Raw genomic sequence first — 57,021 nt, forward strand, 5'->3', positions numbered from 1 at the left:
TTCCGTATTTTACCGAGTTCTATGGAAATCCATCCAGTTTATATAGTATAGCAGCAGAATCAAAAGAAGCCCTGGCTGGCGCCAGAAAACAGGTAGCCGAACTTGTGGGAGCAGATGAAAAGGAAATCTTTTTCACATCCTGCGGTACGGAAGCCGATAACTGGGCCGTGATGGGCGCTGCCGATGTTCTGAAGAAAAAGGGAAATCACATAATTACGACGAAGATTGAGCATCACGCGATGCTTCATTCCTGCGAGTTCCTGGAAAAGCACGGATATGACGTTACTTATCTGGATGTGGATTCTGAGGGAAGGGTGAACCCTGCCGATTTGGAAGCGGCCATCACCGACAAGACCATTCTCATCAGCATCATGTTTGTCAACAATGAAGTGGGAACCGTAGAGCCGATCAGGGAACTGGCAGCTATTGCCAAATCTCATCAGATCCTCTTCCATACGGATGCCGTACAGGCGTTGGGAAATATGCCCATCGATGTGAAGGAGCTGGGCGTGGACCTCATGTCCATATCCGCACATAAGATTTACGGACCTAAAGGAGTGGGAGCGCTGTACATCCGCAAAGGTGTAAGGCTTTCCAACTATCTCCACGGCGGAGCCCAGGAAAATAAAAAACGGGCCGGCACGGAGAACCTGGCCGGTATCGTAGGATTCGGTAAAGCGGCTGAACTGGCCCGGATCCACCTGGACGAACATATTCAGCATACATCGTCCCTGCGGAACTACTTGATCCAGCAGGTTCAGGAAAAGATCGACAATGTTTATGTAAACGGATCGATGGAACACAGACATCCGGGCAACGCCAATCTGACCTTCGAATTTATTGAGGGAGAAGCGATGCTCCTTTATCTGGATATGAACGGGATTGCCGTTTCAACCGGCTCTGCCTGCTCATCCGCGTCTCTGACGCCTTCCCATGTGCTGTCGGCCCTGGGAATACCGGTGGAGAAAATCCACGGAACCCTGCGGTTCACCGTAGGCGATATGACGACAAAAGAAGATATCGATTATGTTGTTTCAACCCTGGTAAATGTGGTAAATAAACTTAGAGAAATTTCATCAGTATCGAGCGAGAAAGGGTGGTAAAACATGGCTAACATGTATAATGATAAAGTAATGGATCATTTTATGAATCCGCATAATGTTGGAGAAATTGAAAACGCCGACGGCGTTGGTACTTACGGCAGCCCGGTGTGCGGGGATATGATGCAGATCTCCATTAAGGTGGCGGATGATAAAATAACAGATGCAAAGTTCAAGACCTTTGGCTGCGGATCGGCAATTGCATCCTCCAGTGTGGCAACCGACATGATCATCGGTATGACCATCGATGAAGCTCTCGATCTGACTAACAAACAGATCATCAACGAGCTGGGGGGCCTTCCGGCAGTGAAGATACACTGTTCGGTGCTGGCGGATCATGCGATCAAATCAGCAATCTATGATTACGCTCAGAAAACAGGCAAAACTTATAAAGGTCTGGAAGGCTTCGATCCCAATGCGGACGAGGACGATCATCATGATCTGCCAGAGGAAGAATAAAATGAACGAATCACTGGATAGAAAAAAAGTGATACTTGGATTAAGCGGCGGTGTAGATAGTACAACCGCTGCTTTACTATTAAAGGAAAAAGGCATGGAAGTAACCGGCCTCTATTTTGACGTTTCTTCCGGCAATGAAGAGGGGCGCCGGGCAGCAGAGGCCGCGGCGGATCAGATCGGGATTCCCTTCCTTTACCGCAATGTTCACCAGCTTTTTCAAGACACGGTCATCGATAATTTTTGCAGTGAATACGCGGCAGGGAGAACGCCCAATCCATGTGTGTTCTGCAATCCCACGGTGAAGTTCAAAATTCTCACCCAAGAGGCGGATCGGGCGGGGGCTTTTCACATTGCCACAGGCCATTATGCACGCACTGCTTATAATTCTCAGCTTGGATGGACCGTGCGGCGTGCTGCCAGCGAAAAAAAAGATCAGTCTTACATGCTGTATCGCCTGCCGGCGGAGGTTATCGAACGCCTGCTTCTGCCTCTGGCTTTGATGGAACATAAGGAACAGGCCAGGGAAATCGCCCGACAAAATCATATGAACAACGCTGATCTTAAGGACAGCCAGGAGATTTGCTTTATCGCGGACGACGAAAATTATGCCGACTATATTAAACGACATGGATATTCCATCGAAGAGGGAGACTTTATTGATAAAGAGGGGAATGTCCTTGGGCGCCACAAAGGGCTGATTCACTACACCATCGGACAGAGAAAGGGACTGGGAATTACCTTCGGCAAGCCCGTTTTCGTCACCGATATGGATCCGGCAGCTAATACAGTGACTCTGGGGGATCACGAGGATCTCTTTTCCCGGGAAGTAATTTGCTCCGGGAGCTTTTTTTCGATGACGGGGAGCAGTTGCATGCCTGAAATTTTGGAAGGGGCCCGGGTAATGGCTAAGATTCGCTATGCAGCAAGACCTGCGCCTGCACAGATCATGACAAAGCCGGACGGCAGGATCCTCACTGTGTTTGATGAAAAACAGAGAGCTGCCACGCCCGGCCAATCGATCGTTTTTTATTTGGATGACTGTGTGGTTGGCGGCGGGTTTATCGAATAGCTGCGGTCTAAGCTGACTATAAAAAAGTTTCCTTTGGAAACGTTATTCGCGCTTCGCGCTCACTTTCACAAGGTAAACTCTTTTGAAATACAGGAAATGCTACGCAATCGATATTTCCTGTATAATAAAATTATTATGTAAACTTAGAACATAATGATCGCTCTCACCGGACACACCGGCGCGCAGTAGCCGCAGGTGAGACAAATCGAAGGATCCACCTGCGCCAGACCGTTTCCGTTTCGGAAAATGGCTTTATTGGGGCAGCGGGTAATACAGGCTCCGCATCCTTCACAATCTCCCTGATCGATGCGGATTCTCTTTTTGGAAACATCAGGAATATAATCCGGATCAATGGTGCCTTCTGCATATTCCACGATTCGATCCACTTCTTCCTTGCTGCCAAAGCCGATCATGATCGAATCAACGCCAGGCAGATCCCGCACATAGTCCAGCGCTTCCAGATAAGAACCGGTGAGGTTTCCGCCGCCGAAGGCTTTCATGGCAAAGACGCCTTTTCCTGCCCTGGCATTGGCTTCAATGGCTGCGGCCATCTCTTCTTTCGTTCCCGGACCGTCTCCCTTTCGAATACCCAGGCTTTTGAAATTGATGAGAGGGAAGAGGACGTCCACTTCTGGAATTGCGGCCATTTTCTCCGCCACATCCACATGGTGAGTAGATACGCCGATGGCCTTCACCAGACCTTTTTCTTTGGCTTCCACCAGACAGCGCCAGGCTCCCGCCCGATCATCCCAATCCGGATCCTGACGGACTTCGTGAAGCAGAAAGATATCGATATACGCCAGATCCATCTCTTCCAAAGCCTCGTTAATGGCAAATTCCATTTGGCTGTAAGTCAAATCCAGCGATTTGGAGCAGATCACCGGTTTATACGGGGAATCTTTAAGCGCCTGGCGGATATATGGATAGGTTTCATAATATTGAGCAGTATCAAGAAAATTGATTCCCTTTTCCAAAGCATAGCGCAAAACGTTTGCTCCTTCTTCTACCGGCAGATTGAGTTGGGTATTTCCAACGGTCAGTACGCCGAACCCAATGGGTGTTACTTCAATTCCGGTATTCCCTAATTTCTTTTTTTTCATAAAAACCTCCTGAAATCTAAGTTTATAGTAACATAATATCCACAGGTAAGGACATACTAATTTTAAACAAATGAACATACAAGGAGGGACGGAAAATGGGAAAATTTTGCACTGGTGCCGTAGGGATTGGCATTGCCGGCGCGATCATTGGAATGCATATATACATGTTCCTTTCGCCGAGAGACCAGAGACAGATTCACCGAGGCCTGAAAAATGCGGTCGATGATTTGAAAAATATTACGGAAAAGTTAACGGAGGTAGTTTAATGGGTATTTTAGATGATATGGAAAAAGATAAGGTCTGGAATCATATGGATGATATGAAGATTTTAGGAATGACCAGAGAAGATTTGGATGATGATGACAACATCATTGAAGAGTTGAGAGAAAAGGAAAAGGCTCAATCAAAACAGGAAAAATAAAACGGTTTTCTTTGAGGAAAAAGGCTGGTTCTGCGGACCGGCCCTTTTTATGGTAGTTTTTGTTTACATAAGAACAGGCAGCGGTATATAATAGGAACAGAGCAATTCATATTTGGCGGACACAGGTGAAATTTATGGAGCGACTTGTAGTTTTTCTGGGCGCCGGCGCATCAAAAAGCGATGGGGCACCCCTTCAGAAAGAATTATTCCGGGCCTATATGGAATCGATGGATGAATCCCGGGAGATTCAAACGCGGTACGATGAGAAGAATCCATTTTATAAAAACGTGAAAATGGATCTTTTTACGTTTTTTGATGGTTACTTTGGAATTGATTTGGGCTGCTCCAAACCCATGCTTTTCCCGTCTTTTGAGGAGGCTCTGGGTATTCTTGAGGTGGAAGGCAGCTATGCCGGAAGCGGGAAAGTCCGGAAATACAAGGATGCCATTGTTGCCAGCATGGCCCTTGCCATCGAATCCCAGCTCGAACATAAGCGAAATGAAGATAATTATCAGATTATCGATAGTTATCATAAGCAGCTGGTGGAAAATCTCTGCGACCGCAGCGGGCGTCAGGTGGATTTTTTGTCCACCAATTACGATCTCCTTGCGGATAACGCATTGTTTTCACAAAGGAGAATCATCAATTATGGCTTTTCACGCCAAGGACACGGGATTAGGCTGCTCAAGCTGCATGGTTCCATGAACTGGCTCTACTGCACCCAATGCGGATGTATCCAAGTGAAAGAAGCGGCGGATATTTCCGCCAACAACCTGCTGGATTTTAACGCCCATAAATGTGAAAAATGCGGCAGTCAACAGACGTCGGTAATTATTCCGCCCACCTATTTTAAAAATTTCGTCCAGTACGGCGACAATATCCGCCGCGTTTGGGAAAATGCTTATGAAGCTCTTGTCAACGCGGACCACATTGTGATCTGCGGCTATTCCTTTCCCCATGCAGACATACATATAAAAACCCTGCTGAAAAAAAGCGAGCAAGGCAGAATGCGTCCAGAGCCGTTAAAAGTCTCTGTCTTCAACGGTTATGAAGGAAAATCCATTGAAGAAATGGAAAAAGAAGAATCCCGTTATCTGCGGTTTCTTCGAAAAGATACAATTTTGAATTATCGGGGAGATGTTCCCTTTGAAGCTTTTGCCCGGGCGCCGAGGCAATATATGGATTAAACCGAGGAGGTTATAAAAGATGAACGTAACAGAAGCAATTCGCAGCAGACGCAGCATTCGCAAATATAAAAAGGGCGTGGTCATTCCCCAGGAGCATTTTCAGCTGATGCTGGAAGCGGCTATGATGGCTCCCAGCGCCGGAAATACCAGACCTTGGGAATTCCTGGTTGTGGAAAACCGTGGGATCCTAGAGAAACTTACGGAAATAAATCCATATGCCAGAATGCTCAGGACCGCGTCCGCAGCCATTGTGATTTGCGCAAAACCGGAGCTGCAAACCGGAATCTGTTCCGGCTTCTGGCCTCAGGACTGCGGGGCGGCGGCGGAAAACCTGATCCTTCAGGCAGAAGATCTTGGTTACGGCACTTGCTGGTGCGGCATGTATCCGATCCAGCACCGGGTGGAGAAAGCCCAAGCACTGCTGCGGGTGACCAGCATTCCGTATGCCCTTATCGCCGTGGGGGTTCCTGATCAGGCTCCTGAAGCGAGAGGTTTTTTTGATCCGTCGCGGGTAAGGTATATAAAATGAAAGGGAAACTGTTAGCGGGCATCATGGCCCTGATGATGTGTTTTTCCCCAGTTGCGTCCTTCGCAGCTTCTTCCTGGGAAACAGGCTCAAAAGACAGCAAAGAGCCGCATTATAAAGAAGGGGAAGCCATCGTCCTTCTCAAAGATACACAAGGGGGCATGAGCCGCAGGGCGGCCGCCGCTTCGCTGGATGTGGATGGCATCCAGGTAGCTGACACCTGTAATTTCAAACATGCTGCGAAAGAACCATCCGCCCAAAGCCCGTCCGCAGCAAAAAAAAGCGCGGCGCAAAAAACAACGACCATCGCCCTGGTGCGTTCAGAGAAGCTCTCTACGGAACAAGTGCTGGAAAAACTGAAAGCCAGCGGCCAAGTAGAAATCGCCGCGCCCAATTACCAGTTAAAAGCCTGCAAAATGCCGGACGACCCCTATGTAACATCCCAGTGGGCCCTAAAGAATACCGGCCAGAGCGGCGGTGTCCCTGGCGCGGACCTGCACCCGGAAAGGCTATGGGATAAAGGGACAACGGGAAGCTCTAAGGTGGTAGCGGTCGTCGACACCGGGATAGATTATACCCATGAAGACCTCATAAGCAATATGTGGGTCAATCCTCATCAGGACAAGCTGCCGGGGAAATACGGATATGATTTTGCCAGCGAAGACGCCGAGCCAATGGACGACAATGGGCATGGGACGCACTGTTCGGGTATCATTGGAGCCTCAGGGAATAATGGCGTGGGCATCAGCGGCATCAACCAGAAGATCAAGCTTATGGCCTTGAAAATGCTGGATGACGATGGATACGGCGAGCTTTACAATGCGCTGCGTGCCTATTGGTACATCAGCGACGTTCAGGATCTGGGCGTTGACGTGGCGGCGATCAACAATTCCTATACTGAGATCCCTGAGGACTATACCCCGCCAGATGCCCCTAAAATAAAGGCAATGAACCAACTGTTTAAAAGGGTAATGGATATTACCGGGGAAAAGGGCGCCGTCTCTTTCTGCTGCGCCGGAAACGACAGCGAGGATAATGACCGCGGGCTAATTTCCCCTGCCGGCGCGGACAGCCCATACAACATCGCCGTTGCCGCCAGCGATCCTTCCGGGGATTTGGCCCCTTATTCCAATTACGGGAAAACGTCGGTCGATCTGGCGGCACCGGGATCATATATTTTATCGACAATCAACGAACCTTCCTTTACTCCCGGTATCTACACGCCTGCGCAGCGAGCGCAGCTCTGCGATGAATTTGCCGACTATGAGGAGAAAGACAGTCTGGAGCCGGGAAAATGGGGTGTGCCGAAAAACACGAATCCTTCAATCAACTATACTTATACCCTGGATCAAGCGCATTTTTTCAACACCGGGAAACAGTCGTTGAAATTACAGTTTACCGATGTAACAAAAGGCTTAGCTTTTCTTCAAATTCCATACACGCTAAAGGAGAAGGTCGGTCAGGTCGGGACGACCTATGCCAGCTTGGCGATCCGTGGTGGTCTGTCGAAAAGTGGACAGCCGTCTAGTATCCTGGTTTTAGACATGGGGTAAATATACATTTATGTATGGCACCTCCATGGCAGCCCCTCATGCCGCCGGTGCCGCAGCCCTGATTGCCGCCTGCAATCCTGACCTCTCTGCCCTGGAAGTTGCAGAAACAGTCAAAAAGAGTGTGCGGAAAACCGATTCCCTGGCAGGTAAGGTCGCCTCCGGCGGGGTCTTGGATTTAGCCAAACTCACCATACCGCAGGCCGTTTATTCGGTAAAGCTGAGTAAAACCTCCGCCAAAATAAAAAAAGGCGCTTCCTTTACCTTAAAGGCAGCCGTGTCCCCATCCAATGCAACAGAAAAAGGCGTCACCTGGAAAACGTCCAACAGCAAAATTGCAACTGTAGACCAAAAGGGAAAGGTCCTTGCAAAAGGTTATGGGAAAGCTTACATTACCGTCGTTTCCAAAGACAGAGGCGGCAAATCAGCCCGCTGCGCGGTGACGACATGCTATTCCATCCGCTATAAAACCGGCGGCGGCAGGCTGGCGAAAAACAGCCCTGACCTTTACTACAACGAGAAAGTATCGCTGAAAAAACCGGCGAGAGCCGGGTACAGCTTTCAAGGCTGGTATACGGACAAACGTTTGAAACATAAAATTACGGTAATCAAAAAAGGCGCAGAAAAGAATTATACCCTTTACGCCAAATGGAACAAAGTAAAGGTCGGGAAAACGTATATCAAACGGATCAGCAAAAAGAGAAGCACAAAGATGATGCTGTCCTATAACAAAGTCCGTGGTGCGGACGACTACCAGATCAAATATTCCCGGTCGAAAACCTTTAAAAAGAGCAGTTATGCCAATGCCAAATCCACCAAAAAGACCATAAAAGGCTTGAAAAAGGACACCCGTTATTATGTGAAGGTCCGGGCTTACAAATACGATTCGGCAAAGAAGAAAGTCTATGGAAAATACAGCGCCCCGGTACACATAAGATAGCGCGCAGCCTTGAATCCGCACTGCAATTGTGCTATAATTACGGGTAATTGTTTAATAAATGCAGGAGGAAACATTATAATGGAAAAGTTGGGACTTAATCAAATCAGAGAAGCCTTTCAAAGCTTCTATGAGACTAAAGGTCACTATAAAAGAAAAAGCTTCTCTCTTATCCCGGAGAACGATAAGAGCTTACTTTTAATAAATTCAGGAATGGCGCCGCTTAAACCTTATTTTTCGGGTCTTGAGAATCCGCCGTCCAAAAGAATGACCACTTGTCAGAAATGTTTGCGGACAGGTGATATTGAGAACGTGGGATATACGTCACGCCACGGCACTTTCTTTGAGATGCTGGGCAGCTTCTCTTTCGGCGATTATTTCAAAGTGGAATCCATCACCTGGGGCTGGGAATTCATGACAAAGGTTTTGGATTTGCCGGTGGATCGTCTGTGGGTCTCCGTCTTTGAAGAAGATGACGACGCATATGATATTTGGAAAGATATTGTCGGTTTTCCGGAAGAACGAATCGTTCGCCTGGGAAAAGATGATAATTTCTGGGAAATCGGGACAGGACCCTGCGGTCCTTGTTCTGAGATTTACTACGATCGAGGAGAAGAATACGGATGTGATAATCCGGACTGTAAACCGGGCTGCGACTGCGACCGCTATATCGAGTTCTGGAACCACGTATTCACACAATTTTCCAAAGATGAGGACGGCAATTATACGGATCTGGCCCATCCTAATATCGATACGGGCATGGGGCTGGAACGGCTGGCTACTATCATGCAGGGCGTTGACTCGATCTTCGATATTGATACGGTCCGTTTTGTTTTGGATGGAGTCGTGGAAAAAGCAGGCGTTAAATATGAAAATGGACAAGCACCGACAGACGTTTCAATTCGCATCATTACCGACCATCTTCGTTCGATTACGTTTATGATCGCTGACGGTATCATACCGAGCAATGAAGGCAGGGGATATGTCTTGAGGCGGCTGCTAAGGCGTGCGGCCCGCCATGGGAGGCTGCTGGGAATTGAGGGATCATTCCTGGCCGATCTGTGCGGCAGAGTTATAGAGATTTCCGGCAAAGCATATCCTGAATTGGAAGAAAAACGCGTATATATTAAAAAAGTCATAACCATTGAAGAAGATAAATTCAGCAGTACCATTGATCAGGGAACCAGCATTATCACAGACTATGTAAAGGAAATGAAGGCGAACGGCCAGACTATCTTGGACGGCGAAAAGGTGTTCAAGCTTCACGACACTTACGGCTTCCCTCTGGAGCTGACTCAAGAAATACTGGAAGAGCAGGGCTGCCAAGCGGATGTGGAAGGCTTTAATAAGCATATGGAACATCAGAAGGAACTGGCTCGGGCGGCTCAGAGGTCAAAAGAAGATGCCGGATGGGAAGAGGCTTCAACAGAATTTGTTTTCGAAGGGAGCACGGAATTTACCGGTTACGATACCGTTGTTGATACCGGGAGGATTAAAGCTATGTTTTGGGAGCAAAAGCCGGTTAGCTGCCTGAAAGAGGGCGAAATCTGCAGAATTGCTCTCGATAAAACTCCGTTTTATGCAGAAAGCGGCGGTCAGGCCGGAGATTTTGGTATTATATATAATGATACCTTTGCCGGAGAGGTTCTGGAGGTCATCAAATTCCAGAATGTTTTCGCTCATAAAATCAAAGGCTTAAAAGGTGAGCTGAGAACAGGCGACGAGGTAAACTGCTTGGTTTCCGCACCTAATCGGAATAATACCGCACGGAACCATACCGCTACCCATCTGCTTCATAAAGCTTTGAAAGAAGTGCTGGGCGATCATGTACAACAGGCAGGATCCAGTGTTACAGCCAGCGGACTCCGTTTTGACTTTAATCACTTCGAAGCATTGACTTCGGAAGAATTAACAAAGGTTGAAGAAATCATAAACGATAAGATCAGCCATTTTATTCCTGTTTCAACTAAGGAAATGGCACTGAAAGAAGCAGCTAAAGAAGGTGCAGTAGGACTTTTCGGCGAGAAGTACGGCGATGTGGTAAGAGTTGTATCTATCGGTGATTACAGCAAGGAGCTGTGCGGCGGCACCCACGTTGCCAATACCGGTCAGATCGGCGCATTGAAGATTGTTTCCGAATCAGGCGTAGCCGCTAGTGTTCGCCGAATTGAAGCAATTACAGGTGCCGCGCTCTTGGAGAGAATCAACGAAACGGAGCAGACCATCGCCGAAGCAGCAGTCGTCTTAAAAACCAATCCTTCCGGACTTTTGGCAAAGCTCTCAAATTTGACTGAAGAAATCAAGTCAGTCAAAAAGGAGTTGGAGGAGTTCAAAAAGAATGCAATTGGAAATGCAATGGACAAGATGTTCGATGATGCCAAAGAGGTCAATGGGGTGACGTTAATCGCAAGAGCTTTCAAAGATTACACGATACAGGATCTTCGCGGACTTTCCGATGATATCAAAGCCGAACACAAAAATGTAGCAATGGTATTTGCTGCACAAAACGGCGAAAAAGTTACTTTCCTGGTTTCTCTGACAGATGATCTTTTGGATAAGGGCTATCACGCAGGAAAAATGATCAAGCAGATTGCTGCGGCTGCAGGCGGCGGCGGCGGCGGTAAAGCCGATATGGCTCAGGCGGGGGCAAAGGATCCTTCCAAGATTAAGGATGCCTTTGCAGTTGCAGAAAGCCTGCTGTAACGCATTTGGTCGCACAGATTCTATAACATTTGCCGCAGCATCGGGCCTTGCACTGCGGCAATGTTAAGTCTTTGTGAAATCAAACAAAATCTCTTGTACTTCATTGTATAAAAGTGTATAATTGTATCAAAGTAGAGACGGTAAGGAGGTACATACCATGGACAGACAGACAAGAATGTACGATAATTTCGATAAGATAGAACAACGAACAATTGAAGAAATTTTAAATATTGTATACGATGCTTTGGAGGAAAGAGGCTATAATGCGATCGACCAGATGGTGGGATATATCCTGTCGGGGGACCCTTCCTACATTACCAGCCACAACAATGCGCGAAACATCATCGGGCATATCGAACGTGACGATCTGGTAGAGGAATTGATTAAATCTTACCTGAACAAGTAAAATGTTAAGAGAAGCGGGCCAACATTTCGGTCCGCTTATTTTTTGTTTAAGCGAGGAAACAATATGAAAAAAATTGCGTTGGATGTGGGCGACAAGACCATAGGCGTGGCGGTAAGCGACCCTTTGCTGATCACCGCTCAGGGAATTATGACCATCGAAAGGGTTGGCATTCGAAAAGATGCGGGAAAAGTCATGGATCTGATTAAGGAACATGACTGTGACACGGTTGTTATAGGGCTGCCGAAAAAGCTGGATGGTACCGATAGCATACAAACAGAAAAAGTCTATGAATTTAAAACCATGCTGGAAAATAAAATGAAAAGTTCCGGTATGGGCCACATTCAGATCGTCTTTCAGGATGAACGATTGACCACGGTCATAGCTGAAAAGGTTCTGATCGAGGGCGATGTGCGCAGAAACAAGCGTAAAAAAGTGATTGATAAACAAGCGGCAGTATTAATTCTGCAAAGTTATCTGGATACACTATAAGGTGTCCGGGAAAAAGAAATTGACTTTTTTTAGAAAGACCAGGAGGTAAACGAATATGAACAATATGGATGTAAGAAATCAAATCGTAATGAGCCAGGTAATGCTTCCCCATCAGGCCAATGTGGCCGGGAACGTACACGGGGGCGAAATCATGAAATTCATGGATACGGCCGCCGGGGCAGTGGCCATGAAATATGCCAAGGCAAACTGCGTAACCGCCAGAGTGGATGAGCTGGAATTTCACCTTCCGATCTTTGTGGGAGCATTGGTGACCTGTACAGCGTCAATCGTATATGTAGGCAAAACTTCCATGGAAGTTTTGGTGAATGTGGAAGCGGAAGATCTGGAATCCAACAGTAAGCCTCAGAAAGCCCTGTCCGCCTACTTCACCATGGTGTGCATGGGCAAGAACGGGCGGCCCCAGTGCGTCGCTGACTATGTCCCGGAGACGGAAGACGAATTGCGTTTGTATGAAGAAGCTGCGAAGCATGTGCAGAGGAAAAAGGACTTGATTGCCAAATCCAAATAACCGCCCTGTAGAGGCTGACCTTTTCGTCCATTTTATGTTATCATAGGAAAGGAATCGATCTGGTACAGCAGGGGAACCCTCTGTATTGGAGACATATGCTGAAGGAAGGTTGACAAAATATGGATGTAAAAAATCAAATTGTAATGAGCCAGGTAATGATGCCTCACCATGCCAATGCGCTGGGTGTCGTCCACGGCGGTGAAATGGTAAAATTCATGGATACAGCGGCAGCGGCGGTGGCCATGCGTTATTCCAAGTCAGATTGCGTGACCGCTAGAGTGGATGAGATGAGTTTTCATTTTCCCGTTCATGTGGGCGATCTGGTCGTATGTACCGCTTCCATCGTATATGTGGGCAGGACCTCTATGGAAGTCTTGGTGACGGTGGATGCGGAAAATTTAAAGTCTGAAGGGAATACGCAGGTTGCCTTGTCCGCTTACTTTACCATGGTATGCATCGACGAAACCGGCCGTCCGCAAGAAGTCAAACCCTATATGCCGCAGACGGCTGACGAAAAAGTTCTTTATGAGCAGGCAAAAGCTTATATCGAGCGCAAGAAAGCTTTCAGAAAATGAGTCATATATATTGAAATGAAGAATGGAAGGAAGTTTAATGTTATGTATCAGATGAAAAAAAACATCCCGGCATTGATCCTAGCAATGGTTTTATGTATTGGACTTGCGGCCTGCGGTGCAGGTGATCAGAAGAAGGGCGGAAATACAGCAATCGTCGGCACCTGGGAGTTATCGGAAATTGCGGCGGGCAGCAGCAAAATGGGTGCGGAGGATTATATGAAATCCGCTGATGTGGATAAAGTTCCGGTTTTAACATTTGAAGACGACGGCAAAGTAACGCTGGATGTGAACGGCGATTCAGGAACCGGCACTTGGGCCGAAGAGGGCGGTGCTTATTCCATCACTTATAAGTCAGGGGACGATGATGTGACCAAATCCGTGGAACTTGACGGATCGACTTTGAAAATGGAACAAAACGGCTATGCGCTGACTTATGAGAAGAAGTAGGGGAGAAGATGTTAAATAAGAAAATCAAAAGCAAAGTCGTCCTGTTATTATTGACCGCTTTCATTTGTATAACCATAACAGCATGCAATAATTCTGATGACGCTTCAAAAGCTCTCATCACAGGGATCTGGGAACTGAGTTCTGCGAAAGTCGCAGATCAGGAAATCACCAGAGACGACTTTTTAAAACAAATGAATCTTGACAGCTTTCCTCAAATCATATTCTACGAGGACAATACGGTTTCAATTGAAATCTTTGGAGAAGCAAAAAAAAGCAAGTGGAGCGATGATGGTGATGGTGTCTATACTATTAAAGACAGTGACAATAGCTCTGATCTGCAAGTAAATTTGGAAAATAATCAGCTGCTATTTTCCCAGAGCGGTATCACGCTGGTATTTGAAAAGCAAAAATCAGCAGATTAACTGTACGGTTATAATAGGAAAGAAGGTAACATCAAGCTTCAGTAACTATTCCTAAAATCATAATTTTCGGAAATGTTATAATTTATAAAGTTCCACGAAAGTATACTGAAATACCGAAAAAGCCGAACAAATTAGCAGTTCAGCTTTTTCAAGTAAGTTGTATAATAGTTGTATAATATTGGTTTAGGAAAATGCATAATTTTTATAATAACCCCTTTTGTCTAAATAAATTGTAGGCGAATTTCTAAAGATTCATTTAGCAGCTTTGTTTCACTTGCCCCAATACTTGATCGTTTATTAGTTTATTTCGCTCTCCAAGCGTTTGTATCTTACGTGTCGGCACAATCATCTTATACCTATTCCTTTTGTCCTTCTAAGCGAAGCTCTAATTTCCGTTTTAAGCAATTTTTATTATAATTTAGTATCCTCTGTCAACATCCAAAAGACAAACAACTTAACGTTTTACAGGAATCTTCAGTGTTTGTCCCGGATAAAGCTTTGATGCAGAAGTTTCGTTCGTTTTACTAATTATATGTACGGATTCACGGCGATCCATATCCGCAGGCATATATTGTTCTGCTATCGACCATAATGTGTCGCCGGACTCAACTTGAACTTGGATATATTGCGGCTTTGTCATACCATCTGCATTATTAAATCCCAAAAATGTTGTGACTGCAGTTGCTGTTACAAGAAGCATTAGAACAATAAAGACAGTAAATCTTACTCTTGATTTAATTCTATATTTTTTTCTTGTTTGTCTTTTCATCTGCATTCTATATACCCACCCTTTCTGAACGTTTGTTCTTCCTGATGTTCTTATCATACACGAACATATATTCCTTGTCAAGAAAAATGTAAACATTTGTTCGCAAGTTTGTGATAAATAAAAACGCATAATTAAAGAATGGAATTTTTACAAGGAGTTAAGAATGTTAGAAACAAAAATTTTGACCGTTTCCCTCCACCCGATGGTTATCGGAAAACGGTTAAAGCAAGCAGAATCGGAGTGCGGCGTTGCCGCAAGGTATAGAATAGTGAAAGATGCTCGGCACGGCTCGCATCTTACATCTTTATAAACATCCATATAATCATAGCGGCCAGGCAAAGAACGATGACCACATCTAAAAAGATGGACTCGCCGGTCTGCTGCCGCTTCTTTTTTATAGAGAACAGCTTGCCCGCGATCAATAAGACCAATCCGCCGGATAGAAGCCATGTTTCCGCAGGCTGGCCCATCGGTTTGTGAAGAGCTTCCGTCATTGCAATGGGAATCAAAATGATTGCCATTGCAATTCCGTATAAAATAAAATTGAGATTTTTTCTCATAGAGGTCTCCTATTTATAGAGTTTGTCATAAGCTTTATCCAGCCAGATCGTCAATTTCTTCCGCATAACAATACCAATGATAAACAGAATAACTGCAATAACCGCAATGACGATCGCTCCTGTATAATCCCCCGCTTCAATCTGTCTGCCGATAAGAAGGCTGCCCATCATTCCCGGGCTTCTTCCGATCAAAGAAACGATTAAAAACGGCTTTAACTTCATTTCCGAAATACCGGCCGCATAGTTGCATAGGTCCTTGGGTACCCCCGGTATCAGAAAAATCAGAAACACAATCACAACCGCTTTCTTGCTGTTTAGCTTATGGATGAATTGATTGATCTTTTGCTCACCGAAAATCAGATGCATCGCATCGCGGCCCAAAAGTTTTGCCAGATAATACGTGATCACCGAACCAATCGCTGCGCCGATCAGAGAAAACAGAAAGCCCAGCCAAAATCCGTACATATATCCGGCAGCGAATTGCAGCCACTGGCCCGGTATGATACAGACTACGATCTGCGCCACTTGCGCGCCAATATAGACTAAAATGCTCTGGGTTTTATACTGCTTAAAAAAGGCGTTTACACTTTCCAGACTGGACATGCGTTCAATCACTTCCGGCTGATAAAAATAGATATACAGCGGCAAGCCCACCAATATGAACAGCAGCAGTGCAAGCTTTAAAATGGTTGTAAATACTTTAATTTTTCTTCGTAATTGTTCTTTTTTTTGTTTATTCATAACTCTAGCTAGTAATCCCTTTACCCATTTGTTTTAATCCAATGAAACCAGGCCTTGTTCATACAAGGTCTGCAAGGCCTTGATAACGCCGAATTTGGAATGCTCATAAGTGAGTCCCCCCTGAAAATAAACGATGTAAGGCTCGCGGATAGGAGCATCGGCACTCAGCTCAATGGATGAACCCTGAACAAAGGCGCCGGCAGCCATGACCACCTGATCCTCATATCCCGGCATATCCCATGGAATCGGTTTTACATAAGCATCAATTGGAGCAGCTGCCTGAATTCCTTCACAAAAAGCAACCACCGCTTCCGGACTCCCAAGCTTGACTGCTTCAATGATATCGCTCCGGGTATCCCCTGCCTTCGGACAGACATCATATTCCAGCATTTCAAATGCCTTTGCGCACAAAACCGCACCCTTAACCGCACCGTTTACTGTTTTAGGTGCAAGAAACAGTCCTTGGAACATAGTCCTGGTCTGTCCAAACGTGAGGCCGCATTCCCCCCCAATCCCCGGCGAGGTCATTCGATAAGAAATCAGATCGATTAGTTCTTTTTTTCCGGCAATATAGCCGCCCGTCAAAGCCAGGCCGCCTCCCGGATTCTTGATGAGAGAACCGGCAAGAACATCAGCGCCAACTTCAGTAGGCTCCTCCGTATCCAGAAATTCGCCGTAACAGTTATCCACCATGCACACAATATTGGGATTGATCTGGTGGACGAAGTCCGCCCATTCACGAATCTGAGGAATGGTAATAGCCTTTCGCCAGCCATATCCGGTAGCGCGTTGAACTGTTACCATGCGGGTCTTTTCCGTAATCGCATTCTTAAGCGCGGTCAAATCGATATTTCCTTCCGGCGTGAGCTCTACTTGTTTGTAGCTGACTCCAAACTCCCTCAGAGAACCCTTGCCCTCGCCCCGGATTCCAATTACTTCTTCCAACGTATCATATGGGGCTCCGGTGCAGTAGATCAGCTCATCTCCCGGTCGCAATATCCCGGTCAGCGTTAGGGTTAACGCATGCGTCCCATTGACGATAATCGGCCGAACCAATGCTGCTTCCGCTTTAAAAATATCAGCATAAACTCGCTCCAAAGCGTCCCTGCCGGCATCATCGTAGCCATATCCAGTATTCCAGGCAAAATGCGTGTCACTGATTCGATTCTTTTGAAATGCGGTCAGGACTTTATACTGGTTATATGCCATAATATCGTCCAAATGATCAAATTCGCCTTTTACCGCTTCCTCGGCCTCTGAAATATGATCCAGAACGCGAGGGGCAATCTGTAACTCTTTTGATAATAATCGATAAGTATTTGTCTGCATGTTTCATTTCTCACTTTACATAATATTTTTATATCTAGTCTATTTCATATCTTCCGCTTTATCTTTTAATTCAGAAAACATATTTTCAATATAAACATGGGGGTTGAACATCTCTATAATAAATTCACCAGAAGCAGTCCCATAAAGATTTTCTTCAAAGAACTTCTGGAAGGAATCCTTATAACCGATCCTCATCTTTTTTAATATTGCGTTCCGGTCAATGGTTTCATTTTCCTGCCATATAAAAACCGGATAACCGTTGTTCATGCCGTACATACCGCTGGTATCAGGACGATAGGCATTGCCCAAATCGGATGCCATATGGGTACTCCTCATATCTCCGGAGGACATGGGAACGATCGTCTTTGAGTACCGTTTCTTCCCTTTCCCCTCCCTGTCTTTTCCGACAGCAGCCTTTGCCGAGTTGTTCAGATAATAATTGTTGCTGATTGAGCGTCCTATATCATTATAATAGTCTGCCGTGTAATTGCCAAGTATACCGCCGATATATTTACCATTTTTTAAGGTTCCGGCATTATAAGAATTTCGAAGTTTTACTCCATCTTCGCCGATACTACCAACCACTCCCCCGACATAACCGTAAGAACCGTCCTCAGGACCGGAAACAGAACCAGTATTATAACAGCTTTCCACCGTTGAACCGACTGCGTTGGTATAACCCACCACGCCGCCGGCGCATTCATTTCCCGAATGAATATTTCCTCGATTGAAGGACTCCTTGATCATTGCTGATTTGGCTACCGATCTACCGGCAATACCGCCGGTACCATAAGTACCCACACCCTTTCCTTTAGAAACAACGGTTCCTTCGTTGGAACATTGTTCAATACGTCCATTCCAGTTTTCGCCGACCACGCCGCCAACCTTGACATTTCCTTTGACGCTGCCCTGGTTATGACAATTGATCACCTGACCAGAATTGCTTTCGCCGACTACCCCGCCAATTTTATCTGTCCCAGAGACTTCTATGTTTACGGTACAGTTTTCAACAACTGCCGACGAGGTCATCGTGCCGGCCATACCGCCGATATTGCTGCCGTAAGTATTGATGCTGCCGGATAAATTCAAGTTGTTCACGGTTCCTGCCAAATAACCGAAAAAACCTTGATTGTCTTCTTGAGAGCCATTGATCTTTATTCCGGAGATCGTATGTCCATTCCCGTCAAACACGCCTTCAAACAAGTGTACCTCAGAGTTTCCAATAGGTATCCAGTTTTTGGTCAGGGCGATATCATTCATCAATTTAAAGGTAACCCCTTTAAAAGTATAGACCTCATTGACTTTCCATTCGATTTTCCTAGTGCGGACCAATTTAGCCAGACCGAAGAGCTGCTGCTCAGTCGTAATCTCATACACTTCCTTGGGATCATCCGGATCAAACCAGCTGGTATCGGCCTTGCCTGCTTTAATTGCCTCTTCTTCAGCGAGTTCTGCTTGAAACTCAGCGTCATATTGAAGATTTTCAACTTTTTGTATAAATGAATAGTCGGCTGCAAAGACAGGAGCCGCAGTCACACAATTGCATATTAATAAAGATGCTGCACACGTGCAGATAAAGGCCTTCTTCTTCATTTCCTTTTTTCTTTCCTTTCTAGAACCACCATACACTGTATCTTTGTTATTTCTGTGATCATTTTTTCTTCTTACCCTCAGTTCGTTCCAGCTCCCATTCCATATCTTTCACCAGCTCCCGCTTGACATTCATCTTATGTGCAGCATAAAGCTGAGTGGTTGTCACCTGTTCATGATCCATCAGAGCTTGAACATCAAAGATGGAGTTGCCGCGCCCGATCAAACTGGTAGCTGCGGTAGCTCTTAGTTTATGGGGACTGTAACCGGATTTTCGGGATGTAGCAAGTCCAATGGACGTATATTTTTTCACCAGTTCCCGGATTTGCCGTTCTGTCATTCTCTTGCCTTGGAGAGAAAGAAACAGCGCATCCTTATGGATTTCTTCCAGCTTGGAATCGTCGGCCCGTTCATCCTCTATGTAGTCTCTGACCGCCAGGGTTACCGATTGATTCAGGGGCATATTGGATTCTTTTCCCCGCTTTCGGTAGATCGTGAATTCTCCTCTGGAAAAGTTAAAGGAGGACACATTGAGCTGCTGAAGCTCAGAAAGCCTGAGACCGTAAGTCAGAAATAACAGCAGGATCGCTTTGTCCCGTTTTTTTGTTTTTTCCCAAAACTGCCGTTCCTTCTTTGTCAGATGGCTGCCCGCAGCCACCGCATCCAGCATAATCATCACCTCGTCGTCCTGAAGAGCTTTAATCTCCCGTTCTGTCGCTTTTGGAACACGAATGGGATCAAATCCATCGGTAATGTTTTTTTTCAGCAGCTCGTCTCGATAGAGCTGTTTGAACATGACCGAAACAGAAGATTTTTTTCTGGCCAGGGTCTTATTGTTGTTTTCATAGACGACAATCGAACCCTTCGTTTCGACTTTGTACCTTCTGCAATAGTCGATAAATGCGTTCACATCCACCGCCCGGATCTCGTCAAACTCCGATAAGGTGATGTCTTTTGGACATGGAGCCTCGGAAAGAGCCGTTTCTTTTATGAGATACTCACAGAAAAATTTGATGTCATGGAGGTAAGCCAGCCTAGTCATAGGAAGCACATTGCCGCGAAGGTATGCGAAAAATCCCCGGAGGAACCGAGGAAGCTCATGTTCGATCTCTTCGCACTGGTGGATGATCTCATGTTCCTTCATGACGATATTATCCGGCTTACTACTCTTATTATGAACCTTTATTTGTTTTTGTCCACCCATAAAATCATATCCTTTAATGCCTTTTCACTGCTTTCATACATAGAAAGCTCAAACCACTTAATTTTATCATATCTGCGGAACCAAGTTAACTGTCTTTTTGCGTAATTTCGAGTGTTTTGCTGTATTTTCTTCACAGCCGTATCAAGATCGTATTTGCCGTGCAAATGATAGATCAATTCTTTATAGCCGATTCCTTTCATGGAAATATCGTCCTCGGATAGTCCCATCCCGAGCAGTCCCTTGACTTCTTCCAGGAGGCCCTGCTTCATAAGGATCTCTACCCGGGCATTGATGCGGTCATAAAGCTCCTGCCGATCCCTGGTAAGGCCGAGGAGGCAAGGCTTATAGCCGCTGACCGGGGTGCGGACCTGAGTGAAGGCCGGGATTCCCTGACCGGTTGTCTCCACGGCTTCCAGCGCACGGATGATTTTTTTTGTGTTGTTGGGATGGATCCGTGCTGCCGCATCTGGATCTTTTTCCGCAAGGAGACGATATACGGCCTCTTTTCCCTGTTCATGGGCCAGCTGCTCCAGTTTTTCCCGATAACCGTCCCTTCTGGGCGGCGCGCTGAAATCCATTTCATAGAGCAGCGAGTTGAGATAGAGCCCGGTACCGCCGGAAATGATGGGAAGTTTTCCCTTGTCATGGATTTCGGCGATGGCGGCTTTGGCCCTTTTCTGATATTCAGCGGCCGAAAAAGGCTCCCTGGGATCGATTTCATCTACCAGATAATGCTTTACCAGAGCGCGTTCTTCCTTCGTCGGCTTGGCGCTGCCGATATCCATGTATTTATAAAGCTGCATGGAGTCGCAGGAAACAATTTCCCCGTCCAGCCGCTGAGCCAGTTTCAGAGCGTATTCAGTTTTTCCTACGGCCGTGGGTCCGGCAACGACTAATATTTCTTTCATATCAAACTCTTTTAAACATTTTTTCAATCTCATATTGGGTCATTTTTATGAAGGTCGGTCTGCCATGGGGGCAGGAAAATGGATTCTCGCACTTTTTCAAATCAGCCATCAGTTGGTCGATCTCGCTATCTTTTAAGTAATCGTGGGCCTTTACCGCGCTTTTGCAGGAGCGCATGGTTAATTTTTCAATGGCAGGCGCGTGATCCATCTTGATGCCCGCGGAAGCGCTGTCTACAAAATCGTTGAGAAAACGTTCCGCTTCATCCAGGCCCATGAACATGGGAATTTCTTTCACAATGTAGGTCTTGGGCCCGAACCCTTCCACTGAAAAACCCATCTGCCTGAGGGGCTCCATCCATTCTTCATGCTCCTCTGCAGCAGGATAAGAAACATTGAGCATAATGGGGATCATAATGGGCTGGCTGTGTTTTTCGGAGCTTCGGTATTGGTCCATCAGTTTTTCAAAGAAAACCCGCTCGTGGGCCGCATGCTGATCGATGAGATAAAAGCAAGTTTCATCAATGGCAGTAATATAAGTGCCAAAGATGGAACCGGTGATGGTCAGGTCATCGAAATCAAACGGCGCCGGTGTCTGAGGCTTTTTTATCTGCACGAGCGGATCCGCTTTTTTTCCTTCGGCTGAAACCGATGCTGCCGCCGGTCCGGGATCCGCATGATAGGAAGCAGCTTCCTCTTTAATGGACGGCTCCTTTTTTTCTTCCTCCTGGCGTATGGTTGACAATAATTTTTTTATATCAACCTGTTCTTCTTCAGGCGGCGGAACAGGAGCAGCTTTGCGAAAATCCGTTTTTTTCGCCGCAGCCTTGTACTCCTCGCTTCGCTCTTTACGAAAAACATCCTTTTCTGTTACAGCTGGTATGGATTCTTTGGAAAGGAGTGCCTGCCGAAGAATCTGGCGGACAAATTCTGTAACTATAGCCTCATTGTCAAAACGCACCTCCCGCTTATTGGGATGGATATTCACATCCAATGTCTGAGGAGCTGCCTGCAGAAACAAGTAAGCTGCCGGAAATCTTCCTTCAAAGAGTTTATCCGAATATGCCTGGCTGATACCTTTTTGCAGAATTTTGCTGTTTACAACTCTGCCATTGATGAAAAAAATCTGATGTTTTCGTGTGGCATGAGAAAGCCCTGGTCCTGATATGTATCCCTCCAGAGAAAGGTTACCTTGCTGCCCCTGCACTGGAATCAGCTCATCGCCGATTTCCCGGCTGTAAACCGTGAGGATATTTTGATAGCGGTCCCCTTTTCCCGGTGTGGTAAAAAGCAGACTTCCATTATTGACAAGACGAATCTTCACATTGGCGTAAGCAAGCGCAATCTGAGAGATGAACTCTATAATCAAGCTGCTTTCCGATGCGTCGGATTTCATGAATTTCTGTCTGGCCGGAGTGTTGTAGAACAAATCTCGGACAACAACCGTAGTTCCATTGGGACACCCGGTCATCTCCTTTTCAGCCGGCCTGCTGCCTTCAACCGCCAGCCTTACCCCTGCCGGCGCATTTGCTATCTTGGTTATGATTTCAGTCCGAGAGACAGCAGCAATACTGGCCAGAGCTTCTCCCCGAAAACCCAATGTTTCAATTGTCTCCAGATCTTTCGCTTGAGAGATTTTGCTGGTTGCATGGCGCAAAAACGCTGTTTCCACTTGATCGGCCTCGATCCCGCACCCGTTGTCCGTAACCCGGATATAAGCTTTGCCGCCCTTTTTAATTTCTACTGTGATCGCCGATGCTCCGGCATCGATGGAGTTTTCCACCAACTCTTTAACAATGGATAGGGGTCGGTCCACCACCTCCCCGGCTGCGATTTTATCTGCAACCTCTTTTTCTAAAATCCGAATCATGGCTGTCTCCTATAAGGTACATACAATGGCAATACAAATGACCAGTAATACCACTTCACTTCCGATCCATTTTTTCATAGCCGCTGACTTTGGATAATCTTTCTTGGCGTTGGCCTGACGGATGAGATAAATGGTTGCAATGAGCAGTACGATTGGTACTAAAATAATCAAATATTTCAAAATTTCCTCCTTATCCCTCTGCTGCCTCTTTCAATTGTTCCAAAATTTTAAATGCTTCCGATGGAGTCAGATTCATCAAATCCAGGCTTTTTAACCGTTCGACCACCGGGTTTGGAGCAAAACCGAAAAAGGAAATCTGCTGCTCTTCCTCTGCCATGACAGACGGCTCTTCAGCTCCAGAAGAGTTCTCCGATATCGGACGTCCTTCCTCTAGTTCTTTCAATTTATCCGCCGCCCGCTCAAGGAGCAAAGACGGCACACCGGCCAGTTTTGCCACCTGGATCCCATAGCTCCTGCTGGCGCTGCCTTCGATGATCTTATGCAAGAAAACTACATTGCCGTTTTCTTCAGCTACATCCACATTGAGATTGCGCAGACCTTTCATATACCCCTCCAGAGTCGTCATTTCGTGATAATGGGTAGCGAACAGCGTCCGCACCTGGCGTTTGGTTTTGCACAGGTATTCAGCTGCGGCCCAGGCGATGGATAATCCGTCGTATGTGCTGGTTCCCCGGCCGATTTCATCAAGAATAATCAAGCTTTTTTCCGTTGCAGAATTGAGTATGTATGCCAGTTCGCTCATTTCAACGAAAAAGGTACTCTGTCCTTGGGCAAGATTGTCGGAAGCCCCAATTCTGGTAAAAATCCGATCCACAATGCCGATATGTGCGCTGTCTGCCGGCACGAAGCAGCCTGACTGTGCCAACAGTACAATCAACGCGGTTTGGCGCATATAAGTGGATTTACCAGCCATATTGGGCCCGGTGATCAAAAGCAGGCTGTCTCTGTCTCTGTCCAGATAGGTGTCATTGCTGACAAAGATTCCATCGCGAATCGTCTGTTCGATCACAGGATGACGTCCCTTTTCAATTTCAATCGTGTCCGATTCATCCACAACCGGCCGAATATAGTTATTCTGCTGGCCAACCAAAGAGAAGGCTGTTAAAACATCCAAGCTGGAAACGGCTGCCGAAGTTTTTTGAATCTGGCGGATATGTCTTTGAATTTCGCCGCGCACCTGGGTGAAGAGTTCGTATTCCATCTGGTTGATCTTCACTTCAGCATTGAGAACCAGGCTTTCCATCTCTTTCAGTTCAGGCGTGATAAACCGTTCACAATTGGCCAGAGTCTGTTTGCGCACATAGTTATCGGGGATCATCTCATAATAGGATTTGGTCACTTCCAAAAAATAACCAAAGACTTTGTTAAATCCCACCTTCAAGTTTTTAATGCCTGTCCGCTCCCGTTCAGTACTCTCCAGCTGTGCAATCCAGTTCTGCGCATCTTTGATGGAGAATTTCAGCTCATCCAGCTCCTTGGAATATCCTTCTTTGATCATGCCCCCTTCTTTAATGGCAAAGGGCGGTTCCTCAACAATCGCTCGATCAATCAAGGCGTATACCGGTTTTAAATCATCGATCTCTTGTTCCAGCTCCGAAAGAAGCCGGCTGCCACACCCTGATAAATCATTCTTTATGTCCGGAAGCACAAAACAGGAATTCCGCAGAGCGATCAAATCTTTTCCGTTAGCGCTGCCGCAAGCGATCCGACCGGCCAGCCGTTCAAAGTCATAAATTTGTTTCAGGCTTTCCCGGATATTGTTGCGCATAAGAAGATCATCGGTGAGAACCTCCACCGCTTCCAGCCGCAGGTTGATGTCATGGGCGTTGTTGAGGGGTTCTTTGATCCATTGCTTCAATTTGCGGGAGCCCATGGCAGTGCTGGTCTTATCCAGCACGCCCAGCAGGGAGCCTTGAATCTTCTTTTCAAAAAGGGTTTCGGTCAGCTCCAGATTTTTAATGGTCGCCTTGTCCAGGCACATATGGGTGCCCATTTCATATAAATGAAGCCAGGAAATATGCTCAAGGCTGTTTTTCTGTGTCTCGTGGAGGTAGAGCAGCATGGCGCCCAGAGCCCGGACCACAGCCGTGTTTTCCTCCAGCCCCAGCCCTAACAGGGCTTTCACCTTGAACTGGCGGAGAACCGCGTCAGAAACCGCCCGATCGTTGTAATAATCATTTCCCAAAGGATTGAAGTACGCTTCTGTGACCAGCTTCATTTCATCCAGATCCAGAAGATGATCCTCGTTGATCAAGATCTCTCTGGCGCGAATTTTTACCAATTCGTTGAGCAGCGTTTCAAAGGCGTTGTCGCGGGGAAGCTCGGTCCCGTAGATTTCTCCTGTGGAAACATCGCAATAGGCCAGGCCTGTCTTTTCTCCCATGTTGAAAACGGAGGCAATATAATTGTTCTCCGTTTCCTTGAGCATGGTCTGGCTGATGACCGTTCCGGGTGTAACGATGCGGATGACTTCCCGTTTTACAATACCCTTCGCCTGCGACGGATCCTCCGTCTGCTCGCAGATGGCCACTTTATATCCCTTTTCCACCAGACGGGCAATATATGTATCCGCAGAATGAAAAGGTACGCCGCACATGGGAGCACGCTCCTCCTGTCCGCAGTTTTTTCCGGTCAGGGTCAGCTCCAATTCTCTGGAAGCAGTCTTTGCATCCTCATAAAACATTTCATAAAAGTCACCCAACCTGAAAAAGAGGATACAATCCTCATAGTCTTGCTTGATTTTTATATATTGCTGCATCATTGGTGACAGTGCCATAAGTTTCTTGAATCCTTTCTGTTCTTATAGAAAAAAGAGTGCCCTGAGAAGCGCCCTTTGCCTCCCAGGGCTGTCCATCTATCGCTTGCTATAGGCTTCCATGCCCAGGCGGATCAGCTGGACTCCGCGTGCCATATCCTTCTGGTTCAGGACATAGGCAATACGCATTTCCTCACGGCCCAGGTCCGGCGTAGCATAAAATCCTTCAGCAGGTGAAAACATAACAGTTTCGCCGTGATCGTCAAATTCCGTCAACAGGAACATGAGAAAATCCGATGCGTCTTCCACCGGCAATTTGGCAGTGAGATAAAAAGCTCCTCCCGGTTTTTGACAGACGACCCCTGGAATCTTCATCAGTTCTTCATAGACAGCGTCCCGTCTTGCTTCGTATTCGGCGCGTATTTCATTGTAATAGGATTTGGGAAGCTTGTAGAGGGCTGCTGCTCCGATCTGATCGACGGTGGGCGAACAAAGTCTGCCCTGGGCGATTTTCATCAGATTGTCCAAAAGGTCTTTGTTTTTGGCAGCAATGCAGCCAATTCTGGCGCCGCAGGCTGAAAACCGCTTGGAAACCGAATCGACGATGATGACTCGATCAGCCAGATCGTCCATCATGCCGAACGATGTCACCTCCCGGCCGTCATAAGCAAATTCCCTGTATACTTCGTCCGCTATAATCCATAGATCGTACTTTTTAGCGATTTCGCCGATCAGCTTCATTTCGTCCAAGGTGAGGACGACACCGGTTGGGTTGCCCGGACTGATGCAGCAGATGGCCTTCGTATTGGGTGTGATGGCGGCCTCAATTTTCTCGGCGTCCGCATAGTGATATCCCTCTTCCGGCGTGGTTGTAATGGGCACGACCACGCCGTCCGCCATGGTGACAAAGGTATGATAATTGGTATAGAAAGGTTCCGGGATCAGCACCTCATCTTTTGGATTGAGCAGGGAGATGAAGATCATGCTCAATGCTTCCGAACCGCCGTTGGTCACAATAATCTGATCCCTGCCATAATTCATTCCATATTGCTTAAAGTAATCAGATATAGCGTCCTGCAAAACCGTTACGCCGCCTGATTCGGCATAGGCGATGACTTTCTCGTCAAAATTCTTAATCGCATCCATAAAACAGTCGGGGGTTTCGATATCCGGCTGTCCGATATTGAGATGGTAAACTTTTTTGCCGGCTTCCTTTGCCTTCTGCGCGATGGGATTGAATTTTCGGATGGGCGAATGCTGCATTGCCAGCACCTTGTCAGATAATTTCATTCTTATTATTCTCCTTTTCTTCTCTAATTCCTTTTATTCCAACTCTGAATGAGAGGTTAATACAACTGCATCCACATCGACCTTTTGCTCTTCTGGGGCCTGCTGCTTTTTCAGGTACAGCAGGTATTCAATGTTTCCTTTTGCTCCCGTAACCGGAGAAAAAGTCAGCCCATGAGCATAAAGACCATTATCCTGCCCATACCCGATCACCTTTTGAATGACTTCTTTATGGACGTTTTTGTCGCGGACGATCCCTTTTTTGCCTACCTGCTCCCTCCCCGCTTCAAACTGGGGCTTTACCAGACAAACCAGACTGCCGCCGGCAGCCAGCAGCACAGAAGCTATTGGAAACACCAATTTTAGGGAAATAAACGAAACATCAATACTGATAAAATCCAGGTCGTGGTCGACGGACTCTAAATCCAGGTAGCGGATATTGACTTTTTCCATATTGACAACCCGCTTGTCGTTGCGCAGCTTCCAATCCAGCTGCCCATAGCCCACATCCACTGCAAAGACTTTCCTGGCGCCTTTTTGCAGCATGCAGTCGGTAAAGCCTCCGGTGGAGGCGCCAATATCCATGCAGACCGCTTCTCTCAGGGAAAACCTGAATTCTGCCACAGCTTTCTCCAGCTTCAGTCCTCCTCTGCTCACGTAAGGGCAAAGGTTTTCCTTTATATGAATGGGCGCCTGTTCATCCACAGGAGTCCCGGCCTTATCTACCTTTTGGCCGTCCACGTAGACAACACCCGCCATAACAGCAGCTTTGGCCTTTTCCCTTGAGGGAAACAATCCCCGCTCTACCAGAATCACATCAAGCCTGTTTTTCAAGATATTCACAAATCCTTTCTGCAATACTTTCGGGATTTAATCCATATTTTTCAAAGAGCTGACCGATGCTTCCGTGTTCGATAAAACGATCCGGCCAGCCGAAATTGAGAACCTTTACCGGGGATTCCATCATGGCCGCGGCCAGATTTTCTCCAAAGCCTCCGGTGATCACATTGTCTTCCAAGGTGACGATCAGTCTTGTCCGCTCAGCAGACGCGGTTATGGCCTTCTGGTCCAAGGGACGGACAAAACGGGCATCGATCAGCCCGGCATCGATGGAGTTTTTCTTCAATACTTCCTGCACCTGAAAGCCCACGGTCAGCATATTGCCGGCCGCCCAAAGTTCCACGTCCCTTCCTTCTTCAATAACCAGGCTGCCTTGGATCGGACAGTTCAACCCCAGATCCATAGCCTCGCCTCTCGGATAGCGAATAGCGCACGGGCCTTCCAGCGTCATGGCGTATTCCAGCATTTGTTCCAGCTCACCTCTGTCTGCGGGAGCCAGAATGGTCATATTGGGCATATGGCTCAGATAGGAAAGGTCGAACATACCATGGTGGGTTTCTCCGTCAGCGCCCACAATGCCCGCACGGTCGATGGCGAAAACCACCGGAAGATTTTGCAGACAAACGTCTTCTATCATTTGATCATAGGCACGCTGCAGAAACGTAGAATAGATGGCAACTACCGGACGGTAGCCGCCGGCCGCCATTCCCGCAGCAAAGGTTACCGCATGGCCTTCTGCAATGCCCACGTCAAAGGTTCTGGCGGGATATCGTTCCTTAAAGCCCTTCAAGCCTGTGCCTTCCAGCATAGCCGCTCCAATGGCGACGATTTTATTGTTGGTTTTCGCCATTTGGATCATCTTATTGCCGAATACGTCCGAATAGGAAGGTACGCTTCCGCCGCTCTTATGCTGGCGTCCTGTTGTTGGATCGAAAGGCCCCGTACCATGATATTTGCTGGGTGTTTCTTCGGCGCTTTTATAGCCTTTGCCTTTTTTGGTGATAACGTGAATGAACACCGGACCGTCGACTTCTTTGGCCATGGTAAGGGTCTCCAAAAGCACTTCCATATTGTGTCCGTCCACAGGACCAAAATATTTGAATCCCAGCTCTTCGAACATGATGCCGTCCAGAACGGCATATTTGAGAGAATCCCGCATATGCTGCATGCCGGAAACGACTCCTTTTCCAATGCCTGGAATTTCGGAAATGTTCTTTTTTACCCGCTTCTTAAAATCGGTATATTTGCGGGATCCGCGCAGCTTGCTCAGATATTTGGACACCCCGCCGGTATTGGGAGCGATGGACATACCGTTATCATTTAGAATGACTACTAGATTGGTCTTGGAAACACCCACATTGTTCATGGCTTCATAGGCCAAACCTCCTGTAAGAGCGCCGTCTCCGATGATGGCTGCGATTTTGAAGTCTTCCTTTGCCAAATCTCTGGCAGCCGCCATTCCGGCAGCAACGGATATGGAGGTGCTGCTGTGCCCGGTATCAAAGGTGTCGTATTCGCTTTCCTTCACCTTGGGAAAGCCGCTCATGCCGCCGAATTTTCGCAGCGTCTGAAATCCCTCGGCCCTTCCGGTGAGGATTTTGTGTACATAAGATTGATGTCCTACATCCCAGATCAGTTTGTCTGTGGGAGTGTCAAAGACTTTATGTAAAGCAATGGATAATTCCACTACACCAAGATTGGAGGCCAGATGGCCTCCAGTCTTGGAAATATTGCTGATCAGGAAATCCCGAATCTCATAGGATAAAAGCTCCAACTCGTTTTCGGTCATTGTTTTCAAATCCTGAGGAAACTGATATTCCAATAATTTTTTCATGCTTATTTGCCTCGTACTGCTAAGTCTGTTGCTAGTTTAGTAAAGAATTCTGCATTGTCATAGTAAGAAGACAGTGCTTCAATGGCGTTGTCCGTCAACTCCATCAGCTTGGCCTTGGATGCTTCCAGTCCATAGAGGGATGGATAGGTGGATTTTTTCTTCACTTGATCCACACCGGCCTTTTTTCCCATCTCTTTTTCGCTGCCTACCACATCGAGGATATCATCGGCAATCTGGAAGGCCAAGCCCAGATTTTCCGCATAAATGGTCAAGTTATTGAGCGTTTCCGCATCTGCGCCGCCCAGCTGTGCTCCCGCACGAACTGCCGCCACGATGAGAGCCGCTGTTTTGGTCAAATGGATATAGTCCAGCATTTCCCGGGAGCACGCCTTGTCCTCCGATTCGATATCAGCCACTTGACCGGCCACCATGCCCCGGCATCCGGAGCCTTTTGCAATCTCATAAGAGGCGCGAATACGCTTTTTCAGCTTATCGGGATCATCGAAATAAAGGAGCATGTCCTTGTTCATGGCTTCGTACGCAGCCGACTGCAGTCCGTCCCCAGCCAGAATAGCCATGGCTTCGCCGTAAATGATATGGTTTGTTGGAACACCTCTTCGCAGCTGATCGTCATCCATGGCCGGAAGATCGTCGTGAATCAGCGAATAAGTGTGCATATATTCAACTGCGCAGGCATATGGGATAGCGGCCTCCAGCTTGCAGCCGGTAAATTCTGCCGCAGCTAAGAGCAGCATCGGGCGTATCCGCTTACCGCCTGCCGAAAGGCTGTATTTCATAGATTCATAGAGCGTAATGCTTTTGTGATCAATATCCGGCAGGAAATCCAGAATGTGTTCTTCTATCAGTTCTTTATATCTTTTTCTAATTAATTCCGGCATGGTAGCCCTCCCTCTATTCCTTGGAATACGTTTCGATTTTTTGTTTGGCATTATTTAATATCTCGCTGCACGCTTCATAATATGCAATTCCTTCTTCGAAATTTTTCAGGGCATCTTCCAGCGTGATGTTTTCTTTTTTTAAGTTTTCCGAGCTTTGTTCCAGCTTTGCCAGAATTTCTTCAAACTTCGGCTTGTTTTCAGCTTTGCTCATGGCTGTCCCTCCTTATTTCTGTCACTTCGCAGTCTGCTTCCCCGTCTTTCATAACCAAGGTGATACGATCGTTTTTTCTCAGCTTTTCAGCCCTGCCGACCAATCTGCGGCTGTTATCCAAAACAGCGCTGTATCCTCTGGCCATGATTGCTGCCGGGTTGAAAGATTCCAGACTAGACTTATGCAGGTTGACCTCTTTCTCCAATTGGGCAATGATTCCTAGAACCCGGTTTTGGGCTTGGGATTTTAAATTCTCAATACGCATCTGTTCCATGACGATCCGGCTCTCCAAATCTCTTTTAAAGGCCGCCAGATCCAGGCTTTTCAAATGCATCTGCTGATAGCGGATATAGGAACTGGCGTCTGCTGCCAGCGTTTTCATTAAATTGTCCACATAAATCTTCAGCTCGCCGATATCCGGCACTGCCATAGCTGCCGCAGCTGTCGGCGTTTCCGCCCTCTTATCGGCCGCGAAGTCGGCGATGGTAATGTCTGTTTCATGGCCCACTGCGGAAATAACGGGAATCTTGGACTGGTATATGCTGCGGGCCACGATTTCCTCATTAAAGGCCCAAAGCTCCTCCATGGAGCCTCCGCCTCTGCCTACGATGATAGTATCCGTTTCCGGAAAAAGGCAGTTGACCTGATCGATGGCTTCTGCGATCTGTCCGGCTGCCGCCGGTCCCTGGACCAGGACCGGATAAATCAGCACGTCCGTATAATGATTCTTGCTTTTGATAATCTTCAAAATATCTCGAATGGCAGCTCCGGTTTCCGAAGTAATGACTGCAATCTTTTCCGGAAAAAACGGAATTGGTTTTTTATGGGCAGCGTCAAAAATCCCTTCTGCTTCCAGTTTTGCTTTCAGTTTTTCAAAGGCAACGGAGAGGTTTCCCAGGCCGGCCACTTCAATATCGCGTATATTGAGCGAATAGCTGCCCCCTCGTTCGTACAGATAAATGTATCCGCTGGCCGTGATTTCCATCCCTTCTGAAAGCTCATAGCGCAAAGCTTCGGCTCGCTGCTGCGGGAGAAAGCAGTTGAGCTTGCTGTCTGCATCCTTCAGGGAAAAGTAGACGTGGCCGGAACCATGAAACTTCAGATTTGAAATTTCACCGACCACGGATACGTTTCCAAGGAGCGGATCGGTCTGCAGGATCCGCTTAATATATCCGTTCAGCTGTGAAACCTTGATTGGTTTTATAGCCATAATTTCTTACCCCCAAGAAGCGCGATACCCACAGCATTGTCCTGGGACAGCCGCTGCTGCCCGAATTCTACGGATATCCCGGTATTGGAAAAATGTCTTTTCAATTGTCCGCTAATGCAGCGGCTGGAGGAAACTCCTCCGGTATACATAATGTTAGTTATCGACGTCTCGTTGCTGGCCTTTTGCGTAATTTCGATTAAAATGCGGGTTATTTTATCAAACAGCTCCCGCACCAGCTCGGCTTTTTCTTCTTCTGTGGAAGCCTGCTGCATCATCAACTCGGCTTGTCTGCCGCATTGGGTTTCGATACCGGACAGATTGAAAAACAAATCGTCTGCCGGAATCTTTTTCAAATAGGCAGATGGCTTTTCAGCACCTATGGCCAGCTGGTCCATTTCTTCACCCGCAGGAAAATTCAGGCCTAGTTTGACGCCGACCCGATCGATCACCTGTCCGAAAGAAAGATCTTTAGAGCCGCCGATGATTTGAATATTTCCTTCGTTGACTTCCAAAAGTTCGCAGGTGCCGCCGGACAAATGGTAACACAGAAAACGTGTTTGATGGGAAAGCCCGGAACTGGACTTGATTGCTTCAATGTGTCCTTCCTGATGGGAAAAGGTAAAAAATGGCACCTGGAGCGCCGCTGCCACGGCTTGTCCAAATCCGATTCCGGCTTTGAATACCGGCATATAGGAGCCTTCCTGCGGCCTTGGCCGGTCAGAACAGGCGACTGCTGCGATACGCCGGGCCCTGTCGTCTGCCAGCGCTTCTTCCAAAAGCTTTGGCAGGTTTTCCACATGCTGAAAAAGGGCGTCTGACTGTCTCAGCCCTCGTTCGCCCTGTTTTACATGCAGCAGCTTTCGCAGATCGCATAAAATCTTACCCTGTGCATCTGTAATCGCTGCGGAAGTCTTGTAATTGCTGGTATCGATTCCCAGCACATAGTCCCGATTCCTAAGCATGTTTCTGTTTCACAATCTGGCCCAGCACTCCGTTGATAAATTTCCTGGAGTCTTCCGCGCTGTATTTTTTGGCCATATCCACCGCTTCGTTAATTGCCACCGCATCAGGAATATCGTCCATGTAAAGAACTTCTCCCATGGCCAGTCTGGTTATGGCCAGATCTACTTTTGCCATCCTCTGAATGTTCCATTTGGAACTGCTCTCATTTAGCTTAGCATCGATCTCAGGCAGATGCTGTATGACCGCATTGCACAGTTTGATCGCGTAGGAAAGCTGATGGTCGTTCTTAAAGTGGTCGTCGATATAGTTGTTTTTTATCTCATCGCTGTAATCGTTTTGAATCTCCATCTGAAATAACAGCTGCATCAATCGTTCTCTTGCTTCGGTTCTAGTCATGTATTGGGGCCTCCTCCTCGGGTATGTGGACTCCCTGTACATTGATATTTACAGCTTCTACCGTCATTTCCGTCATGGATTCCACTTCTTTTTTGACGTGTTCCTGGATATTCCATGCAACAGCCGGTATATTCACCTGGTAGTCCACAATGACGAATATGTCTATGATCACACCGGCCTCACCCTGAGAAACCTTTACGCCCTTGTACAGCAGCTCTTTGCCTAAAAAGTTTTTTGAAAGCGCATTGGTCAGGCCGCCGGCCAGCTCCGCCACACCATCCGTCTTTAAGGCAGCATTTGCTGCGCAGACGGCGATTACCTCATCGGAGATTTTCAGGGTACCGGATTTCTGTTCATTTACCACATTCATTCATTTTCACCTCGGGACTTATTATAACAAATTTACCCCGTGATTACAATGTCTAAAACTTGCTTTGAATAACGATCTCCGGTGCTTTTCTGCCGGTTTCCCGCATGATTACGTCACAGATTTTTGCCACATCAGACTGATTCAAGTCCTGTTTATTAACGGTAACGTTGACACCGCTATCTGTGATCAGAACCAGACATTCGGGTAGTTTTTTTGTCTTAATCGCGTTTTCTACATTTTGTTCCTGCTCCATATATTTGAGCAGCTTTAGCTTTTGCTGTGTGGCGCTTTCTTTTTCCGAGCTGCTGTCGGCTGTGGTTTCCGCATCGGTCAGCATGGAAATAACTTGATTTCTGTCCATGTTGATGGTAGCACGCATTTCTTCGAAATAAGTATCTGTATTCTCCAGGTCACTGACGTCATCAGAAGTGACGGGCGCAGGTTCTTTTGTTTTTTCAGTTTCTTTTTTATTTTCCTGGGCAGATGTTTCGCTCTCATTCTTAACATTAATGCTGTCCACAAGAACATCGCCGTCGTGCTCGGGAATATCCTGATTGCTCTGCGCCGCGTCCGGCGACGGGAATACACCTCCGATGGCCGTTACCACCCCCAGGCACAGCGCCACCACCAGCGCCCCGCCGATCAATTTTCTATGTTTTTTTATCTTTTCCCAAAAGTTGTGCTTTTTCATGATTCACTTCCTCCATCCTTTTTAGTTGTATTGTCTTTTTCAAAGACCATAACACTGGACACCGGTATGTTGAACACGGCTCTCACTGCATTGACCAGATTATTCCTTACGACCGGATCATCTGCTCCCTCTGCGGTTACAATGACTCCTGTGATCTGGTCTTTTTCACCATATTGCAGCATCACATCCACAGCACCTACCCCCTTAATGTCAGTCAAAATGCTGCAAAGCTGTGCTTCGGTGCCGCCGTCGTCATCGATGATCTGTTTCCGTCCATCTTTATTCTGTGTAAATACGTCAAAAGAAAGCAGCGCTACAGAGATGATGATGAGTATGGCGATGATCTTTATTGCCAGATCCTTCATCTTTGGATCTTTTTTTAATTTTTCTAGCATTGTGATCACTCTCCTTATATATATATTTCACCTTCTGCCGCTTATTCCAGCAAAATCAAAAGCGGCGACAATATCGTAGCCATCACCACCAGGGAAAAAATAAACTTAATGTATTTTTCCATTCGGGAGGTGGGCAGCAGCATTTCGATAAAGGTGAGGGCCAGTATGAGTATAAAGATGTTCTTCACCCATTCTTTCATCATTTCCATAGGGTGCCTCCTCCGATGCCGATGATGATGGTCAAAAAAATCAGAAACATGAGCGCGCATAGGGACAAAATAACGGCCATGGTGATAACTGAGCTACCCATTTCACCCAAACTGTCTGCAATCTGTTTGTTACCGATAGGACCCACTAGAATAGCTGTGATTTTGTAAATAACCGCGATCGCCAAAATCTTCAATACTGGCATGGCAAGCAGACATAAAATGATGATAATTCCCAGCACACCGATCCCATTTTTTATTACAGCCACACAGCTTAAGACCATGTCGATGGAATCGGCTGCAAAGCCGCCCACAATAGGTACAAAGTTATCCACCGAATAACGAGCCGTATTGACCAGGAGTCCGTCGGCGGTTTTTGTTACCAGCCCCTGAATGGCAGTTAATCCGGCAAAGATGGTGACGGCTAGCCCGGTGAAGAAGACCGCTGCCTTTCGCAGAAAGATCGCCAGTCTGCTCACATAATCCTTTTCTGTCAAGCTGTTAATGAGAATAAAAATGCTGGAAATAAAAACAATGGGCAGAATGAACTTTTGCAGTGCTGTATTGAAAGCGGTAATGGCGCCGATGATAACCGGATTGAGCACTCCTCCGGAGGAAAAACCGCCCATGCTGATCAGCAGCGGTATCATGATCGGAAGAAGGATCTGCATGGTTTTAGTCATGATGTTGAGTGTATCCAAACATGCGTCGTATGTCGTCATGAAGTTTTTTAAGCAAAGAGTAATGACTAAACAGCTGCATACAACTGTCCCCAAAGTAGACACCGGTTTGTCCCCAAAAGAATTGGAAAAATTTTTAAGCAAACCCATCACAATGCAAATGCTGATGATTTCCACGCCCAGTATCAGTCCCGCCTTGATTTCATATAAAAAGACGTCGAGGAGGTTGTTCATGATGACCTCCGAGTCAAAGAGCGGTTTGCCGTCGATAAAGCTTTGAACAATATCATCGGTGGACATGGAGGAAAAAAGTCCGTTGCTCTGTTTTGCCGCATCGTCCATGATCTGTTCCAGCTCGGAGAGGTCCATCTTTCCCATTTGTTCTTGTATGATCGAATCGTAATCCAAATATATCCCCCCTTACAGCACAGAATTGATCAGTTCCAGGATCGCCAGGAGGATAGGCATGGACAGATAAAAGATCACAATTTTTCCTGCCAGCTCCACTTTTCCTGCGATGGCGCTTTCCCCGGCGTCTTTACAGAGCTGTGCTGTAAAGTCAGCCAGATATGCCACCACCAAAACTTTTATAATAATAGGAAAGAAATTTTTCCCATAAGTCATTTCTCCATACACAGTTCCCAAAAATTGAAACACAGTAGTCAATTTGTCCAGCGCCATGAGAAAAATAATGATCACGGTAGCCAGAACCACGTAGATGGAAAATTCAGGCTTGAAGTTTTTTACGACGGCTGCCATGATGACTCCGCCTATGGCGATGGCAACGATTTTCATGATTTCCATAGGCTGTCCCCCTTAAAACTGAAACAATGTTTTGACTGTGTCAAAGAATTCACTGATCATCTGGACGACCAGGAAGAGCACGATGACGATTCCCGCCAGGGTAGTCATCATGGCCTGCTCTTCCCTGCCCGCCCGGATCAGAATTTGATTGAGCACGGCTATAGCGATGCCGATCGCCGCAATTTTAAATATAATATCGATATCCATCATAGATTTATCTCCTGTTTTGCTGTTAAATCAAAATGATCGCAATGACGATGCCGATGGAAAATCCCAAGCCTTTGTACATCTTTCCCTTGCTCTCTTTCTCCTTGGTCGCCTGCTCGATTTGATTTTCCAGCTTAGTTTCTGTAAGGGCAAACATAGCAGCCTGTCCTTTGATGTCGCTTTTCCCCAGCTGCAGTCCTAAATCTTTGAGAATGACCAGATCCTCGCCGGTCAGACAGCTGCCGCTCTTTTCGTAAGCGTACTTTACGGCCTGTTCCCAGCATTGTTTTAAATCCAGACTTTCTTTCATGGAATCGCTGCACCTTCGCAAGAGATCCATTGCCCGATTATCCTTATATGAGGCGATACGTGCAAAGGCATTGGGGAGAGGATCCTTGCGATAGCTCATCTCGGTCTGCAGAATGTGGATCATATCCTTAAGATCCGCCAGGTCTTCCAACCGGGCGCTGTATGTCTGCGCTTTCAAAAGCCCCAGTCCTCCGCAGGCAAAGACGATGATCAGACATAGAATTCCCTTAAGCATGAAGGACCTCGTCGATGGTACCCGTCCGCGGATCGTTGGTCAGAAACACAATCCTGGAAAAAACGCCTTTCGAAACCAGCGGTCCAATATTGGAAGCGATCACGTCATCGTAATTTTTTCCGTGAATCGTTGTCAGAATGCTGACACCGGCACAAACAGCCGTTTCGATGGCAGAAACATCCTCAGTTTTCCCGATTTCATCGGTGACCACCACATCCGGTGACATTGCCCGAATCAGCATGGTCATCCCTTCTGCTTTGGGGCATCCGTCCAGCACATCGGTCCTGGGCCCTAAATCATAGGAGGGTTTTCCCAAGTAAGAGCCGGCAATCTCCGAGCGTTCATCACACAGACCTACTTTATAGCCCTTGTAGCTGAGTACGCGCACCAGATCCCGAAGTAATGTGGTTTTACCGCATTTGGGCGGTGAAACAATCAAAGTGTTGGCGAGCAGGCCGTTGTTTTTGTCCAGAATATGAGGGATCACCCGATCTGCCACGCCGATGATCTCTCTGCTGCGTCTAATGTTGAGGGATGAGATTTCCTTGATCAGGCAAACTTTCCCCTTGTCCAAAACGGCCCTGCCGCAGACTCCGACTCTGTGCCCGCCTTCGATGGTTATGTAACCCTTTGCCAGTTCTTCTTCATAGGCATAATAGGAATAGTTCAGCAGGTTATTTAAAATGGTATCCAAATCTTCTCTGGTAACCAGCGCATTTTTTTTCAGCGCTACTACGATTTCCTGATTCTTTGACAGGACCCGTATATCATTTTCAGCCTTTATTCTGATTTCCTCCAAATTATTGAGAATTGTTTGCGGCAGATCCATGACCGGCCCCCTGATATTATCCGGAAGTTTATTTAAAATTTGTTCCAAGTTGTTCATCAAAACACCCCTTTTCCCTTTTGTTTATACATCATATTCCTGGGACAAGGTTTTATTACAGATTTTTTTAGATCAGGGTCAGAAAAAAGAGAGCGGCCCGCTCTCACAATCTATAGTTATTTTTTGCATAAAAAAAGCAACCATGTACAGATTTTTATTCTGTAATGCTTGCTTAAAAGTGGGTACTTTTAAAATTCTGCTGTCACAATACTGCCGGTCCCACCCGGCGACAACTTGGTTTTGCAGTCTATACGGCTGCTTGTTTTAAGGCTTCTTTGTCAACTTTCTTTTCTTGCAGATATTTGCCCCAATCCAGGGCTCCGCCTAAATCTCTTTCGAGGATCTCGAAATGGCGTTTTGCCTGCTGATCCAGCGCCGATGTGCGTTTGTCCAGTTCTTCTCTCAGAGAATTTATCTGTGCTTGCAGATCGTTTCTCAGAGAAGTTGTCCGGGTTTCCAGATCTTCTCTAAGGGAAGTTGTCTGGGTTTCCAGATTGGTCACTCGCACTTTCAATTCCTTTACTTCCTCATAAATCAAAGTCAACATGTTCTTTAATTCCTGCTCCATACTTTCACCTCCTTCTTTTTTTCTTAATTCTAGCACATCTTTTACGAGCTTTCAAGCAATATATGTTATTTTATGTAATTAATTTACAATATTTTCATGTAGATCGTAATCAAGGCCATCATTCTTTGATCCGCCCCTTCTCCACATTGGGCATGATGAAATGATGATAGGCGTAGTTCCATAAAGTGTCCGAGCCTTCTGCAGTTGCCTGGTTTCGTTTGAGGATTTGGGATAAATGGATGTTCCGCTCTGCCCAGGCTTTTCCGTCGGTCTCTGCGTTGAGCATAACCGGCTGAATGTTGTCCATGGCATGGGCGAACTTTGCTTCCGCTGTCTCTCCTTTTTCAAATTCATCCCATAAAGCTCGCATCTTCTTTCCCTGATCCTGCGGCAGCAACCCGAAAATCCGCTCGGCCGCCTGTTCTTCCCGCTGCCGCTGTGAAGCTTTGCCTGCTTCATCATAAGCATAGGTATCACCAGCGTCAATTTCCACCAAATCATGTATCAGCAGCATGGATATGGTTTTTAAAATATCGATGTTTTCATTGGCATACTCGCTCAACAGTAAGGTCATGATCGCCATATGCCACGCATGCTCGGCATCGTTTTCCATTCTTTCTCCGCTGGATATGTAGGTCTGCCGGGTAATCTTTTTCTCCTTGTCGATCTCTTTAATAAACGAAAACTGTTTTTCTAGTCTATCTATTTCTTCCTTTTGACTGTTCATGTTTGCTCCTTTCGTAGTCCTTGCTCTCCCAAAATGGGAGCTGCCACATAAATTGGCAGCTCCCGATCAACTATTTTTCCGTATCTTTTTCTTTCGCCCGCTTTTCCCGGCGGGATTCTTTTTCATCTCCGTCGTTGTCCTCAGAATCTTCGTCTTCCTTCTTCGGCATAATATACAGCTTAACCTTCTCGATTCTTCGATCCTTTACGGATTCAATTTTGAAAATGTAATTTTCAAACTCGATAATGCGGTCTTCATCCTCATCTTCATCCGGTATCTCACCCAGAATATCGATGATAAAGCCGCCGATGGTCTCACTGTTCTCTGACTCCAAATTGATATCCAGCTCCTCGTTGATATCGTCCAGATCAGCAGCGCCGTTGAGCATATAGGTATTTTCATCGATTTGTTCGATTTCAGGCTCTTCTTCATCGTATTCGTCATCAATATCGCCCATAACTTCCTCGATGATGTCTTCCATAGTGACAATACCAGAAAAACCGCCGTACTCGTCGATCAAAATCGCGATTTGCTGTTTGGTCTTTTGCAGTTCAAAAAAAAGTGAGTCAATATTCTTTGTCTCCGGTACAAAATACGGTTTGCGAAGAATGGCCGCGATGTCCACGTTTTCAAATCCAGTATCCCTTGCCTTAATCAGATAGTCTTTGATATTGAGGATACCGATGATCTTGTCGCTGTCGTCATCGTAAACCGGAATCCTTGAATAGCGCAGCTCCATCAGTTCGTCAATATATTCCTCAGTGGGGTCGTTGATATCGATAGAGAACACTTCTGTACGGGGCGTCATCACCTCATAGGCCAGTTTGTCATCAAAGGCGAAGATACTGTTAATCATCTTCTTTCCCTCTTCTTTCAGCACGCCGCTCTCCTGCCCGACTTCCAGCATGGACATGACTTCGTCCTCAGAAAACTCCTCGTTATCCATGTCCACCTTCTGCCTGGTAATCCGCAAAAGCACATTGACCGATGCCGACAAGAACCAAACAAAAGGTTTGGAGCAAAAAGCGATGGCGTTAATCGGCCGAACCACCAGCATGGCAACCCGTTCAGAGTGCTGAAGGGCAATCCGTTTTGGAAAAAGCTCACCGAGAACCAGGGTAACATAGGACAATATAATGGTCACAATAACCACTGCCAAATCGTTGGCAACCGTTTTGGAAAGGCCAAAGCCCATCAGCCAGTCACCCAGATCGTCAGACATGCCCACTGCAGCAGAAGCGCTGGCCAGAAAGCCCGCCAGGGTAATGGCAACCTGAATGGTCGACAAAAAAACATTGGGATTCTCCAGAAGTTTCTGCACGGCGATTGCCCGCTTATTCCCCTCCTGGGCAAGAACTTTGATCTTGTTCTTGTTCACAGATACGACTGCCATTTCCGCCGCGGCGAAAAAGGCATTGATGATAATTAAAACAAATAGAAACAGAAATTGGACCGCCAAAGGCGACCCGGGGTCAGAACCTGACATTGGTTTTTACTCCTTTCGCTTTCGTAACATAAAGTTTGCACTGACTGGATGCTCCATCTTGATTTGAAGGATTTGCTGGGGATGGGGCGCCGATTCAATGGCATTTCCTTCTTCATCCAGCAGCACTTCCAGTGTTTGTTTAAAAAAATCGGTATGGGGGCCGAAGACTTCGATCTCCTCCCCTACCGTCATTTTATTTCGTTGTTCCACAATCGCCATCCCGGTTTGAGGATCGTAATCCTTCACCACACCGATAAAACTATAGTTTCTCGTATAGGCACTGGTCTGGTAGTTCTGATCCTGGTTGGTGGGCTGGTTGTAATAAAAACCGGTGGTGAATTCCCGATGGCTGACCTTTTTCAATTCATCCATCCATTCCTTGCGGAATTCATATCCGGCAGGGTCCTGGTAATAAGCATCGATCGCTTTTCGATAAGCCCCGACAACTGTAGCAACATAAAAGCTGCTCTTCATCCGGCCTTCGATTTTGGCAGATGCGATACCGGCCTCCACCAGATCGGGAATATGATCGATCATACACAGATCGCGGGAATTGAGAATATAGGTGCCCCGCTCATCCTCTTCTATGGGATAATATTCGCCGGGGCGCTGTTCCTCCACCAGCGCGTATTTCCACCTGCACGGGTGGGCGCACTGGCCCCGGTTGGCATCCCGTTCGATCATAAAATTGCTGAGCAGGCAGCGGCCCGAATAAGAAATGCACATGGCCCCCTGAACAAAGGCTTCCAGTTCCAGATCCGGCTGCTGGGCCCGCAGATGACGTATTTCATCAAAGGTCAGCTCGCGGGCCAGCACGATTCTTTTTACGCCCTGGTTCTTCCAGAACTGCGCCGTCTTGTAATTGGTCATATTGGCCTGGGTGGAAAGATGAATCTCCGCATCCGGCATCACCGCCCGAATCATCAGCATAATACCTGGATCAGAAACGATGAAGGCGTCAATCTCCAGCGCTTTAATCTTCAGCAGATAGTCTTCCAAGGGAAGAACATCCTCGTTATGGGCAAAGATGTTGAGGGCCAAATAACACTTCACATGATGGGCATGGGCGTATTGGACTGCCTCCTTCATCTGTTCGATGGAAAGATTTCCGGCACCCGCCCGCAGGCTGAACAGCTCGCCGCCGAAATAAACGGCATCTGCGCCGTAATCCACTGCTGTTTTTAATTTTTCCAAATCTCCCGCAGGAGAAAGTAATTCTAGTTTGTCCATATTATCCTTTCAATACACTAAAAGAAACGCCGTCGCCGATGGGAAGGAGCGACGTGTCGGCACAGTCGGTCTGTGTGATATGGGTGAGAAAATCCCGCAGTTTACGGATATGGGTCTTGTGTTTTTTTCGCGGATCGTATTCTTCGGAAACGATCATACCTTTTAAGAGCACATTATCGCAGACGATGACAGCCTCGGAAGAGCATATGGGAAGTGTTTTATCCCAAAAAGTGCGGTAATTGCTTTTGGACGCATCGATGAATACAAAATCAAAGGGGCCGGTGAGCTGATCCAGTACTTCCTGGCCCGGCCCCAGGATCACCTGAACCCGATCCTGAAGTCCCAGCATTTCAATATTTTTTCTTGCTGTCATGCCGATTTGAGGGTCGGCTTCGATGGTGATAATCCGGCTAAAAGGACAGGTCTTTGCCATACAAGCTGCCGAATAACCCACCGCCGTACCGATCTCCAGGATTTTCACCGGTTTTCGGATGCGCAGAAGATTCATCAAAAACGTCTCCGTGTCCCTTAGAATAATGGGAACATTATCCTCCTCCGCCTGCTGCCGCAAAAGGGCCAGGCGGCTGTCCATGGGCTGGTATAATGCGTCGATATATGCAGTAACTTTATCGTTTATAATATTCATTTAATACCATTTATTTTCCTTGACAATTTTCTGGTGCTCTTCATAAGTCTTGGAATAGAGCACCTCTCCTTTTTCTGTGGCAAAGAAGAACAGATAGTCGCTGGGTTCATAATTGAGGCAGTCATCCATCGTCCTTCGCGGTACTGCACAGATTGGGCCTACAGGAAGCCCCTTATACTTATACGTATTGTATTTGGAGTCCACCTGAGTTTCCTTGATGGAAACCTTGACTCCGGTCCGGTCCAGGGCATACAAAACGGTAATATCGCTCTGAAGAGCCATGTCTTGATCCAGGCGGTTTTTAAAGACGCCTGCAATCTTGGGCCGGTCAGCTTCAAAAAGGGATTCCCGCTCCACGACAGAAGCAAAAGAAAGGAACTGGTGAACGGACATGTTCAATTTTGATTTTATGTCGCCCTTGATGGGTGTCAGTTCTTCGTCCATCTTGTCCAGTATGGTTTCCGTAATTTTTTCAATATCCGGGTCCTTTTCAGAGAGGAAATAGGTCTCCGGATAGAGATAACCCTCCAGCGGGTATTTCAAGTCCTTATTGAGCAAATCATCGGTCAGGAACCAATATTTTTCAATCAGCTTCTTCAAATAGGCTGTGTCCGACCACTTTTTCATAATTGCCTTTTGAGACAAACCCGATTCATCGGCGATGGCTTCTGCGGCCTGGGGAATGGTGGCGCCTTCTATGATCGTGAATTTGGACTGGGAAATATACGCAGGATCCCCGCTGTCCATTGCGGAAAAGATTTCCGTCAGAGTCATATCCTTGCTGAGCACATAAGTATTCGCCTGAATCTTGTCCGGTGATGCCAGCTTGACATAAACCTTTCCGCAGAATTTGTTTTCAACCAGCCCGGCCTCGTCCAGCTGGTTGAGGATCTGCATGACCCCGGTCCCCGGCTCAACGGTAATGCTCACTTTTTCCTGATTGCCAGGATCGGTGGCCGAAATACCGTGCACGTAGAAAAAAAGCCCCCCTGCTAAAATGATTACGATTATCGCTAATATGATCACAAGCCGGATCCCAAGCCCGCCTCGATTACCCTGATTCGCCCTTCTCATCTCGTTTGTCCTCGTTTCTGCAATAATTGCTGATATTCCATCTGCTCCATTTAAAAGTGTCAATGACTTGCCGCCCGTACGGAAAAGCACCCTTGATTGACCGTATAATACGCAGAAAGGGACGCCAAAACGTCCCTCCGGTTTGATTGTTTATTTGGATCTTCCCAGGTATTCTCCGGTTCTGGTATCGATTTGGATGATTTCACCCTCTTCGATGAAAATAGGAACGTGAACGACCGCGCCGGTTTCAACAGTAGCTGCCTTTGTTACGTTGGTGGCAGTGTCTCCTTTTACGCCGGGCTCTGTCTCGATAACCTTCAAATCGACGAAGTTGGGCGCTTCCACAAGGAAAGCGCTGCCCTTGTAGAATTTAATTGTTGCCTCATCATTCTCCCTCAGATAATTCATCGCATCTTCCACCTGTTCAAAAGGCAGAGGAATCTGTTCATATGACTCCGGATCCATGAAGTAATAGAGATCTCCGTCATTATACAGATACTGCATGGTCTTGGTTTCAATATGGGCTTTGGGGAACTTGTCATTGGGGTTGAAGGCTTCTTCTCTGGTGGCTCCCGTAAGGATGTTTCTGTATTTGGTTCTTACAAAAGCAGCCCCCTTGCCCGGTTTAACGTGCTGGAAATCCAGAACAACATGGGGTTCGCCGTTAATTTCAAATGTAATACCTTTTCTAAAATCACCTGCATAAATCATAAATTCTCGACCTTTCTTAAATTTGTATTTTTAATTAGAGTATAATCAGCTCTTTACAAGACTTAGTCGTATTTATTATACCAAAGTCTGTAACGATTGCCAAGTCCTCAATCCGCACTCCGAAATTTCCAGGTATGTAAATACCCGGCTCAATTGTAACCGGCATATATTCCGCCAGAACTTCATCGCTTTTGGTATTGAGGGTGGGAGCCTCATGGACCTCCGTGCCCACCCCGTGTCCGGTGCCGTGAATGTAGTATTCTCCGTAACCGGCGTCTGCGATGATGTCCCTGCAAACCTTGTCCACATCAAAGCATCTGACACCGGATTTGACGGCAGCAAGGCCGGCCTCCTGGGAGCGAAGAACCACATCGTATACTTCCTGCTGATCATCGCGGATGTAATTCATAGCCACGGTTCTGGTCATATCTCCGCAATAGCCGTCCACGACCGCGCCCATATCTATAGTAACCAAATCGCCTTCCATAATCACTTTATCCGTAGGCTCCCCATGGGGAAATTCAGTTCTTGTACCGGAAACGCAGATGGTTGGAAAAGAAAGGCCTTCCGCGCCAAGCGCCAGCAGCACCCGTTCAATCTCACCTGCAACCTCAAGCTCCGTCATGCCTACCTTGATAAAATCCAGGATGTGGGAGAAGCACATATCGCCCATGGCTTCTGCTTTCATGATTTTTAAAATCTCGTCAGGAGTCTTAATCATTCTGTTTTCCACCGAGCACACCCCCTAATCCCAAATCGATCACTTCCGAAAGGATTTGATAGACATCATTGATCATCAGGGAAAACCGCATTTCGCATTGCAAATATTCAGCAGCCAGCGGATCCTGCATCAGGACCATGGAAAGCTGCTGGATTTGGGCCATTGCCTCCTGATTCATCTGGCCTTCCATCATCTGCTGGGCCTGCATGGAAATTTGTTTGGTTTTAAAATCGTTAAGCGTCTGTTCCAAGTGAGTATTTCCTTTGATTTTCTCCTTTACAGCCTGATACTGTTTGTATTCTTCTGATTCCTTGATGGCCTGGTTTAATTTGTGGGCCTCATCATATACATTCATTTTATACCTCCAAAAATATCGGCAAAATCACCGGACTTCTCATGGTCTTATTATAAATATAGCTTCTCAGGCCGTCGCGGACGGCAGTTTTCATAGCATTCCAGTCGCGCACGTTCTTTTTGCAGCATTTTTCCAAAATATCCGCCGCCAGATCGCAGGCATCGTCGATGAGCTTTTCATTTTCCCGCACATAGACAAACCCTCTGGAAATAATGTCCGGACCAGAGGAGACGCAATTATTCTGCCGGTCAATGGCAGCGACCACAATGATCAATCCCGATTCGGAAAGGAGCCGCCTGTCTCTGAGCACGATGTTGCCTACATCTCCTACTCCCAGACCGTCAACCATCACGCCTTCGGCCTCCGCCACACTGGTGACGATTTTCGCTTGACGTCTGTTCACATCCAGCTCATCACCGTTTTCCAGAATGAAGATTTTGCTCTCCGGCATTCCCAGGGACTGGGCAATTTCCGAATGCTTTTTCAAGTGGCGGTACTCTCCGTGTACAGGCATGAAATACTTGGGCCGTATGAGAGAGTGCATCAGCTTCAGCTCTTCCTGGCAGGCATGGCCAGAAACATGGATATCGGCGATATCCGAATAGATGACCTCCGCCCCCTTCTCAAAGAGCTTGTTTACCACGTTGGAAACGGTCTTTTCGTTTCCAGGCACCGGTGTGGACGAAAGGATAACCATGTCGCCCTTTTTGATCTTTACAGCCTTATGGTCGTTGGTAGCCATACGGGACAATGCCGACATGGGCTCGCCCTGACTTCCAGTCGTTATGATCACAAGATCTTTATCCGGTATATTTCTTGTCTTGTTGATATCAACCAGCACATTGGCAGGAATCTTAATGTATCCCAATTCCTGGGCCAGAGCCACCACGTTAACCATGCTCCTGCCGGAGACAGCCACTTTCCGTTTGCACATTACGGCGATATCAATAATCTTCTGAATTCGGTGGACGTTGGAAGAGAAGGTGGCGATCAGGATCCTGGTCTGGGATCTGCGGAAAATATCTTCCAGCGTGCGGCCGACCACCTTTTCCGATGAGGTATACCCCGGTCTGGTGGCGTTGGTGCTGTCGGCCATCATCAGGAGCACGCCCTTTGAACCCAGCTCCGCCAACCTGGCAAAATCGAGGGGTTCCCCGTCCACCGGCGTATAGTCGATCTTAAAATCGCCGGTATGGAAAATCCTTCCGGCAGGCGTGTTGATACAGAGGCAGATGGAATCCACGATCGAGTGGGTGATCCTCAGCGTTTCCACCTCAAAGACGCCCAGCTTGAATTTCTGTCCGGCCTTGATGGGGTGCAGCTTCCCTTTTAATCCGTGCTCCTTCAGCTTGTTTTCGATCAGCCCCAGCGGGAACCTGGTCCCGTAGATGGGTACGTTGAGCACTTTCAGCAGATAAGGGACGGCGCCGATATGGTCCTCGTGACCGTGGGTGATCACGATGCCCTTGATTTTTTTCCGATTCTGAACCAGATAGGAAAAATCAGGGATAACCATATCAATCCCGAACATATCATCATCGGGAAAGGACAGACCACAGTCAATGACCAGTATCTCATCCTTGTATTCCAGGACGGTCATATTTTTTCCGATCTCGTTGAGTCCGCCCAGGGGGATGATTTTCAGCGCTGCTCCGCCTCTGTTGTTATTCGTATTCTGTTGTTTTGTTTTCATAAATTTCCGTTCTCTCTTTTCTTTCTCTTTCTTCCTGAAAAGCTGAGAAAACCTATTTTACAACGATATTGACAAGCTTACCTGGCACTGCGATTACTTTCACAACGTTCTTGCCGCTTGTCAGCGTTTGTACTTTTTCGTTTTCCATTGCCAGCTTTTCCAGTTCTGCTTTATTCAGATTTGCCGGTACGTCCATTTTTTCTTTTACTTTTCCGTTGATCTGAACAACTACTTCTATGGTGTCCTTCACTAATGCGCTTTCGTCGCATACCGGCCACGCTTCTTTATAAATAAAGGAATCATGTCCCAGGTGCTCCCACATTTCTTCGCAGATATGGGGCGTGAACGGAGACAGGACCAGTACCAGATTTTTGACTGCCTCTCCGAAAAGTCCGGGATTTACTTCTCCTTCTTTATACTTGTACATTTCATTGACCAGCTCCATGACCGAACTGATCGCCGTATTGAAATTGAACCTTCCGCCAACATCGTCCGATACCTTTTTAATGGTATAGTTCATGGCGTATGCCAGGTCCTTGTCCGCCTTGTTCTTTAATTCGTAGCTTTCCGGCACGTCCTGATACTTTTCCGCAAACTCATAGACCAATCTGTGGACGCGGTTCAGGAAACGATAGCTTCCCTCCACTCCTTTATCGGACCAGTCCAGCTCTCTTTCCGGAGGAGCCGCAAAGAGAATGAACAGTCGTGCCGTATCAGCGCCGTACTTTTCAATGATTTCCGCAGGGCTGACCACGTTCCCGATGGATTTGGACATTTTCTTTCCATCTTTGATGACCATGCCTTGAGTCAGCAGATTGACAAAAGGCTCGTCTGTGTTCACCAGTCCCAGATCATAAAGGGCCATCTGGAAGAATCTGGCGTACATCAAGTGGAGGATCGCATGTTCCACGCCTCCGATATATTGGTCCACGCTCATCCAGTATTTAATCTTTTCCAGGTTAAAGGCTTCTTTTTCGTTTTGGGCGTCACAATAGCGCAGGAAATACCAGGATGAATCCAGGAAGGTGTCCATGGTATCCATTTCCCGTCTTGCCGGCTTTCCGCATTTTGGGCAGACCGCTTTGGCAAAGGTTTTGCTGGTGGTCAGGGGTGACTCGCCCTTGCCGGTAAATTCCACATCCGTGGGCAGCATAACCGGCAGGTTCTCTTCTTTTTCCGGAACCCATCCGCATTCATCGCAGTAGATCATCGGAATCGGCGTGCCCCAATATCTCTGTCTGGAAATCAGCCAGTCGCGGAGCCGATAGTTGATGGACTTTTTACCGATGCCCTTTTCTTCCAGGTAATCGATGATCTTGGTGATCGCTTCCTGATTGTTCATACCTGTGAACATTTCCGAGTTGATCATATTTCCTTCGGCAGCAAAGGCTTCCTTCAGGTTATATACATCGATGTCCGGATCGTCGGTATCTACAACCGGTATAATATCCAGGCCGAATTTCTTAGCGAATTCAAAGTCCCGCTGGTCATGCGCCGGTACGGCCATAATGGCGCCGGTACCATAATCCATCAGTACATAGTCGGAAATATAAATCGGCACTTTCTTGCCGTTAACCGGATTGACCGCATAACGGCCGATAAATTGGCCGGTCTTTTCATTGGTAGTGGACGTACGCTCAATATCGGACATATGCTGGACTTTATCCACATATGCCTTTACAGCTTCCTCATACTCGCCGCCGGCCACTAAATCCTTCAAATAAGGATGTTCGGGAGCAAGTACCATATAGGTCACACCGTAGAGGGTGTCCGGTCTGGTGGTGAAGATATCCAGGCCTTTATCAAATTCTTCGATTTCAAACGTAACCTCTGCGCCGATGCTCTTACCGATCCAGTTTTTCTGCATGGTCTTAACTTTTTCCGGCCATCCCGGCAGCTTGTCCAGATTGGAAAGGAGCCGCTCCGCATAATCGGTGATCTTAAAATACCACTGAGACAGTTCCTTTTTCCCCACTTCCGCGCCGCAGCGTTCGCATTTTCCATCCACAACCTGCTCGTTGGCCAGAACCGTCTGGCAGCTGGGACACCAGTTTACTGGATTCTCTTTTTTATAGGCGAGGCCCTTCTTGTAAAACTGGATGAAAATCCATTGCATCCATTTGTAATAGTCGGGATGGCAGGTAGCCACCTCTCTGTCCCAATCATAGGAAAGTCCCAGTTCGCAAAGCTGGTCGCGCATTTCGTCAATGTTGTTCCAGGTCCATTCGCTGGGTGCGGCGCCATGTTTGATAGCTGCGTTTTCCGCTGGCAGGCCGAAAGAATCCCATCCCATGGGATGGAGCACATTAAAGCCTTTCATGGTCTTGAATCTGGCAATGACATCGCCGATGGAATAGTTTCTCACATGACCCATATGTAGTTTGCCTGATGGGTATGGAAACATTTCCAGTACATAATATTTTTCCTTAGTTTCATCTTCCGTGGTCTTAAAAATATCCGCGTCTTGCCACTTTTTCTGCCATTTGGCTTCAATTTCCGTAAAGTTGTATTTATCGATCATCACTCATCCTCCAGATCTAAAAATTCGCAGTCTCCCCAGACTTTTTCAATGTTATATTTTTCGCGCATGTCCGCGGTCAGCAGATTGACGATAATATCGCCGTAGTCCATCAGAATCCATCCGGAAGCTTTCTTTCCTTCGATATTCCGAACCTGGATCCCTTCCTTTTGGAACTGTTCTTCCAGTTCATCGGCCAGGGTTTCAATCTGCCGCTCGCTGCCGCCGGAGGCCAGAACCATATAATCCGCAAATGCGGCTTTGGTTCCAATGTTGATCACATCAATGTCCCGGGCCTTTTTATTATCCAGGACTCTTGCTGAAAACATAGCCATGTCTTTACAATCCATTTATTTCTCCCTTCTTTTTCAAATCGTTTCGTGCTTTTATCGTATCCTCATGGAGGAACAATCCTCGCTGTTCAATATATGTAATCGAGCGTTCCATCGCAAGCAGGCATGCCTGGTCTAAAGAGACCTCCGCCTGCCGCCGGATCGGCTCCACTCCCGGATATTCCCGCCCGGGTTCAATCGCATCTGCCAGATATACCACCTTTTCCAGCAGGGACATGCCCTCCCGGCCAGTGGTATGATATCTTACCGCATTCAAAACATCGGGATCGCTGATCCCATAGTCCCGTTCCATAATCCTGGCCGCAATCGGGCCGTGGGCCAGATTGGCATTGTCCATAAAAGCAGGATCAAGCCCCAGCTGCTTGACGTACATATTCAATACAGCAGCCGGAGTACTGCGGAACATATCGTGGTAAAGGGCGCAGATCCTGGCTTTTTCCTGATCGCACCCGTATTTTGCGGCTAATTTTTCAGCAGTAGAAACAACACCGTAAATATGGCGTCTGCGTTTTTCAGATAAGTTTTTTTCTATATAAACTTCAATAGAGTCCATTTATCTTGATATACCTTTCTACTTGCTCAGGAACCAGGCCGCTGAGGGATGCTCCCCTTGAGAGCCGCTCCCGAATCTCAGTGGCAGAAATGTCTCTTCTGCGATTCTGAATTTTTACAATATCTGTATTATAGACCGATTTCAAATGCTCTATACATTGATTCAATTCCGCCTCTTTATAGCCGGGCCTGGAACCCACGGCAAAGGAATACTTAGTCAGCATTTCCTCCGCCTGCTTCCATCGATCGATCTTCAAAAATGCATCTGTTCCAGTTATAAAGCAGATCTGGGTCTCCTCGCCCCATTGGGCCGAAAGCGCCCGCAAAGTCTTATAAGTATAAGAAATCTCTTTCTGCCTTAATTCGTAATCGGATGCTTCAAGCCCCGGGTCTTTCGCAACGGCCAGCTCAACCATCGCCAGCCGGTGCCGGCCGCAGGTAATCTCCTTGTCCAGCTTAAAGGGCTGCAGCTTGGCCGGAATCAGCAGAACCTTATCCAGCCCCGCCTGCCTGCGTGCATCCTGTGCCAGGCCAATGTGGCCGTAATGTACGGGATCAAAGGTCCCGCCTAAAATTCCAATGCGCTTCATGTCATGCCCTTACTGGTGTGCTTCCTCTTCTTTTGCCGCTGTTACGGCGATCCCCAGCTCGTCCAGCTGTTCTTGATCCACACAGCCCGGAGCTTCGCTGACCATACATTGGGCTGCCTGGTTTTTGGGGAAGGCGATGACTTCCCGGATGCTGCTCTGATGGGTCAGCAGCATGACGAGACGGTCCAGCCCATAGGCAAGTCCACCGTGAGGCGGAGCTCCATATTTAAAGGCTTCCACTAAGAAACCAAATTTCTCATCGATCTCCTGAGGGGACAGCCCCAGGACTCCGAACATTCTTTCCTGCAGGGCCCGATCGTGGATACGGATACTGCCTCCGCCCAGCTCTACGCCGTTGAGCACAATATCGTATGCCTGGGCTTTTACCCTTCCCGGATCGCTTTCCAGGAATTCCAGATCCTCCGGATTTGGCGATGTGAATGGATGATGCTTGGCGTGGTATTCGCCGGTCTCCTCGTCGTATTCGAAGAGAGGGAAATCGACCACCCACAAAAGCTGGTACTTGTTGTCGTCCAGCAGACCTAATTCTCCTGCAATATGGCGTCGCAAGAATCCCAGGCTGTCGAACACCACCTGTTTTTTGTCGGAAACGATCAGGATCAGATCGCCGGCCTTGGCATCGAAGACATCGGCGATTTCACGCAGCGCCTCCGGTGAAAAGAATTTATTGACGGAAGAAGAAATTTTATCGTCTTCCACTTTGATCCAAACCATGCCTTTCGCGCCGTAGCTTTTGACCGCCTCTGTCAGCTTGTCGATCTTTTTGCGAGTATAGGAAGCCGCGCCGCCGTCGATGCAGATGCCGCGCACATCGCCGCCTGCTGCCAAAGCATCGGTAAAGACTTTGAAGTCGCAGGAAGTTACCAGATCGTTGAGCTTTTTCAGTTCAAACCCGAAGCGGGTATCCGGCTTATCGCTGCCGTAGCGTTCCATCGCCTCATCATAAGGGATTCTTGGAAACGGCGTATCCAGTTCAATATTCATTAGATCTTTGAAGACCTTTTTTAAAAAGCCCTCCTGAACGGCGATGACGTCATCCTGATCCACAAAGGACATTTCCAAGTCAATCTGAGTAAATTCCGGCTGCCGATCAGCACGAAGATCTTCATCCCGAAAACATTTTACAATCTGCATATAACGGTCTGTTCCCGCCACCATCAGAAGCTGCTTGAACATCTGCGGGGATTGAGGCAGAGCATAAAAGGCTCCCGGATTGACCCGGCTGGGAACCAGATAGTCTCTGGCGCCTTCCGGCGTGGATTTGATCAACATAGGGGTCTCCACTTCTGTGAAGCCCTGGCTGTCAAAATAGTCCCTGGCCAGCTTGGTCAGATTATGGCGGAAGGTCAAATTCTGCTGCATCTGATGTTTGCGCAAATCCAGATAGCGGTATTTGAGACGCAGGTTGTCATCCACGTTATCGTCGTCTTTTATATAGATGGGCGGCGTATCGGCCGCAGAATAGATCATCAGATCATCGGCAAAAATCTCGATGCTGCCGGTGGGCAAATCGGGATTTTTGGATTCCCGTTCTTTTACGGTTCCCTTGATTCCCACCACATATTCACTGCGCAGACGGTCGGCCTTTTCGAACAATTCCTGGGGAATCTGATCGTTGAATACGACCTGGACAATGCCGGTTTTATCCCGCACATCGCAGAAAATCAGTCCGCCCAGATTTCGCCGCTTTTGAATCCAGCCGTTGATCACCACTTGTTCATCTATGTTGTTTTCATTCAGGACTCCGCACATATGGGTCCTTTTGAATATCTGTTCCATCCTTATCTCCTATTTTGTAAGCTCTTTGATGATATCGTCCATTGCTACTTCCGCTTGCTGGGAAGTCTCCATATCCTTAATGGCAACCTTCTTTTCCGCCAGCTCGTTGTCGCCGATGACAACGGTTTTTTTCGCGTGCAGCCGGTTGGCGTATTTAAACTGGCCTTTGATATTCCTGGCCATAGTATCCATCTCCGCACGTACTCCCGCCTGGCGAAGCTGACGCAGAAGTCTGAGTCCGAAAGCTTTGGCCGCATCGCCCATGACAGCGATAAAGACATCCACTCCTTCCGGCTGGGGAATTTCTACTCCGTTTGCCTCCATGGTCAGAAGAAGCCGCTCAATGCCCAGACCGAATCCTACCCCTGGAATGGGAGGTCCTCCCACTTCTTCGATCAGGTGGTCGTAACGGCCGCCGCCGCAGACGGTACCCTGGGCGCCAATGCTGTCGGTGACAAATTCAAAGGCTGTTTTTGTATAGTAATCCAGACCTCTTACGATCCCCGGATCCACGACAAATTCAATGCCCATGCTGGTCAGATTCTGCTGAACCTGATCAAAGGCATCTTTACATTCCTCGCACAGAAAATCGATCATCATCGGCGCGCCCTGAACTAATTTTTGGCAGACTTCCGACTTGCAGTCGAGAATGCGCAGGGGATTCCGCTCAAAACGGTCCTTGCAGGTGTCGCAAAGTTCATCGTATTTGGGGCGCAGGAAATCGCGGAGCGCTTTTCTGTGAGCCTCTCTGCAACCCGGACAGCCCACGCTGTTGATCCGCAGCTGTACATTTTCAATACCAAGGCCTGCCAGAAAATCGTGGGCCAGACAAATGACCTCGGCATCAGCCAGCATATTGTTGGTTCCAAAGACTTCGATGCCAAACTGGTGGAAAGCTCTCAGTCTGCCCGACTGGGGCTTTTCGTAGCGGAAGCATGGTGTATTGTAATAATATTTGGAAGGCTGCACATCCGCATAAGATTTGTGCTCGATAAAGGCCCGCACAACGGGAGACGTCCCTTCCGGCTTTAAGGTAATGCTTCTTTTTCCATAATCCTGGAAAGTGTACATTTCCTTCTGTACAATATCCGTCGTGTCGCCCACGCCTCTTGAAAATAGTTCTGTATGCTCAAAGACCGGAGTCCTGATTTCTTTAAAGCCGTATTTTGCACAGATATCCGCAAAAGCCTGCTCTACATAGTGCCATTTGTACACCTGGGACGGCAATACGTCCTTAGTGCCTTTTGGTGTGTTGGTTAACATCTTTTACCTCCTGAATAAATTCTTTTTCTTCCGCTCAAGCATCTCGTCGATGCGCTCTATATAAATCTCGTAATTGGATACATTGGGAACCCGCTCCAAACGGTTTTCCTCCGGATAATAAACCTTTGTGATCCCGCCGGCGCCCAGGGCAATGATGCTCTGCGCTTCCTCCATGATGCGAACATTGTAAACGCTGGGAGTATGGTCTTTGCAGTAACCGATGTTTTCGGTGCTCCCGGCCGTATGCTTTTGTCTGTATAAATAATACGGCAAGTATCCGCCGGCCCGCAGCATTGCTGCCGCCTGCTCCAGCATATCCTGGGTCAGCTGAGGCTGTTTATAATGAAAGTTTTCATCCAGCTCTTTCAGCCTGGAGGAACGCTTTACCGCCAAAGTATGAACGGTTATGTTGTTTGCGCCCAGCTCCATCACCTGTCTTAAGGATTCCTGAAAATCCCCGCCGGTCTCTTCCGGAAGCCCGGCGATCAAGTCGGCGTTGATCACATCGATTCCAGCCTCGTGAGCCATCAAAAAGGCCTCACGAATCTGCTGCGCCGTATGGGAGCGGCCGATTGTTTCCAGGGTCCGATCGTGCATGGTCTGAGGGTTGATGCTGATTCGCCCGACCCCAGCTTCTTTGAGGACTGCCAGCTTTTCCGACGTAATCGTATCCGGCCGTCCGGCCTCCACGGTCAGCTCTTTTAAATGGGATAGGTCCATGGACGTTTTGATGCAGGCTAGCAGCGTTTTCAGCTGCTCCGCTGTCAGCGTAGTGGGCGTTCCGCCGCCGATATAAATGGATTCGGCCCTGATGCCGTCATCTGCCATACCCTTGCCGACAAAGGAAATTTCTTTGTAAAGGGCGTTCAAGTAACGGTCGATTTCCTCCGGCCCCACCTGATTGGATGTAAAGGAACAATAAAGGCACCTGGTGGGGCAAAATGGGATCCCAATATAGACTCCTGCTGTGTTTGGCTCCGGCTTTCCCAGGGTTTGCTGCTGATAGGCATATAACTCCAAGAGAAGGTCAACCTTCCGTTCATCCACCAGATAATCGTTCATCAGGATCTGTTTGGCCGCAGCTGCGCCTCCCCATTTCCGCTCCAGTTCACCGGCCAGCTTTACCGGCCGTATACCCGTCAGAATTCCCCATTGGGGGCGTCTTCCGGTTTCCGCCTGCAAGTATTGGTACAGTTCCCGCTTTAATTGATCCTTGTCTCCGGCAAAGGTGAATACAGCAGCTTGATCGCCGCCGGTTTCATCCCCGGTAAGCAGCTGATATTGCTGCGGCTGTAAAAACAGCTTGATCAATTCTTCATAAGGGTTGGTATTGTCCACATTCTCCAGTTTAAGGCCGTACAAAGGGGTTGCTCTCCTTTTCCTGTCCGATTTCGGTAGGCCCCATATGTCCCGGGAAAACCTGCATGTTGTCCGGGAGCACATAGAGTTTTGTCCGGATGGATTCCGCCAGATCGTTGAAGGAGCAGCCTGGGAAATCCGTTCTGCCGATGGACTGGCAAAAAAGCGTATCTCCGCTGAAAACCGCATTGCCGACGACAATGCACATGCCTCCTGGGGAATGGCCCGGTGTATGAAGGAAGGTCAGTTCCATGTTTCCTACCTTCAAAGTATCGCCGTCCTTAACGGTGAGATCAGGCGTGAGGGTAACCGGACCGCCCATCATGGCGCTCATATTCATACGGGCATCGGCCAGCATCGGGACCTCAGCCTCGTCTGCCACTACTTTGGCGTGGGGCAGTTCTTCTTTATGCTGGCTGACCCCGCCGATATGATCGCTGTGTCCATGGGTCAAAATAATATATTCAATATCGATTCCTTCGCTGGCAATCTGCTTTGTCAGCTTGGGGTTATAACCGCCGGGATCGACAATAAATCCTTTTTTCGTCGTCTCATCTTCCACAAGATACGTATTTACAGCCAGCGGGCCGCTGGGCAGGTTGGTGATTTTCATAAAACTTCTCTCCTAAAATGTTTTTTTGCTGTCCAGTAAGATGGTCACCGGACCGTCATTGTGGATTTTCACCAGCATATCGGCCTGGAAAACCCCTTCTTCTACATGTATGTCCTGCTGTTTTACCAGCTGGATGAAACTGCGGTAAAGCCGGTTTGCTTCTTCGGGGGAAGCTGCTTTGGTAAAGCTGGGCCGCTTTCCCTTTCGCACATCGCCCAGCAGCGTAAACTGTGAAACAGCCAATACTTGTCCATTCACATCTTTCACCGACAGGTTCATCTTTTCATCCGCATCTTCGAAAACGCGCAGTCCGGCCACCTTGTCAGCAATATACGCGGCATCCTTTTCCGTATCATCATCTTCTACGCCTAAAAGGACCATCAGTCCTTGTTGTATGGAGCCGGTAACGGTTCCGTCGACGGTCACGCTGCTTTCGCATACTCTTTGTACTACTGCTCGCATGGTTTCTCCTAATGTATTTTTTCTATGGTTTTGCCCGATAAACGTCGGAAACGCCGGGAACGCTCCTCAGGGAGCGCAGAACTTTTTCCATCTGATCTTTACTGGATATGGAAAGTGTCAGGGTTACATTGATGGTTTCATCCTTGCTGCTCTTGGCGTTTACCCCATCGATATGAACGTCCATATCCTCGCAGACTCTGGAAACAGCTGAGA

General features: G+C 47.4%; 64 protein-coding genes (2 of these 64 cut by a window edge). 16 read left to right on the forward strand and 48 right to left on the reverse strand.

Annotated features, from left to right (window positions below; all coding sequences use genetic code 11):
* The 3 genes in view from nifS to mnmA are tightly spaced (at most 12 nt apart) and all read left to right on the forward strand, a layout consistent with a single transcriptional unit that may run on beyond the window.
* Positions 1-1,103, forward strand: the 3' portion of a protein-coding gene (gene nifS, locus LG211_RS08945; RefSeq protein ID WP_148395208.1) for a cysteine desulfurase NifS. Its footprint begins 67 nt before the window's first position; only the last 1,103 of its 1,170 coding nucleotides appear in the window; the start codon falls outside the window, past its left edge; its stop codon occupies positions 1,101-1,103.
* A gap of 12 nt (positions 1,104-1,115) precedes the next feature.
* The gene (gene nifU, locus LG211_RS08950; protein WP_148395354.1) at positions 1,116-1,559 is read left to right on the forward strand and encodes a Fe-S cluster assembly scaffold protein NifU; all 444 of its coding nucleotides are present in this window, start codon (positions 1,116-1,118) and stop codon (positions 1,557-1,559) included.
* 1 nt (position 1,560) lies between these two features.
* A complete protein-coding gene (gene mnmA / locus LG211_RS08955; RefSeq protein ID WP_269477361.1) occupies positions 1,561-2,628 on the forward strand; it encodes a tRNA 2-thiouridine(34) synthase MnmA in 1,068 nt (355 codons plus the stop codon).
* A 143-nt stretch (positions 2,629-2,771) separates the two neighbouring features.
* On the opposite strand, the gene LG211_RS08960 is transcribed toward mnmA, so the two are convergent.
* Positions 2,772-3,728, reverse strand: a complete 957-nt coding sequence (locus tag LG211_RS08960) for an aldo/keto reductase (RefSeq protein ID WP_227755158.1) — start codon at positions 3,726-3,728, stop codon at positions 2,772-2,774.
* Positions 3,729-3,823: 95 nt separating this feature from the next.
* Here LG211_RS08960 and LG211_RS08965 point away from each other — a divergent pair, with 95 nt between their 5' ends.
* The 13 genes from LG211_RS08965 (at position 3,824) to LG211_RS09025 (ending at position 13,920) form a co-directional block, all read left to right on the forward strand.
* Positions 3,824-3,994, forward strand: a complete 171-nt coding sequence (locus LG211_RS08965) for a hypothetical protein (RefSeq protein WP_227755159.1) — start codon at positions 3,824-3,826, stop codon at positions 3,992-3,994.
* Positions 3,994-4,149: a hypothetical protein gene (locus LG211_RS08970; protein WP_227755160.1), complete on the forward strand. Its 156-nt coding sequence runs from the start codon at positions 3,994-3,996 to the stop codon at positions 4,147-4,149. The genes LG211_RS08965 and LG211_RS08970 overlap by 1 nt, the downstream gene beginning before the upstream one ends.
* Positions 4,150-4,283: 134 nt before the next feature.
* Positions 4,284-5,336, forward strand: a complete 1,053-nt coding sequence (locus tag LG211_RS08975) for a Sir2 family NAD-dependent protein deacetylase (protein WP_148395205.1) — start codon at positions 4,284-4,286, stop codon at positions 5,334-5,336.
* A gap of 19 nt (positions 5,337-5,355) precedes the next feature.
* Complete coding sequence (locus tag LG211_RS08980; RefSeq protein WP_148395204.1) at positions 5,356-5,865, forward strand: nitroreductase family protein; 510 nt, start codon at positions 5,356-5,358, stop codon at positions 5,863-5,865.
* Complete coding sequence (locus tag LG211_RS08985; RefSeq protein ID WP_269477362.1) at positions 5,862-7,415, forward strand: S8 family serine peptidase; 1,554 nt, start codon at positions 5,862-5,864, stop codon at positions 7,413-7,415. The genes LG211_RS08980 and LG211_RS08985 overlap by 4 nt, the downstream gene beginning before the upstream one ends.
* A 10-nt stretch (positions 7,416-7,425) precedes the next feature.
* The gene (locus LG211_RS08990; RefSeq protein WP_269477363.1) at positions 7,426-8,352 is read left to right on the forward strand and encodes an Ig-like domain-containing protein; all 927 of its coding nucleotides are present in this window, start codon (positions 7,426-7,428) and stop codon (positions 8,350-8,352) included.
* Positions 8,353-8,430: 78 nt separating this feature from the next.
* Positions 8,431-11,052: an alanine--tRNA ligase gene (gene alaS, locus LG211_RS08995; RefSeq protein ID WP_269477364.1), complete on the forward strand. Its 2,622-nt coding sequence runs from the start codon at positions 8,431-8,433 to the stop codon at positions 11,050-11,052.
* 175 nt (positions 11,053-11,227) lie between these two features.
* Positions 11,228-11,458 carry an IreB family regulatory phosphoprotein gene (locus LG211_RS09000; RefSeq protein WP_415270808.1) on the forward strand — a complete coding sequence of 77 codons (231 nt, stop codon included), beginning with the start codon at positions 11,228-11,230 and terminating at the stop codon, positions 11,456-11,458.
* A 63-nt stretch (positions 11,459-11,521) separates the two neighbouring features.
* Positions 11,522-11,947 (forward strand): Holliday junction resolvase RuvX, encoded by a 426-nt coding sequence (ruvX, locus tag LG211_RS09005; RefSeq protein ID WP_269477365.1) that lies wholly within the window; start codon positions 11,522-11,524, stop codon positions 11,945-11,947.
* A gap of 55 nt (positions 11,948-12,002) precedes the next feature.
* Positions 12,003-12,476, forward strand: a complete 474-nt coding sequence (locus tag LG211_RS09010; RefSeq protein ID WP_148395198.1) for an acyl-CoA thioesterase — start codon at positions 12,003-12,005, stop codon at positions 12,474-12,476.
* A gap of 119 nt (positions 12,477-12,595) precedes the next feature.
* The gene (locus tag LG211_RS09015; protein WP_148395197.1) at positions 12,596-13,051 is read left to right on the forward strand and encodes an acyl-CoA thioesterase; all 456 of its coding nucleotides are present in this window, start codon (positions 12,596-12,598) and stop codon (positions 13,049-13,051) included.
* Between the two features lie 42 nt (positions 13,052-13,093).
* Complete coding sequence (locus LG211_RS09020) at positions 13,094-13,498, forward strand: lipocalin-like domain-containing protein (protein ID WP_227755163.1); 405 nt, start codon at positions 13,094-13,096, stop codon at positions 13,496-13,498.
* An 8-nt stretch (positions 13,499-13,506) separates the two neighbouring features.
* Positions 13,507-13,920 (forward strand): hypothetical protein, encoded by a 414-nt coding sequence (locus LG211_RS09025; protein WP_148395195.1) that lies wholly within the window; start codon positions 13,507-13,509, stop codon positions 13,918-13,920.
* A gap of 454 nt (positions 13,921-14,374) precedes the next feature.
* Here the strand turns inward: LG211_RS09025 and yneA are convergent, their stop codons facing one another.
* The 47 genes from yneA to LG211_RS09260 all read right to left on the reverse strand — a co-directional run.
* Positions 14,375-14,695 (reverse strand): cell division suppressor protein YneA, encoded by a 321-nt coding sequence (yneA, locus tag LG211_RS09030; protein WP_227755164.1) that lies wholly within the window; start codon positions 14,693-14,695, stop codon positions 14,375-14,377.
* 290 nt (positions 14,696-14,985) lie between these two features.
* Positions 14,986-15,249, reverse strand: coding sequence for a hypothetical protein (locus tag LG211_RS09035; RefSeq protein ID WP_227755165.1), 264 nt, complete (start codon positions 15,247-15,249; stop codon positions 14,986-14,988).
* A 9-nt stretch (positions 15,250-15,258) separates the two neighbouring features.
* Positions 15,259-15,990: a TVP38/TMEM64 family protein gene (locus LG211_RS09040; RefSeq protein WP_148395192.1), complete on the reverse strand. Its 732-nt coding sequence runs from the start codon at positions 15,988-15,990 to the stop codon at positions 15,259-15,261.
* A 33-nt stretch (positions 15,991-16,023) separates the two neighbouring features.
* Positions 16,024-17,319: a methionine gamma-lyase family protein gene (locus tag LG211_RS09045; RefSeq protein WP_227755166.1), complete on the reverse strand. Its 1,296-nt coding sequence runs from the start codon at positions 17,317-17,319 to the stop codon at positions 16,024-16,026.
* 39 nt (positions 17,320-17,358) lie between these two features.
* Complete coding sequence (locus LG211_RS09050; RefSeq protein WP_148395190.1) at positions 17,359-18,912, reverse strand: GLUG motif-containing protein; 1,554 nt, start codon at positions 18,910-18,912, stop codon at positions 17,359-17,361.
* Positions 18,913-18,970: 58 nt separating this feature from the next.
* Entirely contained in the window at positions 18,971-20,113 is a 1,143-nt protein-coding gene (locus LG211_RS09055) for a tyrosine-type recombinase/integrase (protein WP_148395189.1), read from the reverse strand.
* Positions 20,092-21,021, reverse strand: a complete 930-nt coding sequence (gene miaA / locus LG211_RS09060) for a tRNA (adenosine(37)-N6)-dimethylallyltransferase MiaA (RefSeq protein WP_253019678.1) — start codon at positions 21,019-21,021, stop codon at positions 20,092-20,094. The genes LG211_RS09055 and miaA overlap by 22 nt, the downstream gene beginning before the upstream one ends.
* 1 nt (position 21,022) lies before the next feature.
* Entirely contained in the window at positions 21,023-22,888 is a 1,866-nt protein-coding gene (gene mutL / locus LG211_RS09065; protein WP_269477366.1) for a DNA mismatch repair endonuclease MutL, read from the reverse strand.
* Positions 22,889-22,897: 9 nt separating this feature from the next.
* Positions 22,898-23,068 carry a hypothetical protein gene (locus LG211_RS09070; RefSeq protein ID WP_253019676.1) on the reverse strand — a complete coding sequence of 57 codons (171 nt, stop codon included), beginning with the start codon at positions 23,066-23,068 and terminating at the stop codon, positions 22,898-22,900.
* Between the two features lie 10 nt (positions 23,069-23,078).
* Positions 23,079-25,685 (reverse strand): DNA mismatch repair protein MutS, encoded by a 2,607-nt coding sequence (mutS, locus tag LG211_RS09075; RefSeq protein WP_227755169.1) that lies wholly within the window; start codon positions 25,683-25,685, stop codon positions 23,079-23,081.
* Positions 25,686-25,763: 78 nt separating this feature from the next.
* Positions 25,764-26,954, reverse strand: a complete 1,191-nt coding sequence (locus LG211_RS09080; RefSeq protein WP_269477367.1) for a pyridoxal phosphate-dependent aminotransferase — start codon at positions 26,952-26,954, stop codon at positions 25,764-25,766.
* A 33-nt stretch (positions 26,955-26,987) separates the two neighbouring features.
* Positions 26,988-27,785 carry a TlyA family RNA methyltransferase gene (locus LG211_RS09085; protein WP_148395353.1) on the reverse strand — a complete coding sequence of 266 codons (798 nt, stop codon included), beginning with the start codon at positions 27,783-27,785 and terminating at the stop codon, positions 26,988-26,990.
* Positions 27,769-29,625: a 1-deoxy-D-xylulose-5-phosphate synthase gene (gene dxs, locus LG211_RS09090; protein WP_148395184.1), complete on the reverse strand. Its 1,857-nt coding sequence runs from the start codon at positions 29,623-29,625 to the stop codon at positions 27,769-27,771. The genes LG211_RS09085 and dxs overlap by 17 nt, the downstream gene beginning before the upstream one ends.
* Before the next feature lie 2 nt (positions 29,626-29,627).
* Positions 29,628-30,524, reverse strand: coding sequence for a polyprenyl synthetase family protein (locus tag LG211_RS09095; protein ID WP_148395183.1), 897 nt, complete (start codon positions 30,522-30,524; stop codon positions 29,628-29,630).
* A 13-nt stretch (positions 30,525-30,537) separates the two neighbouring features.
* A complete protein-coding gene (xseB, locus tag LG211_RS09100) occupies positions 30,538-30,735 on the reverse strand; it encodes an exodeoxyribonuclease VII small subunit (protein WP_148395182.1) in 198 nt (65 codons plus the stop codon).
* A complete protein-coding gene (xseA, locus tag LG211_RS09105) occupies positions 30,722-31,945 on the reverse strand; it encodes an exodeoxyribonuclease VII large subunit (RefSeq protein ID WP_227755171.1) in 1,224 nt (407 codons plus the stop codon). The genes xseB and xseA overlap by 14 nt, the downstream gene beginning before the upstream one ends.
* Complete coding sequence (locus LG211_RS09110) at positions 31,936-32,907, reverse strand: Kae1-like domain-containing protein (RefSeq protein ID WP_148395180.1); 972 nt, start codon at positions 32,905-32,907, stop codon at positions 31,936-31,938. Before LG211_RS09110 ends, xseA begins: the two co-directional genes overlap by 10 nt.
* Positions 32,900-33,304: a transcription antitermination factor NusB gene (nusB, locus tag LG211_RS09115; protein WP_227755172.1), complete on the reverse strand. Its 405-nt coding sequence runs from the start codon at positions 33,302-33,304 to the stop codon at positions 32,900-32,902. The genes LG211_RS09110 and nusB overlap by 8 nt, the downstream gene beginning before the upstream one ends.
* Positions 33,297-33,674, reverse strand: coding sequence for an Asp23/Gls24 family envelope stress response protein (locus tag LG211_RS09120; RefSeq protein ID WP_148395178.1), 378 nt, complete (start codon positions 33,672-33,674; stop codon positions 33,297-33,299). Before LG211_RS09120 ends, nusB begins: the two co-directional genes overlap by 8 nt.
* Before the next feature lie 52 nt (positions 33,675-33,726).
* Entirely contained in the window at positions 33,727-34,365 is a 639-nt protein-coding gene (locus LG211_RS09125; RefSeq protein ID WP_148395177.1) for a SpoIIIAH-like family protein, read from the reverse strand.
* Positions 34,362-34,760 (reverse strand): hypothetical protein, encoded by a 399-nt coding sequence (locus LG211_RS09130; RefSeq protein WP_148395176.1) that lies wholly within the window; start codon positions 34,758-34,760, stop codon positions 34,362-34,364. Before LG211_RS09130 ends, LG211_RS09125 begins: the two co-directional genes overlap by 4 nt.
* Before the next feature lie 41 nt (positions 34,761-34,801).
* On the reverse strand, positions 34,802-34,969 hold the full coding sequence (locus tag LG211_RS09135; protein WP_227755173.1) for a stage III sporulation protein AF: 168 nt from the start codon (positions 34,967-34,969) through the stop codon (positions 34,802-34,804).
* On the reverse strand, positions 34,960-36,054 hold the full coding sequence (gene spoIIIAE / locus LG211_RS09140) for a stage III sporulation protein AE (RefSeq protein ID WP_148395174.1): 1,095 nt from the start codon (positions 36,052-36,054) through the stop codon (positions 34,960-34,962). Before spoIIIAE ends, LG211_RS09135 begins: the two co-directional genes overlap by 10 nt.
* Before the next feature lie 12 nt (positions 36,055-36,066).
* Positions 36,067-36,450, reverse strand: a complete 384-nt coding sequence (locus LG211_RS09145) for a SpoIIIAC/SpoIIIAD family protein (protein ID WP_148395173.1) — start codon at positions 36,448-36,450, stop codon at positions 36,067-36,069.
* Between the two features lie 12 nt (positions 36,451-36,462).
* Positions 36,463-36,660 (reverse strand): stage III sporulation protein AC, encoded by a 198-nt coding sequence (gene spoIIIAC / locus LG211_RS09150; protein WP_465250792.1) that lies wholly within the window; start codon positions 36,658-36,660, stop codon positions 36,463-36,465.
* Positions 36,661-36,682: 22 nt separating this feature from the next.
* On the reverse strand, positions 36,683-37,201 hold the full coding sequence (locus tag LG211_RS09155; protein WP_148395172.1) for a stage III sporulation protein AB: 519 nt from the start codon (positions 37,199-37,201) through the stop codon (positions 36,683-36,685).
* Positions 37,194-38,087, reverse strand: a complete 894-nt coding sequence (spoIIIAA, locus tag LG211_RS09160; RefSeq protein ID WP_148395171.1) for a stage III sporulation protein AA — start codon at positions 38,085-38,087, stop codon at positions 37,194-37,196. The genes LG211_RS09155 and spoIIIAA overlap by 8 nt, the downstream gene beginning before the upstream one ends.
* A gap of 247 nt (positions 38,088-38,334) precedes the next feature.
* The gene (locus tag LG211_RS09165; protein ID WP_148395170.1) at positions 38,335-38,655 is read right to left on the reverse strand and encodes a hypothetical protein; all 321 of its coding nucleotides are present in this window, start codon (positions 38,653-38,655) and stop codon (positions 38,335-38,337) included.
* 118 nt (positions 38,656-38,773) lie between these two features.
* Complete coding sequence (locus LG211_RS09170; protein ID WP_227755175.1) at positions 38,774-39,382, reverse strand: HD domain-containing protein; 609 nt, start codon at positions 39,380-39,382, stop codon at positions 38,774-38,776.
* 70 nt (positions 39,383-39,452) lie between these two features.
* Positions 39,453-40,868 carry a hemolysin family protein gene (locus tag LG211_RS09175; protein ID WP_253019672.1) on the reverse strand — a complete coding sequence of 472 codons (1,416 nt, stop codon included), beginning with the start codon at positions 40,866-40,868 and terminating at the stop codon, positions 39,453-39,455.
* A gap of 6 nt (positions 40,869-40,874) precedes the next feature.
* Entirely contained in the window at positions 40,875-42,098 is a 1,224-nt protein-coding gene (locus LG211_RS09180; protein WP_269477368.1) for a peptidase U32 family protein, read from the reverse strand.
* Position 42,099: 1 nt separating this feature from the next.
* Positions 42,100-42,744 carry an O-methyltransferase gene (locus LG211_RS09185; RefSeq protein WP_148395167.1) on the reverse strand — a complete coding sequence of 215 codons (645 nt, stop codon included), beginning with the start codon at positions 42,742-42,744 and terminating at the stop codon, positions 42,100-42,102.
* Positions 42,745-43,818 carry an endolytic transglycosylase MltG gene (mltG, locus tag LG211_RS09190; protein ID WP_148395166.1) on the reverse strand — a complete coding sequence of 358 codons (1,074 nt, stop codon included), beginning with the start codon at positions 43,816-43,818 and terminating at the stop codon, positions 42,745-42,747.
* Positions 43,819-43,968: 150 nt separating this feature from the next.
* Positions 43,969-44,529 (reverse strand): elongation factor P, encoded by a 561-nt coding sequence (gene efp, locus LG211_RS09195; protein WP_148395165.1) that lies wholly within the window; start codon positions 44,527-44,529, stop codon positions 43,969-43,971.
* 34 nt (positions 44,530-44,563) lie between these two features.
* Entirely contained in the window at positions 44,564-45,262 is a 699-nt protein-coding gene (locus tag LG211_RS09200) for a M24 family metallopeptidase (RefSeq protein ID WP_148395164.1), read from the reverse strand.
* Positions 45,243-45,605, reverse strand: a complete 363-nt coding sequence (locus LG211_RS09205; RefSeq protein ID WP_269477369.1) for a YlbF/YmcA family competence regulator — start codon at positions 45,603-45,605, stop codon at positions 45,243-45,245. Before LG211_RS09205 ends, LG211_RS09200 begins: the two co-directional genes overlap by 20 nt.
* Before the next feature lies 1 nt (position 45,606).
* Entirely contained in the window at positions 45,607-47,298 is a 1,692-nt protein-coding gene (locus LG211_RS09210; protein WP_148395162.1) for a ribonuclease J, read from the reverse strand.
* Between the two features lie 52 nt (positions 47,299-47,350).
* Entirely contained in the window at positions 47,351-49,816 is a 2,466-nt protein-coding gene (gene leuS, locus LG211_RS09215; RefSeq protein ID WP_465250794.1) for a leucine--tRNA ligase, read from the reverse strand.
* A 2-nt stretch (positions 49,817-49,818) separates the two neighbouring features.
* Complete coding sequence (rsfS, locus tag LG211_RS09220) at positions 49,819-50,166, reverse strand: ribosome silencing factor (RefSeq protein ID WP_148395160.1); 348 nt, start codon at positions 50,164-50,166, stop codon at positions 49,819-49,821.
* Entirely contained in the window at positions 50,156-50,722 is a 567-nt protein-coding gene (gene yqeK / locus LG211_RS09225) for a bis(5'-nucleosyl)-tetraphosphatase (symmetrical) YqeK (protein ID WP_148395159.1), read from the reverse strand. Before yqeK ends, rsfS begins: the two co-directional genes overlap by 11 nt.
* Positions 50,709-51,311 carry a nicotinate-nucleotide adenylyltransferase gene (gene nadD, locus LG211_RS09230; protein ID WP_148395157.1) on the reverse strand — a complete coding sequence of 201 codons (603 nt, stop codon included), beginning with the start codon at positions 51,309-51,311 and terminating at the stop codon, positions 50,709-50,711. The genes yqeK and nadD overlap by 14 nt, the downstream gene beginning before the upstream one ends.
* A 9-nt stretch (positions 51,312-51,320) precedes the next feature.
* Positions 51,321-53,111, reverse strand: a complete 1,791-nt coding sequence (aspS, locus tag LG211_RS09235; protein ID WP_253019671.1) for an aspartate--tRNA ligase — start codon at positions 53,109-53,111, stop codon at positions 51,321-51,323.
* 9 nt (positions 53,112-53,120) lie between these two features.
* A complete protein-coding gene (hisS, locus tag LG211_RS09240; protein WP_269477370.1) occupies positions 53,121-54,374 on the reverse strand; it encodes a histidine--tRNA ligase in 1,254 nt (417 codons plus the stop codon).
* A 3-nt stretch (positions 54,375-54,377) separates the two neighbouring features.
* A complete protein-coding gene (gene hemZ, locus LG211_RS09245; protein ID WP_253019670.1) occupies positions 54,378-55,736 on the reverse strand; it encodes a coproporphyrinogen dehydrogenase HemZ in 1,359 nt (452 codons plus the stop codon).
* Positions 55,723-56,346, reverse strand: a complete 624-nt coding sequence (locus tag LG211_RS09250) for an MBL fold metallo-hydrolase (RefSeq protein WP_148395149.1) — start codon at positions 56,344-56,346, stop codon at positions 55,723-55,725. The genes hemZ and LG211_RS09250 overlap by 14 nt, the downstream gene beginning before the upstream one ends.
* Before the next feature lie 12 nt (positions 56,347-56,358).
* Positions 56,359-56,808 carry a D-aminoacyl-tRNA deacylase gene (dtd, locus tag LG211_RS09255; RefSeq protein WP_148395147.1) on the reverse strand — a complete coding sequence of 150 codons (450 nt, stop codon included), beginning with the start codon at positions 56,806-56,808 and terminating at the stop codon, positions 56,359-56,361.
* A 22-nt stretch (positions 56,809-56,830) separates the two neighbouring features.
* Positions 56,831-57,021 carry the 3' end of a RelA/SpoT family protein gene (locus LG211_RS09260; RefSeq protein ID WP_148395145.1) on the reverse strand. The gene runs 1,999 nt beyond the window's last position, so only the last 191 of its 2,190 coding nucleotides appear in the window; its start codon lies off the right edge, out of view; the stop codon is at positions 56,831-56,833.

Origin of the sequence: Hominibacterium faecale, assembly GCF_020734085.1 — a bacterium.
Classification (GTDB): domain Bacteria; phylum Bacillota; class Clostridia; order Peptostreptococcales; family Anaerovoracaceae; genus Hominibacterium; species Hominibacterium faecale.

Bases quoted from the DNA above. Each gene is read 5' to 3' on its own strand.
- LG211_RS09000 (WP_415270808.1), top strand. From the start codon at position 11,228: ATGTACGATAATTTCGATAAGATAGAACAACGAACAATTGAAGAAATT.
- ruvX (WP_269477365.1), top strand. From the start codon at position 11,522: ATGAAAAAAATTGCGTTGGATGTGGGCGACAAGACCATAGGCGTGGCG.
- LG211_RS09040 (WP_148395192.1), bottom strand. From the start codon at position 15,990: ATGAATAAACAAAAAAAAGAACAATTACGAAGAAAAATTAAAGTATTT.
- spoIIIAA (WP_148395171.1), bottom strand. From the start codon at position 38,087: ATGAACAACTTGGAACAAATTTTAAATAAACTTCCGGATAATATCAGG.
- xseA (WP_227755171.1), bottom strand. From the start codon at position 31,945: ATGGCTATAAAACCAATCAAGGTTTCACAGCTGAACGGATATATTAAG.
- nusB (WP_227755172.1), bottom strand. From the start codon at position 33,304: ATGACTAGAACCGAAGCAAGAGAACGATTGATGCAGCTGTTATTTCAG.
- LG211_RS09110 (WP_148395180.1), bottom strand. From the start codon at position 32,907: ATGCTTAGGAATCGGGACTATGTGCTGGGAATCGATACCAGCAATTAC.
- LG211_RS08960 (WP_227755158.1), bottom strand. From the start codon at position 3,728: ATGAAAAAAAAGAAATTAGGGAATACCGGAATTGAAGTAACACCCATT.
- nadD (WP_148395157.1), bottom strand. From the start codon at position 51,311: ATGAAGCGCATTGGAATTTTAGGCGGGACCTTTGATCCCGTACATTAC.
- mnmA (WP_269477361.1), top strand. From the start codon at position 1,561: ATGAACGAATCACTGGATAGAAAAAAAGTGATACTTGGATTAAGCGGC.
- LG211_RS09180 (WP_269477368.1), bottom strand. From the start codon at position 42,098: ATGGACAAACTAGAATTACTTTCTCCTGCGGGAGATTTGGAAAAATTA.
- LG211_RS09055 (WP_148395189.1), bottom strand. From the start codon at position 20,113: ATGGGTGGACAAAAACAAATAAAGGTTCATAATAAGAGTAGTAAGCCG.
- LG211_RS09210 (WP_148395162.1), bottom strand. From the start codon at position 47,298: ATGAAAACAAAACAACAGAATACGAATAACAACAGAGGCGGAGCAGCG.
- LG211_RS09185 (WP_148395167.1), bottom strand. From the start codon at position 42,744: ATGAATATTATAAACGATAAAGTTACTGCATATATCGACGCATTATAC.
- alaS (WP_269477364.1), top strand. From the start codon at position 8,431: ATGGAAAAGTTGGGACTTAATCAAATCAGAGAAGCCTTTCAAAGCTTC.
- LG211_RS09250 (WP_148395149.1), bottom strand. From the start codon at position 56,346: ATGAAAATCACCAACCTGCCCAGCGGCCCGCTGGCTGTAAATACGTAT.
- LG211_RS08980 (WP_148395204.1), top strand. From the start codon at position 5,356: ATGAACGTAACAGAAGCAATTCGCAGCAGACGCAGCATTCGCAAATAT.
- mutS (WP_227755169.1), bottom strand. From the start codon at position 25,685: ATGGCACTGTCACCAATGATGCAGCAATATATAAAAATCAAGCAAGAC.
- LG211_RS09045 (WP_227755166.1), bottom strand. From the start codon at position 17,319: ATGCAGACAAATACTTATCGATTATTATCAAAAGAGTTACAGATTGCC.
- LG211_RS08970 (WP_227755160.1), top strand. From the start codon at position 3,994: ATGGGTATTTTAGATGATATGGAAAAAGATAAGGTCTGGAATCATATG.
- mltG (WP_148395166.1), bottom strand. From the start codon at position 43,818: ATGAGAAGGGCGAATCAGGGTAATCGAGGCGGGCTTGGGATCCGGCTT.
- nifU (WP_148395354.1), top strand. From the start codon at position 1,116: ATGTATAATGATAAAGTAATGGATCATTTTATGAATCCGCATAATGTT.
- yqeK (WP_148395159.1), bottom strand. From the start codon at position 50,722: ATGGACTCTATTGAAGTTTATATAGAAAAAAACTTATCTGAAAAACGC.
- miaA (WP_253019678.1), bottom strand. From the start codon at position 21,021: ATGAAAGAAATATTAGTCGTTGCCGGACCCACGGCCGTAGGAAAAACT.
- LG211_RS09175 (WP_253019672.1), bottom strand. From the start codon at position 40,868: ATGTCAGGTTCTGACCCCGGGTCGCCTTTGGCGGTCCAATTTCTGTTT.
- aspS (WP_253019671.1), bottom strand. From the start codon at position 53,111: ATGGAACAGATATTCAAAAGGACCCATATGTGCGGAGTCCTGAATGAA.
- dxs (WP_148395184.1), bottom strand. From the start codon at position 29,625: ATGAAAAAATTATTGGAATATCAGTTTCCTCAGGATTTGAAAACAATG.
- LG211_RS09035 (WP_227755165.1), bottom strand. From the start codon at position 15,249: ATGAGAAAAAATCTCAATTTTATTTTATACGGAATTGCAATGGCAATC.
- LG211_RS09165 (WP_148395170.1), bottom strand. From the start codon at position 38,655: ATGGAGCAGGAATTAAAGAACATGTTGACTTTGATTTATGAGGAAGTA.
- xseB (WP_148395182.1), bottom strand. From the start codon at position 30,735: ATGAGCAAAGCTGAAAACAAGCCGAAGTTTGAAGAAATTCTGGCAAAG.
- LG211_RS08985 (WP_269477362.1), top strand. From the start codon at position 5,862: ATGAAAGGGAAACTGTTAGCGGGCATCATGGCCCTGATGATGTGTTTT.
- LG211_RS09125 (WP_148395177.1), bottom strand. From the start codon at position 34,365: ATGAAAAAGCACAACTTTTGGGAAAAGATAAAAAAACATAGAAAATTG.
- rsfS (WP_148395160.1), bottom strand. From the start codon at position 50,166: ATGGATTGTAAAGACATGGCTATGTTTTCAGCAAGAGTCCTGGATAAT.
- dtd (WP_148395147.1), bottom strand. From the start codon at position 56,808: ATGCGAGCAGTAGTACAAAGAGTATGCGAAAGCAGCGTGACCGTCGAC.
- LG211_RS09015 (WP_148395197.1), top strand. From the start codon at position 12,596: ATGGATGTAAAAAATCAAATTGTAATGAGCCAGGTAATGATGCCTCAC.
- LG211_RS09135 (WP_227755173.1), bottom strand. From the start codon at position 34,969: ATGGAAATGATGAAAGAATGGGTGAAGAACATCTTTATACTCATACTG.
- LG211_RS09010 (WP_148395198.1), top strand. From the start codon at position 12,003: ATGAACAATATGGATGTAAGAAATCAAATCGTAATGAGCCAGGTAATG.
- LG211_RS09025 (WP_148395195.1), top strand. From the start codon at position 13,507: ATGTTAAATAAGAAAATCAAAAGCAAAGTCGTCCTGTTATTATTGACC.
- LG211_RS09170 (WP_227755175.1), bottom strand. From the start codon at position 39,382: ATGAACAGTCAAAAGGAAGAAATAGATAGACTAGAAAAACAGTTTTCG.
- yneA (WP_227755164.1), bottom strand. From the start codon at position 14,695: ATGCAGATGAAAAGACAAACAAGAAAAAAATATAGAATTAAATCAAGA.
- LG211_RS09155 (WP_148395172.1), bottom strand. From the start codon at position 37,201: ATGCTTAAGGGAATTCTATGTCTGATCATCGTCTTTGCCTGCGGAGGA.
- LG211_RS09145 (WP_148395173.1), bottom strand. From the start codon at position 36,450: ATGGAAATCATGAAAATCGTTGCCATCGCCATAGGCGGAGTCATCATG.
- LG211_RS08990 (WP_269477363.1), top strand. From the start codon at position 7,426: ATGTATGGCACCTCCATGGCAGCCCCTCATGCCGCCGGTGCCGCAGCC.
- efp (WP_148395165.1), bottom strand. From the start codon at position 44,529: ATGATTTATGCAGGTGATTTTAGAAAAGGTATTACATTTGAAATTAAC.
- LG211_RS09080 (WP_269477367.1), bottom strand. From the start codon at position 26,954: ATGAAATTATCTGACAAGGTGCTGGCAATGCAGCATTCGCCCATCCGA.
- LG211_RS09130 (WP_148395176.1), bottom strand. From the start codon at position 34,760: ATGCTAGAAAAATTAAAAAAAGATCCAAAGATGAAGGATCTGGCAATA.
- LG211_RS09050 (WP_148395190.1), bottom strand. From the start codon at position 18,912: ATGAAGAAGAAGGCCTTTATCTGCACGTGTGCAGCATCTTTATTAATA.
- LG211_RS08965 (WP_227755159.1), top strand. From the start codon at position 3,824: ATGGGAAAATTTTGCACTGGTGCCGTAGGGATTGGCATTGCCGGCGCG.
- LG211_RS09120 (WP_148395178.1), bottom strand. From the start codon at position 33,674: ATGAATGTGGTAAATGAACAGAAATCCGGTACCCTGAAAATCTCCGAT.
- LG211_RS09205 (WP_269477369.1), bottom strand. From the start codon at position 45,605: ATGAATGTATATGATGAGGCCCACAAATTAAACCAGGCCATCAAGGAA.
- spoIIIAC (WP_465250792.1), bottom strand. From the start codon at position 36,660: ATGATGGATATCGATATTATATTTAAAATTGCGGCGATCGGCATCGCT.
- hisS (WP_269477370.1), bottom strand. From the start codon at position 54,374: ATGTTAACCAACACACCAAAAGGCACTAAGGACGTATTGCCGTCCCAG.
- mutL (WP_269477366.1), bottom strand. From the start codon at position 22,888: ATGATTCGGATTTTAGAAAAAGAGGTTGCAGATAAAATCGCAGCCGGG.
- LG211_RS09095 (WP_148395183.1), bottom strand. From the start codon at position 30,524: ATGCCGGAATTAATTAGAAAAAGATATAAAGAACTGATAGAAGAACAC.
- LG211_RS09020 (WP_227755163.1), top strand. From the start codon at position 13,094: ATGTATCAGATGAAAAAAAACATCCCGGCATTGATCCTAGCAATGGTT.
- LG211_RS08975 (WP_148395205.1), top strand. From the start codon at position 4,284: ATGGAGCGACTTGTAGTTTTTCTGGGCGCCGGCGCATCAAAAAGCGAT.